Raw genomic sequence first — 56,940 nt, 5'->3', positions numbered from 1 at the left:
CGGCGCGACGGTGAGGCACAGTTCGTCGACCAGGTCGGCGGCGGTGAGCGCGCCGAGCAGGTGCGGGCCACCCTCGCAGAGCACCTGGGTCAGCCCTCGCCCGTGCAGTTCGGCGAGGCCGGCGGCCAGGTCGACGCGGCCGGTACCGCAGCGCAGCAGGTCGGCGACGTCGGTCAGGCCGGGCGGCGGCTCGGCGCCGGAGTGGGTGAGCACGATCGGCCGGACCGGCGCGTCGGCGAAGGCCGCCTGCGCCGGGTCCAGGCCCAGCGAGCCGGAGACGACCACAAGCGTCGGGTACGCGGCCAGCCCGTTCGCCCGCCGCCAGGCGCGGCGGTTCTCGCTCAGGCGGACCGCGCGGTAGCCCTCGTGCCGCAGGGTGCCGGCGGCCACCACGAGGGCGTCGCAGAGCATCCGCAGCATCCCGAACACCCGCTTGTCCGGCTCGCCGGAGAGCCCGGCGGAGTAGCCGTCGACGGTGACCGCACCGTCCAGGCTGGCCACGAAGTTGACACGCAGTCGGGGTTGGTCGGCGCGGCCGTACAGGGCGGTCAGCGCGGCGTCGTCGAGCGGCTCGGTCGACGGCTCGGGCCAGAGCCGTCGAATCGGAATTCCGACGGTCATTCGCCGGCCGGACCAGTGACCGGAGGGGTCGGTTGGGCGGTACGGTGCTGGCAGTCGCACCAGTTCCGGCCCGGGCAGTCGTCGTGTCGCCGGGCCCGGCACGCTCGGCAGATCATGCTGGCAGCCTAAGCCGCGGGAGGACAGGACAGCATGCCGCGTCAGATCTTCCAGCTGAAGATGTCCGTCGCCGGAGTCCGCCCGCCGGTGTGGCGTCGGGTGCTCGTGCCGGCCGGCTACACGCTGGACCGGCTGCACCGGGTGGTGCAGCACGCGATGGGTTGGCGGGACTGCCACCTGCACTCGTTCGAGATCGACGCCGTGCAGTACGGCGAGCCCGACCCGGACGGCGACCTGGTGCTGCACGACGAGTTGGACGTGCGGCTGGACGCGGTGCTCGGCAAGGGCAGCCGGTTCTCCTACACGTACGACTTCGGGGACTGGTGGGAGCACGACCTCGTCGTGGAGGACGCGCTGACCGCCGATCCCGACGAGCGGTACCCGATCTGCCTGGACGGCGAGTGGGCCTGCCCGCCGGAGGGCATCGGTGGCCCGGTGGGCTACCACGCGTTGCTGGCTGCCCTGTCGGATCCGACGCATCCGGAGCGGGTCATGCTCAGCGACTGGGTCGCCGACGGCTTCGACCCCACGTTCTTCGACCCCGCCGTCACCACGACGTTGCTGCGTCGCTTCTGCTGACGGTCCCTGGGACGGCCGCGCCGAGGTGTGCACGGCCCTTGATCAGCCCTGCGAGTGCCCGCCTGAAACAGGGCGGTAACGATCTGGGAACGCTCCCAACGGTCTATTGACACCCCCGGACCGCGCCGGCAATCTCATGGGAGCGCTCCCGGAGTGGTGCGGGTCACCCGCCGCGCGCCGGGTGCGATCCGTGGCAGCGCCCACCGGGATTCGCCACCAGCACCCCCACCACACCCGACTGAAAGCCTCACCACCGAAAGAGGGGTTACAGATGCGCCTCACCACGCGGCGTACCCGCCTGGCGGTCGCTGCCCTGGCCGCGATCACCGCCGTCAGCGGTCTTACGGCATGCGGCAAGGACGACGACAAGCCGGCGGCCGGCGAGAAGCCGGCCAAGCTGGTTGTCGACACCTTCGGCGAGATGGGCTACGACGAGCTCGTCAAGCAGTACGAGAAGGACACCGGCATCAAGGTCGAGCTGCGCAAGACCGCGCAGCTCGGTGACTACCGGCCGAAGCTGGTCCGCTACCTGGCCACCGGCAAGGGCGCGGCGGACGTCACCGCCCTGGAAGAGGGCATCCTCAACGAGTTCAAGCCCAACGCGCGCAACTGGGAAGACCTCGCGCCGCTGGTCGCCGACCACTCGAAGGAATACCTGCCCTGGAAGTGGGAGCTGGGCAAGGCGCCGGACGGCCGGCTGATCGGCCTGCCGACCGACGTCGGCAGCCTCGCCGTCTGCTACCGCAAGGACCTGTTCGAGGCGGCTGGCCTGCCCACCGAGCGCGACCAGGTGTCGGCGCTCTGGCAGGACTGGAAGGGCTTCCACGACGCCGGTCTGAAGTACAAGCAGGGCAGCGGCGGCAAGGCGTTCATCGACTCGATCACCGCCGTCTCCAACGGTGTGCTCTTCCAGGGCAACGGGGACCTGTTCTACGACAAGGAAGACAACATCATCGCGGACACCAGCCCCGCGGTGAAGAACGCCTGGGACACCGCCACCTCGATGGTGGACATCTCCGCCAAGGCGTCCACCTGGTCGCCCGAGTGGTCGGGTGGCTTCAAGCAGGGCACCTTCGCGGCCACCTTCTGCCCGTCCTGGATGCTCGGCATCGTGTCGGACAACTCCGGTCCGGCCAACAAGGGCAAGTGGGATGTCGCGTCTGTTCCGGGCGGCGGCGGCAACTGGGGCGGCTCGTGGCTCGCGGTTCCGGCGCAGAGCAAGTACCCGAAGGAGGCGGCGAAGCTCGCCGAGTACCTGACCAACGCGAAGAGCCAGGTGGAGGCCTTCAAGGCCAAGGGCCCGCTGCCCACCAACCTGGAGGCGCTGAAGGACCCGGCGTTCCTCGGCTACACCAACGAGTACTTCAGCAACGCGCCGACCGGCAAGATCTTCGGGGAGAGCGTCGCCAAGATCCAGCCGATCCACCTGGGTCCGAAGCACCAGGCGGTGAAGGAGAACGCGCTCGAGCCGGCTCTGCGGGCGTTCGAGAACGGGCAGGCCGACAAGGCGAAGGCCTGGGAGCAGTTCACGAAGGACGCAAAGACTCAGGGTGCCTTCTGAGTGATTCCCTGTCGGTGGCGTCCGGGGCTTCCCGGACGCCACCGGCCGGTCCCCTCCGCGTAGCACCCTGCGCGAGGGCCCCCGGGCCTCGCCGGAAAAGGAAATTCGCATGAGCCTGTCGGCCACGACGGCGCCGCCGTCGCCAGCAGCACCTCCTCCTTCTCGCGACGTCTCCTCACGACGTCGCCGGGGAAGGTTGCTCAACCGTCTCGACGTCAAGTACTCGCCGTACCTCTACATCGCCCCGTTCTTCCTGATCTTCGGCACGTTCGGGCTGTACCCGATGGTGCGTACCGCCTGGATGTCCCTGCACGACTGGGACATGATCGGCGACCACTCGTTCATCGGCTTCGACAACTACACCCGGTTGATGTCCGACGAGTACTTCTGGAACGCGCTGGTCAACACGTTCGGCATCTTCGCACTGTCGACCATCCCGCAGTTGCTGCTCGCCCTCTTCCTGGCGAACCTGCTCAACCGGACCCTCCTGCGCGCCAAGACCTTCTTCCGGATGGCCATCTTCATGCCGAACGTGGTGTCGGTGGCCGCCGTCGCGATCGTCTTCGGGATGCTGTTCCAGCGGGAGTTCGGCCTGTTCAACTGGCTGCTCAGCTTCGTCGGTGTCGACCCGGTCGACTGGGACGGGCAGCGGTGGAGTTCCTGGTTCGCCATCTCCTCCATGGTCAACTGGCGGTGGACCGGGTACAACACCCTGATCCTGCTCGCCGGCATGCAGGCCATCCCGAAGGACCTCTACGAGGCCGCGGCGATCGACGGCGCCAGCCCGTGGCGGCAGTTCTGGCAGATCACCCTGCCCATGCTCAAGCCCACCTTCATCTTCGTGGTCATCCTGTCCACGATCGGCGGCATGCAGCTCTTCACCGAGCCCCTGCTCTTCGGCAACGGCAACATCATCGGCGGCAACCAGCGGGAGTTCCAGACGCTGGCCATGTACATGTACGAGATGGGCATCGTGAACCTGAACACCGCCGGCTACGGAGCCGCGGTCGCCTGGGCGATCTTCATGATCATCGTCGTGGTGTCGCTGTTCAACTTCCTACTCGTCCGCCGCTCGGCGAAGTGAGGAGAGATCGATGATCTCGGCTTCCCAGCGCCTGTGGCGCACCAGCCCGCTGACCTACATGGCGCTCGTCCTGGCGGCGCTGCTGTCGATCTACCCGTTCTACTACATGCTGGTGATCGGCAGCCGCAGCCTGGACAACATCAACGACGTGCCGCCGCCGCTGACCCCCGGCGGGGCGTTCGGTGACAACTTCGGGCGGGTGCTCGACAACGACGCCGCCAACTTCCTCACCGGCATGATGAACTCGATCATCGTCTCCTCGGTGGTCACCGTGTCGGTGGTGCTCACCGGTTCGCTGGCCGGGTTCGCCTTCGCCAAACTGCGGTTCCGGGGCAGCAACGCCCTCCTGCTGGCGATCATCGTCACCATGATGATCCCGACCCAGATGGGCCTCATCCCGCTCTGGGGCATGATGCAGGACCTGGGCTGGTACGACACCCTCTACGCGGTCACCGTGCCGTTCCTGGTCAGCGCCTTCGGCGTGTTCATGATGCGGCAGTACGCCAGCCAGGCCATCTCCGACGAGCTGATCGAGGCCGGCCGCGTCGACGGGGCGAGCACGTTCCGGATCTACTGGAGCATCGTGCTGCCCGCGCTGCGTCCCGCCGCCGGCGTCCTCGGTCTGCTGACCTTCATGGAGACCTGGAACTCGTTCCTCTGGCCGTACGCCATCCTCTCTCCGGAGAACCCGACCCTTCAGGTCTCGCTCTCCTTCCTCTCGTACGCCTACTACACCGACTACTCCCAGGTGTTCGCCGCCACGGCGATCGGCACCATCCCCCTGGTGATCGTCTTTCTCGTGTTTGGCCGCCAGATCATTGGCGGGATCATGGAAGGTGCCGTCAAGTCGTGAGCAACCCCGCCAGCCCACCCGCCGTCGACGTCCTCGACGAGCGCCAGGGGCTGACCTTTCCACCCGGTTTCCTGTGGGGTGCCGCGACCGCGGCATACCAGATCGAAGGGGCTGCGGCCGAGGACGGCCGTACCCCGTCGATCTGGGACACGTTCAGCCACACCGACGGCCTGGTGGTCGCCGGGCACACCGGCGACGTGGCGTGCGACCACTACCACCGGCTCGGCGGCGACGTCGCGCTGATGGCGGAGATGGGCCTGAAGTCGTACCGTTTCTCGGTCTCCTGGCCCCGGGTGCAGCCCGGCGGTACGGGCGCTGCCAACCCGCAGGGCCTGGACTTCTACCGGCGCCTCGTCGACGAGTTGCTCGCGAACGGCATCGAGCCGTGGCTCACCCTCTACCACTGGGACCTTCCCCAGGAGTTGGAGGACGCCGGTGGCTGGCCGGCCCGGGACACCGCCGCCCGGTTCGCCGACTACACGACGCTTGTCGCCGACGCGCTCGGTGACCGGGTGCGCTACTGGACGACGCTGAACGAGCCGTGGTGCTCGGCGTTCCTGGGCTACGGTTCGGGCGTGCACGCTCCGGGCCGGTCGAACGGGGCGGACGCGGTCCGCGCCGGACACCACCTGATGCTCGGGCACGGGCTTGCCGTGCAGGCGCTGCGGGCAGCACGGCCCACCGCCGAGGTGGGTGTGACGGTCAACCTCTACCCGGTCGACCCGGCCAGTGACGCCCCCGCCGACGTGGACGCGGCCCGGCGGATCGACGCGCTGGCCAACCGCTTCTTCCTCGACCCGCTGCTGCGCGGGTCGTACCCGGCGGATCTGGTGTCCGACCTCAGCACGGTGACTGACTTCGATCACGTGCACGACGGCGACCTGGCGACCATCTCCACGCCGCTGGACCTGGTCGGGATCAACTACTACAGCCGGCACGTCGTCGCGGCTCCCGCCGAGGGCGCCGAGCCGGAGCCGTACTGGCGGGCACCGTCCTGCTGGCCGGGCAGCGAGGACGTCCGGTTCGTCTCCCGGGGCTTCCCGGTCACCGACATGGGCTGGGAGATCGACGCCCCGGGTCTGGTCGAGACGCTGCGTCGGGTGCACGAGGACTACACCGACCTGCCGCTCTACGTCACCGAGAACGGCTCCGCGTTCGTCGACGAGGTCGTCGACGGGCAGGTCGACGATGTCGACCGGCTGGGCTACTTCGACGCCCACCTGCGCGCCGCGCACGAGGCAATCGATGCAGGGGTGCCCCTGAAGGGCTACTTCGCCTGGTCGCTGATGGATAATTTCGAGTGGGCCTGGGGTTACACAAAGCGTTTCGGCATGATCCATGTCGATTACGACACCCAGACCCGGATCCCCAAGTCCAGCGCCAGGTGGTACGCCTCGGTGATCCGACGCAACGGTCTGGCCGCACAATAGGCTCGGGCCAGCCATCAGGGCGGTCCTGGTGTCCACCTCCCGCAGGTGGCGCCAGGCCCGCCCGCCGTCGGAGGAGCAGACGATGACAACGCAGCGCACCCGGTCGCTCGGGCGCCCGACCCTCGACGCGGTCGCGGCGCGCGCCGGCGTGGGTCGGGGCACGGTCTCCCGCGTGGTCAACGGCTCGCCTCAGGTCAGCCCGGAGGCCCGGGCCGCGGTCCAACAGGCGATCGCCGAGCTGGGGTACGTCCCGAACAGGGCTGCCCGCGCACTTGTCACCCAACGGACCGACTCCGTGGCGCTGGTGGTGTCCGAATCCGGCGAGCGGGTCTTCACCGAGCCGTTCTTCGCCGGCATCGTGCGGGGGATCAGCTCCGGGCTGCTGGAGACGCCCATGCAGCTCTGGCTGGCGATGGCCCAGTCACCGGTGGAGCGCGAGCGCGTCGAACACCACCTGACCAACCAGCACGTCGACGGCGTACTCCTGTTGTCGTTGCACGACTCGGACCCGCTGCCGACCCTGCTGGAGGAGCGGAACCTGCCCGCCGTGCTCGGCGGCCGGCCGGCACGGATGCTGCAACCCGGCGCGCAGCCGGCCTGGTTCGTCGATGTGGACAACGTTGGCGGAGCGCGGCAGGCGGTGGAGTATCTGACCGGCCAGGGGCGCCGTCGGATCGCCACCATCGCCGGCCCACAGGACATGGGGGTGGGCCTGGCCCGGTTGGCCGGCTACACCGAGGCCGTCAAGGCCACCGGGACCGGCGTCAACCCCGACCTGATCGCGTACGGCGACTTCAGCGAGGGCAGCGGCGCGACAAGCATGCGCCGGCTGCTGAACGCCTGCCCGGATCTGGACGCGGTGTTCGTCGCGTCCGACCTGATGGCGTTCGGTGCGCTGCGTACCCTGCGGGAGTTCGGCCGACGGGTCCCCGAGGACGTCGCGGTGATCGGCTTCGACGACGCGCCGGTCGCCCGGCAGGCCGACCCGCCGCTGTCCACTGTCTTCCAGCCGGTGGAGGAGATGGGTCGGCAGATGGCCCGCCTGCTGGTGGCTCGCATCCGTGGCGAAGACATCCCCGCCCAGCACATCCTCCTGGACACCCAGCTGATCCACCGAGCCTCCGCCTAACCCGCCCCGCCCCGCCTCTGCTCCGCCCCGCCTCTGCGCGGCCGGCGCCAGCAGCGGGCGGGGCGTGGGGCGTGGTGTCAGGCGGGGGTGGAGGTCCAGCGGCGGAGTTCGCGTTTGGCGAGGGAGTTGCGGTGGACCTCGTCGGGGCCGTCGGCCAGGCGTAGCGTGCGTGCCTGCGCCCACAGGGCAGCCAGTGGGGTGTCCTGGCTGACGCCCGCGCCGCCGTACCCCTGGATGGCCTTGTCGATCACCCACTCCGCCATCGCCGGCGTGCCGATCTTGATGGCCTGGATCTCGGTGTGGGCGCCCTTGTTGCCGACGGTGTCCATCAGCCAGGCCGTCTTGAGCACCAGCAGGCGGGCCTGTTCGATGCGGACCCGCGACTCGGCGATCCACTCCCGGACGACGCCCTGCTCCGCGAGGGGTCGGCCGAAGGCGATCCGCTCGTTGGCCCGGCGGCAGAGCAGTTCCAGTGCCCGTTCGGCCATGCCGATCAGCCGCATGCAGTGGTGGATGCGGCCCGGGCCGAGTCGGGCCTGGGCGATGGCGAAGCCGGTGCCCTCCGCGCCGATCAGGTTCTCCGCAGGCACCCGCACGTCGGTGAAGTCGATCTCGGCGTGCCCGCCGTGGGAACCGTCGGTGTAGCCGAAGACGTGCATGCCCCGGCGCACCGTCACCCCTGGGGTGTCCCGGGGGACCAGCACCATGCTCTGCTGGCGGTGCCGATCGGCCGCGGGGTCGGTCTTGCCCATCACGATGAAGATCTCGCAGCGCGGGTCCATCGCCCCGGACGACCACCACTTGCGGCCGTTGATCACGTACTCGTCGCCCTCGCGGCTGATCCGGGTCGCGATGTTCGTGGCGTCGGAGGACGCGACGTCCGGCTCGGTCATGCAGAACGCGGAGCGGATCTCGCCCTCCAGCAGCGGCATGAGCCACCGCTCCCGCTGCGCCTCGGAACCGAACTCGGCGAGCAACTCCATGTTGCCGGTGTCCGGTGCCGCGCAGTTGACAGCCTCCGGCGCCAGGTGCGGGCTGCGGCCGGTCAGCTCGGCCAGCGGCGCGTACTGGAGGTTGGTGAGGCCGGCCCCGTAACGCGGGTCGGGCAGGAACAGGTTCCACAGGCCGCGCCTGCGGGCCTCCGCCTTCAGCTCGGCCAGCACCGGGGTACGCGACCACGGATCGCCGGCTGCCACCTGCTCGGCGTGTACGGCCTCGGCCGGGTAGACGTGCTCGGTCAGGAACCGGGTCAGCTCGTCGCGCAGCTCCTCGGTCCTTGTGTCGTACGAGAAGTCCATCACCGCTCCCTGGCGGCGGTCAGCCCGTGCGCGACCAGCGGTGCCACCATGTCGCCGATCCGGTCGAAGCCCTCGCCGAGGGTCTGGCCGAGCGTGTGCCGGTAGTGGATGCCCTCGCAGATGACAGCGAGCTTGAAGCAGCCCAACGCCACGTGCCAGTGCAGGGGGCCGACGTCGACGTCGCTGCGGCCGGCGTACCTGTCGATCAGCTCGGCGCCGGTGGGGAACCCGGCGTGCGGGCCGAGCCCGTCGGCGACCGGGTTGCCGGCGGCCTTCTCGCTGCCACCCAGCACGTCCCAGTACGTCAGCAGCAGCCCCAGGTCGGCGAGGGGGTCCCCGAGGGTGGCCATCTCCCAGTCGAGGACGGCGTGCACGGCCACCGGGTCGGCCGAGGCGAGGAGGTTGTCGAGCCGGTAGTCGCCGTGCACGATCCGGCCGGCGTTGGCGCCCTCCGGTGCGGTCGCCGCCAACAGGTCCCGCAGTTCGTCGATGCCGGGCAGGTCGCGGCTGCGCGAGCGGTCGAGCTGCCCGGCCCAGCGGCGGATCTGCCGGGCCAGGTAGCCGTCCGGGCGGCCGAAGTCGTCAAGCCCGACGGCAGCGGGTTCGACGGTGTGCAGCGCGGCGAGCGTGTCCATCATCGCCATGGCAAGTGCGCGGCGTCGGTCGTCGCCGAGCGGGTCGGTCTGTGCGCGGGTGCGGAACACCTCGCCGGGCACCCGTTCCATCAGATAGAACGGTGCGCCGATCACGTCGGGGTCGGTGCAGAGCAGCAGCGCCTCGGGCACCGGCACCGCGGTCGGGGCCAGCGCCGAGATGACCCGGAACTCGCGGCCCATGTCGTGGGCGGTCGCCAGCACGTGCCCCAGCGGGGGTCGGCGGAGCACCACCTCGCGGTCGCCGAGGCGCAGCAGGTAGGTGAGGTTGGATTTGCCGCCGGCGATCAGTCGGGCCTGCAACGGCCCCGCCGCCAACCCGGGTCGGTGCTCCGCCAGGTAGCCGGCGAGTCGATCGAGAGCAAGGCCGGTGGGGGAGGCCGGAACCGCGCCCGTCCGGAGCGCGTCGACGGACGGATCGGTCATCCGACTAGTTGATGGCAGCTCGCTCGCGTTGTCAAGGTCAGATTTTCCCCCGGGACATGCCCCTGCAACAGGGGCGAAATGGTCACCGAACAGGCTGTGACCAGCCTGCCGGCCCTCGCCGGCCCGCCGAGCGGAGGGACAGACATGTTGCTGCGAGTTCGGGTCACACTGCCGGACCGTCCGGGCACCCTCGGCCAGGTTGCCCGCACGCTGGGTGTCTCCGGCGCGGACATCGTCCAGGTGGTGGTCCTCGAACGCCTCGGCGGGCGCGCGGTGGACGACTTCACAGTCGTCTGGCCGGGCGCGGCCCGGGTCGAGCGGCTGCTGGCCGGTCTCGCGGCGATCCCCGGCGTACGGGTGGACGGTGTGTGGCGGGCGATCGGCGCGCCCACCACCACCGGGCAGGACGCGGAGCTGCTGGCCCAGGTAGCGGCCAACCCGGCCGACGGTCTCGCGACCCTTGTCGACGCGGTGCCGGGGCTGCTGGCGGCGGACTGGGCGGTGGCCGCCGTGGTGCCTGTTGACTGGGCTTCGCGGACGGGAGGCGGCGGTGCCACCGTGGGGCACGCGAGTTGGCGTGCGCCCGTACCCCCGCGGTTGCCGGAGGTGACGCCGCTGCGCGGCCGGTCGGTGACCACGCCCGACGGCACCCACCACGCGATCACGCCGTTCGGCCGGGCCGGCCTGGTGCTGGTGGTGGCCCGGGAGTACAGCGAGACGCTCTGCGCCGCGAACTTCCACAGCACTGAGGTCGACCGGCTCACCCAGCTCGTCCGGGCCAGTGCGGTGATCCTCGGCGACCGGCTGGACCTGGTGGGCGCGCCGCCGGTGGTCGCCGGCCCCTGACCGTCGGAGATTTCCGGGCTCGACACCGCCGGGCAATCGGGCGGCAACAGCCGGGGACGAGGCTCTGACGTGGGGAAGGGAGCCAACCATGACGTTGTGGCGGATCAGGGCCACCGTGGACGACCGGCCGGGTTACCTGTCGGTCCTCACGGCGAGCCTGGCGCTGCGTGGGGTCAACATCCTCACCGTGCAGGTGCAGCCCACCGAACAGGGTGCGGTGGACGATTTCCTCGTCGACGCACCGGACACGCTCGACGAGGCCGGGCTGATCGCCGCCGTCGAGCGGGGTCGCGGCCGGCACTGCTGGGTGGCGCGCAGCGAGGCGCGCGGCCTTGTCGACCAGCCCACCCGGATGCTCGGGCTGGCCAACCGCCTGGTACGCGACCCGGACGCGGCAGGCGAGGCGCTGCGGACCTTGCTCGGTGCCGACTCGGTCAGCTGGCGGCCGGCGTCGGCAAGCGCCGAGCGGGGCATCGTCGACGCGACAATGCTGCTGGCCGACCCGGCGGGCGGCTCGTTCACGTTGCGGCGGGCGGCACCGGCCTTCACCCCGGCGGAGTACGCGCGGGCGCAGGCTTTGGTCGAGCTGGCCGCGACAGTGGCGCGGCGGTCCGCCGAGCAGGTCACACTGGTCTTGCCCGACGGCGCCGAGGTGGCCGTCCGGCCGGCCTGCGCGGACGACCTGCCCGGCGTGCTGGAGTTGCACGAGGGCTGTTCCCCGCGAAGCCGGCAGCGGCGTTACCTGGGCGGAGCGTCGCTGCCCCAGCCGGCCCGGCTGCGTCGGGTCCTGGAGCCGAACCGAGGGCTGACACTGCTGGCCACGGCGGCGGCCTCCGACGGTGCGGCGGAGTCCGTTGTCGCCATGGCCAACCTGCTCGGCGAAGGTGACGAGGCCGAGGTGGCGCTGCTGGTACGCGACGACTGGCAGCGGCGTGGGCTCGGTTCGGCGCTGCTGCGCCGGCTGGCCCGGCACGCCGACGCGGCCGGTTACGAGGCGCTGGTGCTGCACGTGCAGGCCGAGAACACGCCGATGCTGCGTACCCTGCGTCGGCTGGACCGGCCCACCGTCACCGAACGCGACGGCACCCTGCTCAACCTAACCGTGCCGCTGGCCGCAGAAAGGAAGGGCACCCTTTTAACGCCTGGTGCATAGGAAGGGCCCCTTGTTAACCGCCGGGGCGGCTCACGGCCGGGTCAACGCGCGGAGGGCTCGCGGCGGCCCGACAGGCAGAACCGGTTGCCCTCCGGGTCGGCGAGGACCACGTACGGCGGTTCGGTCTGGTGGGGATCCGTGGGGTAGTGGCGCCAGTCCACCCGCTGGGCGCCGAGCGCGAGTAGCCGGTCGAGCTCCTCGTCGAGGCTGCGTTCGCCAGCGTCCAGGTCGATGTGAAGCCGAGGAAACTCCTGCGCCGCGCTCTCGCTGAGGTCCATGGCGATGGCCGTGCCCGACGTTCCTGGCGGCGGCTCCAGCACTATCCACTCGTCACCGTCATATCGACGTGCCCGGCGGCGGTAGCCGAGGGCTGCGGCCCAGAACCGTCCCGCGCGCTCGGGGTCGGACACGCCCAGGGAGAGCTGTTCGATCATCGCCACCGCTCGACGGTACGCGACGCTGCGCTGTTAATAAGGGCCCCCTGCTCTACATCAGGCGTTAACAGGGGGCCCTTCCTTGCAAAGCTGGTTAGGTGGCGGGGTAGCTGTTGTAGTCGGGGAAGTTGCCGTACAGCCGGTTGTCGCCGCCCACAGTGACCGCCTGCACCAGCAGGTCGCCGCCGACGAACGCGCCCTTCCAGGACGCGCCCCGACCGCCGAACGGCTCGTCCCGGTCGCCGCGCGAGCGTGGCTTGTTGATGCCCACCTTGAACGCCTGGAGGTCCACGGCGAGCTTGCCGGCCTCGTCGGTGTCGTCGCAGGCCAGTGAGGCGACGAGCGCGCCGTTGGAGGCGTTCATCGCGGCCAGCAGCTCGTCGGTGGTGTCCACGACGACGATCGTGTCGACAGGCCCGAACGGTTCGGCGTGCATCAGCCGGGACCGGCCGGGCGGGGCGAGCAGCACCGACGGCGCGACGTACGCGGAGGTGTCCTGACCCGGCAGGAACGGCGCGCCGGTCAACTTGCCCCGGTGCAGGGGCACCGCCCCGCCGCGGACCGCCTCGTCGACCTTGCGGTGCAGCTCGTCGGCCTTTGCGGCGCTGATCAGCGGCCCGAAGTCCAGCTCGGGCAGCGGGTCGCCGGCGGTCCAGTCGTCGCCGACGGCAAGCGGGTGGCCGAAGCGCACCGAGCGTACGACCGGCAGGTACATGTCGAGGAACTCGTCGACCAGGTCGCGCTGGACCACGAACCGGGGGTACGCGGTGCAGCGCTGCTTGCCGTACTCGAAGCCCTTCTTGAGGTGCGTGGCGAGCAGGTCCCACTGGGAGAAGTTCCAGATGCCCCAGGCGTTGAGGCCCTCCTGCTCGATGAAGTGGCGTTTGTCGCTGTCGAGCAGCGCGGCGGCGACCTTGCCGCCGTTGGAGCGGCCGCCGACGAAGGCCACAGCGCCGATCTCGGGTGCGCGGACCAGCACTTCGGACAGTTCCTCGCCGCCGCCGGAGACGAGGGTGGCGGGCAGCCCGGCCCGGCGCATCAGCGCGTGCGCGACGGTCAGGCAGACAGCGCCGCCCTGCGACGGGGTCTTGGCGATGACGGCGTTGCCGGCCAGCAGCTGCACCAACTCGGCGTGCACCAGGACGCTCATCGGGTAGTTCCAGGAGGCGATGTTGCTGACCGGTCCGGGCAGCGGCTCGCGGCCGTCGGCGAGCATCCGGTCGATCTCTTCGGCGTACCAGCGGACGCCGTCGAGTGCCCGGTCCACGTCGGCGCAGGCCAGCCGCCACGGCTTGCCGATCTCCCACACCAGCAGCAGGGCGAGCAGGTCGCGGTGCGCGGTGAGGGCCTCCAGCGCGTCGGCCACGCGGGCCTTGCGGTCGGCCAGCGGGGTCGCGGCCCAGGCCCGGTGGGCGTCGGCGGCGTACGCGACGGCGGCGCGGGCGCTGTCGGCGTCGAGCCGGGGCAGGTTGATGATGACCGTGTTGTCCACAGGCGTACGGGCGGGTGCGGGGCGACCCACTGCCCGCCAGTCGCCCTCGATGAGGTTGTGCAGCGTGGTGACGCCGTCGACGTCGGCGCCGAACGCCTCGGGAGTGGCGGCCACCGCGCGGGCGAGGACGTCGGACCAGGCAGTGCCCTCGGCGAGTCGTAGTGCCATCGCGTTCTCCTCTGGTTGCCGGGGAGCGGCGGCGTCGATGGCACCGCTGGTGATCGGTACTGTCTCGCGGCGAGTAGCGGGTCAGCAACAGTACGTTCGTATGGCAGAGGTTCGATGGCCTGCGTGCCCGCGCAATCGAGGTGGGCGGATGGCCTCCGACCTGCGGCCCTAATCAGTAACTTATCGACGGACATCGATGATGTGAGATAGCTCAGGGTGACTGTCAGCGGTTACCCATGAGTACGAGAAACGGGGCCGCTTCCCAACTGGCCACGCGCCCGATACATTGTCGCTTATCCATGGGAGCGCTTCCACGGCTGCCCGTGGTCACACCGCCACCCCCGCTGTCGCCGGTGGCCGTGCCGCCCCACGCCGTCCCGCGTTGGTGCGACCACCGGCGGCGCCTCCGACAGGAGCCTGCCATGCGTCACCTGACAGGGCCGTCCACCGGCCACCCCGGCCGGTCTCCGGTCGCCGATCAGCCCTGGCCCCGGCGGCTGCTGGCCGCCGGTGTCGCACTGCTCACCGGGCTGTCCCTCGCTGTCGCCGCGCCACCGGCCGGCCCGGCGTCCGCCGCGCCGGCGTTCAACTACGCCGAGGCGTTGCAGAAGTCGCTGCTCTTCTACGAGGCGCAGCAGTCCGGCCGGCTGCCCGACTGGAACCGGGTCTCCTGGCGAGGCGACAGCGCGCTGACCGACGGCGCCGACGCGGGGCTCGACCTCACCGGCGGCTGGTACGACGCCGGTGACCACGTCAAGTTCGGCTTCCCCATGGCGTTCAGCGCAACGATGCTGGCGTGGGGCGCGGTGGAGTACCGCAGCGGCTACACGTCCTCCGGGCAACTGCCGCACCTGCTCAACAACCTGCGGTTCGTCAACGACTACTTCATCAAGGCGCACCCGTCGGCGAACGTCCTCTACGGGCAGGTCGGCAAGGGCGACGACGACCACAAGTGGTGGGGTCCGGCAGAGGTCATGCCGATGGCGCGACCCGCGTACAAGATCGATGCGAGCTGCGGCGGCGCGGACCTGGCCGGCGAGACGGCGGCCGCGATGGCCGCCTCCTCGATGGTGTTCCGGCCCACCGACGTCGCCTACGCGGACAAGCTGCTCACGCACGCCCGGCAGCTCTACACGTTCGCCGACACGGTGCGGAAGTCCTACCACGAGTGCATCACCGACGCGACGAGCTTCTACCGCTCGTGGAGCGGCTGGCAGGACGAGCTGGTGTGGGGTGCCATCTGGCTGTACCGGGCCACCGGCGACGCCACCTACCTCGCCAAGGCCGAGAGCGAGTACGACAAGCTCGGCACCGAGAACCAGACCACCACCCGCTCCTACAAGTGGACCATCGCCTGGGACAACAAGCAGTTCGGCGCATACGTGCTGCTGGCCAACCTGACCGGCAAGCAGAAGTACGTCGACGACGCCAACCGCTGGCTGGACTACTGGACCGTCGGGGTCAACGGCCAGCGCGTGCCGTACTCGCCCGGCGGGATGGCGGTGCTCGACTCCTGGGGTGCACTGCGCTACGCCGCCAACACCTCCTTCGCCGCGCTCGTCTACAGCGACAAGACCACCGACACCACACGCAAGACGCGCTACCACGACTTCGCCGTCCGGCAGATCAACTACGCGCTCGGTGACAACCCGCGCAGCTCCAGCTACGTCATCGGGTTCGGCGCCAACTCGCCGCGCAACCCGCACCACCGCACCGCGCACGGCTCCTGGTGGGACAGCCAGACCGTGCCCGTCGAGACCCGGCACACCCTCTACGGCGCGCTTGTCGGCGGCCCGTCCTCGCCCAACGACGCGTACAGCGACAGCCGGTCGGACTACGTGATGAACGAGGTCGCCACCGACTACAACGCCGGCTTCACGTCCGCGCTGGTCCGGCTGACCTCCGAGTACGGCGGCACGCCGCTCGCCAACTTCCCGGTCGCCGAGACGCCCGACATCGACGAGCTGACAGTGGAGACCACCGTCATGCAGGCCGAACCCCGGGCCACCGGGCTCAAGGCGATCGTCTACAACAAGTCGGCGTTCCCGGCCCGCGCGCTTACCGACGGGAAGTTCCGGTACTACTTCCGGCCCGACGGCACCGGCCCGGTGCAGGTCACCGCCGGCTACACCCAGGGCTGCCCGTCCCCGACCACCGCCAAGCAGTTCAGCGGCGATATCTGGTACGTCGAGGTGGACTGCACCGGGCACACCATCGCACCGGCCGGGCAGTCGCAGCACCGGATGGAGGTCCAGTTCAAGATCGGTGTGCCCGAGGGTGGCACCTGGGACCCGACGAACGACCCGTCGTACCAGGCCACCGCAGGGCCGAACCGTAAGGTGCCGCTCTACTCCGGCACCACCCGCGTCTGGGGCGACGAGCCGGGGCCGGTCGTACCGGACACCGCAGCGCCGAGCGTGCCCGGCACGCCCGTCGCGTCCGCCGTCACGTCGAACGGGCTCACGCTGACCTGGGCCGCGTCCACCGACACCGGCGGCAGCGGCCTGGCCGGCTACGAGATCACCCAGTCGCAGACGGGCAGCGACGCGCTTGTGCTGCGTACCGCAACCACGAACACGCTCGCCGTGACCGGGCTGCTGCCGGAGCGGACGTACCAGTTCACAGTGCGGGCCCTCGACGGCGCCGGCAACCGGTCCGCGTCGTCGGCTGCCGTCAGCGTCACCACCCCGGCCGGACCGGCGCCGGACACGACAGCGCCCACCGCGCCTGGCACGCCTGTCGCCTCGGCGGTCACCGCCACCGGGCTCACCCTGAGCTGGGCGGCGTCGACCGACAACGTGGGCGTCACCGGCTACCGCGTCTACCGCGAGGCCGGCGCCACCGACGCGCTCGTCGCCTCACCGACCGGGACCACGGCGGCGGTGACCGGCCTGACCGCCTCGACGGCGTACCAGTTCTACGTGGTGGCCGTCGACGCGGCCGGCAACAACTCCGCGGCGTCCGCCCCGGTCGCGGTGACCACAGCGCCTCCGCCGGTCGGCGGCACCTGCAAGGTGGGGTACGCCACAAACGACTGGAGCACCGGCTTCACCGCCACGGTGACGATCACCAACACCGGCACCACCGCGCTCACCGGCTGGACGGTGCGGTGGAGCTTCACCGGCGGGCAGACCGTCAGCCAGGGCTGGTCGGCGACGGTCAGCCAGAGCGGCACGGCGGTCACCGCCACGAACCTCTCCTACAACGGCGCGCTCGCGCCCGGAGCGTCGGTGAGCTTCGGCTTCAACGGCAACCACAGCGGCAGCAACCCGAAGCCGACGGCCTTCACCGTCAACAACACCGCCTGCACCATCGCCTGAGCTGAAGATCTTGGACAGTTACCGTTCAGCCAGAACGGTAACTGTCCAAGATCTCGGCGCGCCGACCAGGGATAACCCGTCGGCGTTCGGGGCATCCCACAGTTGTGGGTGAGTTGCTGACCGTTGGGCACGGCACAGCCGACCGGGTGCGGCTGGGAGAGCTGCTGACCGGGGCCGGCGTGGCGCTCGTGGTGGACGTGCGGCGGTACCCGGCCAGCCGCACCAACCCCGACGTCCGGCGCGAGGAACTCGAACAGTGGCTGCCCACGTACGACATCGCCTACCGCTGGGAGCCACGCCTGGGCGGACGCCGGCACATCCCGGCCGGCGAGCCGGAGCCGGACACGTGGTGGACCGTCGCGGCGTTCCGGGCCTACGCCGCGTACACCCGCACTCCGGAGTTCGACGAGGCGCTGGCCGGTGTCCTGGCCGAGTCGGCCCAACTGACCACCGTGGTGATGTGCAGCGAGAGCCTCTGGTGGCGCTGCCACCGCCGGCTGATCGCCGACGTCGCGGTCCTCGGTCACGCCACGCCCGTGGCGCACCTGATGCCGGACGGGCGGCTCAGCCCGCACCAACCCGTCGAGGGCGCCCGGCGGCTCCCGGACGGGCACCTGCGCTGGGACGGTTGAGGCGCCCGGTCAGTCCACGAGGTCGTCGGCGAGCAGGTCCATCAGGAGGGCGTCGTGCCAACGGCCGTCCGCGCCGCGCTCGTACTTCCGCATGATGCCCACCGGACGGAAACCGACCTTCGCGTACGCGCGGATCGCGGCGCTGTTCGCCGCCGCCGGGTCGATGGTGAACCGGTGGTGGCCGTACTCGTCGATCAGGTGGCGGGCCAGGGTGCGGATGGCGTCCACACCGAGCCCCGCGCCGCGTACCGCCGGGTCGAGGAAGACGTCCAGACTTGCGTGCCGGTAGTCCGGGTCGGATTCGGCGTACCACTGGATCGCGCCGATCACCCGGCCGTCGTGCTCGATGGCGTACAGCGTCAGCTGGTCGTCGGCCAGGTCGGCGCGGACCGAGTCGGCCAGGTCGTCACCGCCGCGCCACCACCGGCGTACCTCCGGATCGGCCCGGACCGCCGCGAGAGCCGGCACGTCGTCGTCCGTCACCGGCCGCAACGTCACCGCACGCCCCCGCAGCACGTCTCAGCCCCGGATCTCGCCGTGCTCGACGCAGACCGCCGACCAGCCGACCGGAAGCACCTGCACCTTCATCCGGCGGCGGCAGTGCGCGCAGTAGCGCGGCGGCTCCAACGCCCGGGCCGCCGCGCACGGCTCGTGTCCACCGGTCGCCGTGTCCTCACCACACCTGTCGCACCAGCGGTGCGCCGGCACGGCCTCGACAAGCTCGGTCACGTCGTCCTTTCCGGATGTCGTTCCTACAGCGTCGCGGACAGCGCCTTCACGGGCATCTTCAACTCGTCGAGCAGCTCAAGGTCGGCGTTCGCCGAACGACCCAGCGTGGTCAGGTAGTTGCCGACGATCACCGCGTTGATGCCGCCGAGCAGGCCGGCCCGCGTACCCAGGTCGCCGAGGGTGATCTCGCGGCCGCCCGCGTACCGGAGGATGGTGCGCGGCATGGCCAGCCGGAACGCGGCGATGGCCCGCAGCGCGTCCTTGCCCTCGACCACCTGGCGGTCACCGAGCGGGGTGCCGGGGCGGGGGTTGAGGAAGTTCAGGGGCACCTCGTGCGGGTTGATCTCGGCGAGCTGCGCGGCGAACTCCGCCCGCTGCTCGACGGTCTCGCCGAGGCCGAGGATGCCGCCGCAGCACACCTCCATGCCGGAGTCGCGGACCATCCGCAGCGTCTCCCAACGCTCCTCCCACGAGTGGGTGGTGACCACGTTGGGGAAGTACGACCGGCAGGTCTCCAGGTTGTGGTTGTAGCGGTGCACACCCATGTCGACAAGGTCGTCGACCTGCTCCTGGGTGAGCATGCCCAGCGACGCGGCGACCTGGATGTCGACCTCGGCCTTGATGGCGGCGACGCCCTCGCGCATCTGCTTCATGAGGCGGGCGTCCGGGCCACGCACGGCGGCAACGATGCAGAACTCCGTCGCACCCGTCTTAGCGGTCTGCTTCGCGGCCTCGACCAGCGACGGGATGTCCAGCAGGACCGAGCGCACCGGCGAGGTGAACAGGCCGGACTGGGAGCAGAAGTGGCAGTCTTCCGGGCAACCGCCGGTCTTCAGCGAGACGATCCCCTCGACCTCGACCTCCGGGCCGCACCAGCGCATCCGCACGTCGTGGGCGAGCTGGAGGGCGGCGGGCAGGTGCTCGTCGGGCAGGTTCAGCACGGCGAGGACGCCGGCCTCGTCGAGACCGACACCGTCACCCAGGACCTGGGTACGGGCCTGGTCGAGGATCTCTGGCATGGCTCGTACCCTACAAGGCGCCCCGGTCAGCCGGAATGGCCCGCCAGGCGGTCGATCCCGCAGGGTCGCGGTGCCCACCCGGCAGGTGGCCGCGCAGGTCGGCGATGGGTGGATCCGTCGAGTTGGTGGGGACGGGTGGTAATTTCGCCCGGCGGGTGTCGGCGTGGCCGGCACCGGACGGCGGCGAAGGGGTGACGGTGGCGGACTGGCTGGCGGCGCTCGACCGCCGCGCGGAGTTGCGGGCCAAGGCCGGCTTGACCCGGCGACTGCATCCGCGTCCCGCCGACGACGGAATGACCGATCTGGCCGGCAACGACTACCTCGGCCTGGCCACCCACCCGGAGGTCACGGCCGCGGCGGCGACGGCTCTGTCGGCGTACGGGCTGGGAGCGACAGGGTCGCGCCTGGTTCGCGGGTCGACCGACGCGCACCAGGCGTTGGAGGACGAGCTGGCGCTGTGGCTGGGCACCGACAAGGCTCTCGTCTTCTCCTCCGGATACCTCGCGAACCTCGGTGCGCTGCGGGCTCTCGTCCAGCCTCGCACGCTGCTCGTGTCCGACGCGCACAACCACGCCTCGCTGATCGACGGCTGCCGGATCTCCGGCGCGGAGACTGTCGTCGCCGCGCACGCCGACGTGACTGCTGTCGCCGCGGCTCTCGCGGTGGCGCCGGGCCGCCCGGCGGTGGTGGTGACCGAGTCGGTGTTCTCGGTCGACGGTGATCTCGCCCCGCTGGCCGAGTTGCACGCGGTGGCCCGCCGCTACGGCGCGCTGCTGCTGATCGACGACGCGCACGGGCTCGGCGTGACCGGGCCGTCCGGTGCGGGCGCGGTGGCCGCGGCTGGGCTGGCCGGGGAGCCGGACGTGGTGGTGACCGCCACCCTGTCCAAGGCGCTCGGCGGCGCGGGTGGGGTGGTGGCCGGGCCGGCCGAGTTCGTCAGGCACCTTGTCGAGACCGGCCGTACGTTCATCTTCGACACCGCGCTGCCGCCGGCGGTCGCCGCCGGTGTGCACGCCGCGCTGCGGCTGGCCCGCGACGGTGACGACCTGCGGGCCGAGTTGGCCGACCGGGTGGCGTTGGCGGTGGGCCGGTTGCGGGCGGCCGGGCTGACGGTCTCCACGCCGGACGGGGCGGTGGTGTCGGTGACCGCGCCGGGCCCGGAGGCGGCGACGGCCTGGGCGGCCGATTGCCGCGACCGGGGTGTCGCGGTGGGCTGCTTCCGACCGCCGTCCACTCCGGACAGTCGTTCCCGGCTGCGCATCACCGTCAGCGCAGGGGTGCCAAGGGCGGATTTTGAGCGGGCGCTGGATGTCATCGTGGGTTCGGTCCCGTGAGCGCGAGGAGTGAGCCGGGTTTGCGAGCCCCGCAGTCGCGAGCCGAGGTTGTGCAGTGAGCGCGAGGAGTGAGCCGGGTTTGCGAGCCCCGCAGTCGCGAGCAGAGGCGACACAGTGAGCGCGTGGGAGGGGCCGGTGCTTGTCACCGGCACCGACACCGAGGTGGGCAAGACGGTGGTGACTGCGGCGATCACGGCTGCCGCGCAGGCCGCCGGGTTGCGGGTGGCTGTGGTCAAGCCGGGCCAGACGGGTACGGCCGGTGGGGAGCCCGGTGACGTGGACGTGGTCAACCGGTTGGCGGCTCCGCTCACGGGTCGCACTTTGGCCAGTTTTCCGGATCCGCTGGCTCCGTTGGCTGCCGCCCGGGTGGCGGATCTGCCGCCGTTGGAGTTGTACACGGCCGTGGACGCCGTCCGGGAAGAGGCGGACAAGCACGATCTGGTGCTGGTCGAGGGGGCCGGTGGTCTGCTGGTGCCGATGGGGCTGCGCCCGTCGGGGGAGCCGTGGACGATGGCGGATCTGGCGGTGTCGCTGGGTGCGCCGGCGGTGGTGGTCGCCCGTGCCGGGTTGGGCACGCTCAACCACACGGCGTTGACTCTCGAGGCGCTGGACCGGCGGGCGGTGCCGGCCGGCGTGGTTGTGGGTGCCTGGCCGTCGTCTCCGGAGTTGGTGCACTGGTCGAATCTCACCGACCTGGTGCCGAACCTGCTCGGTGCCGTGCCGGATGGCGCTGGCGCGATGGACCCGGGGGTGTTTCGTCGTTCCGCGCCGGGCTGGCTCACTCCGGCGCTGCACGGGGTGTTGGACGACTGGCGGGTGTGGGCCGAGGAGAGCAGCTGAACACCTGACTTTCGTCGGTGTCCGCCCAGGTCGGGCGTGGGTAGCGTGACGGCGGTGAGGCTTTCCGACTCTTCGGTGCCAGGTTCGCGGGACCGGCGGCGGCGACTGCTGCTGGACGCGTTGCTGTGGGCGGTCATCGCCGCCCCGGTCGCCTACGCCGGGATCACCCCGCCCCATCCGCGGTACGCGCTGCCGCTGCTCGTCGGGAAGGTGCTGTTGCTCGGCGCGGCGGTGGTGGCGAGCCGGAGCAAGCCGTTGGTCGCCCTGGTGCTCGTGGTGCTCGGGTCGCTCGTCGACGGCAACTTCGTGTTCGCCATCCCGATCTTCAGTTACCTCGCTGGGCGGCGCAGCGCTTCGGCGGGCCCGGCGGTCGTGGTCTTCGTGCTGATCGCTGCTGCTGGTACGGCGCTCAACCTGGGCCTGCTCGGCACGGGTGCGGCCACCTGGTTCCTGCTGGCCTCGGTGCTGCTCTTCGCTGCGGTGTTTCCCTGGTTGGTCGGTCGGTACCGGCGTCAGCAGCGGGAGTTGGCCGAGGCCGGTCGCCGTCACGTCGACGCGGTGGCCCGCGAGCAGCGTGGTGCCGCCGAGCGGATCCGGCTGCGGGAGAGGGCCCGGATCGCCGGGGAGATGCATGACTCCCTCGGTCACGACCTCAGCCTGATCGCGGTGCGCGCCGCAGCTCTGGAGGTCGCCGCTGACCTCGACGAGCGGCACCGGGTCGCGGCGGGGGAGTTGCGGGCCAGTGTCTCCGCCGCGACCGAGCGGCTGCACGAGATCATCGGAGTGCTCCGCGAGGAGGGTGGGGCGTCGGTGCGTCCGAGCGGGGAAAGCGTCTCCGAGCTTGTCGAAGGTGCCCGGGAGGCTGGCATGGCGGTACGGCTGGATGCCGCCCCGGTGGGCGCGGAGTTGCCGGCGATGACCTGTCACGCGGCGCACCGGGTCGTCCGGGAGGCCCTGACCAACGCCGCCCGGTACGCGCCGGGTGCCCCGGTCGACGTACGCCTGGGTCGGGACGGTGACCGGGTGGAGGTGACTGTGGTCAACTGTGTTCCGCCAGCCGGGCCGTTGCCGGCTCCGTCGTCGCGGGGCAGCGGGTTGCTGGCGCTCGCCGAGCGGGTTCGCCTGGCCGGTGGGACCTTCGACGCCGGCCCGCAGGCCGATGGCGGATTCGCCGTACGGGCGGTGTTGCCGGCCATCGCGACGCCGGCAGAGTCGCTGCCGGCAGGGCCGTCGTCACTGGAGGCGCTGGCCGCCCTGTCGCCGGTGGAGGCGGCCGGGACGGCGTCCTGGTCCGGTGACCGGCCGGGTGCCGTGGAGGGGCCGGTCGACGCGGAGCGGCGGCTGCACGACGCCCGTCGACGAGTTCGACGCAGTCTGCTCGCGGCGGTCGGGGCGCCGGCAGGTTTCGCCCTGGTGCTCTCCCTCGTCTACTACCCGGTGGCGACCGCCGGAACGGTGTTGGACCAGGCGACCTTCGACGAGCTGCGTGTCGGTACGGCCCGGTCGGAGCTGGCGGGGCTGCCCCGGCGACAGCTGGAACGTCCGTCCGCTGTCGACCGGGCCGACTGCGAGTACTACACCGACGGCAACTTCCCTCTCGCCGAGCCGACGTGGCGGCTCTGCTTCACCGACGGCCGGCTGGTCAGCAAGGAGCGGATCGCGTAGTGAACACCGACACGGCACTGACGCTGCCGATCCGGGTTGTCCTCGCCGACGACGAGGCGATGATCCGGGCCGGTGTCCGGGCGATTCTCGCCGCCGATCAGGGCATCGAGGTGGTCGCCGAGGCCGGTGACGGGCGGGCGGCGGTGGAGCTCGTCCGGGCGCACCGACCCCATGTGGCGTTGCTGGACATCCGGATGCCCCGACTGGACGGGTTGACCGCCGCCGCCGAGATCCGCCGGGTCGCACCGGACACTGCGACGATCATGCTGACCACCTTCGGTGAGGACGACCATGTGGCCCGCGCGCTCGGGCACGGCGCGAGCGGGTTCCTGCTCAAGGCCGGCGACCCGCGGGAACTGATCGCCGGGGTGCACGCGGTCGCCGACGGCGGTGCGTACCTGTCGCCCCGGGTGGCCCGCCGGGTGATCGAGCTGGGCGCCGGCCGGCTGGCCCGCCGACCCGCCGCGCGGGACCGTACGGCCGGGCTTACCGAGCGGGAACGGGAGGTGCTGGCGCTGGTGGGGGCGGGGCTGTCCAACGCCGAGATCGCCCGCCGGCTGCACCTTGTGGAGGGCACCGTGAAGAGCTATCTGACAAGCATCTTCACCCGGTTGGACGTGCGTAACCGGGTGCAGGCGGCGATCGTGGCGTACGAGGCGGGGCTTGTCGACGGGTGAGCGGGGGCCGGGTCGGGCCCCCGCTCACCGGTCAGGCGTCGCGGCGGCGCAGCGCGGCCCGGCCCAGCAGGAGCGCCGCGCCGGCCCACCCGGCGAGCAGCAGCAGACCGACCGCGCCCGGGTAGGGCTCGGTGTCGCCGGCCATGAAGTGCCCGCCGGCCACGCCGGGGAAGACGTCGGCGATCCGGTTCAGCACAGCGATGTCCGGCTCCATCAGCGACAGCGGCACGATCATCAGGATGGCGAACAGCACGGTGATCGTGAGGACCGCGCTGCGCAGTGCCGCGCCGAGACCCAGCGCGAGCACGCCGACAAGCGCCAGGTAGGTCGCCACCGCCACGATGTCGCCGATCGTGCCGGCGGCCGGGGCGCTGCCCCACCCGCCAAGCGTCGGTCGCGCGACCAGGGCGCCGACGCCGCCGAGCAGCAGCCCGAGAGCGAAGGTGACCGCTCCGGCGACCACGGCCTTGGCCAGCAGTACGCGACCTCGTGCCGGGGTGCACTGCAACGTGGTCCGGATTGTGCCGCTTGTGAACTCGGCGGTGATCGCCAGCAGGCCCAGCGCCAGCACCGCGTACTGGGTCAGCTCGACGGAGTCGATCACCACGCTGCCGACGGTGACGATTCCCCGGTCGTCGAGCGGGTCGTCGTTTGTGTTGTCGTTGGCCGCGTAGATGGCCAGTTGGAGTGCGCTCGCGGCCATCACCACCAGCCCGGCCAGCATCGTCCACCAGGTGCTCGGTACCGAGAACAGCTTGGTCCACTCGGCGGCCACCGCGCCGCGGAACGCGGCCGCGGCGCCCTGGGACGCGGTCGGCTCGGCGGCGGGGCGGACACCCGCGACCGTGTTCGTGCTCATCGTGCGCCACCTCCGGTTCGGCCGCCGGCATACTCGACGCTGTCGGCGGTGAGGTCCATGAACGCCTGCTCCAGCGATGCGCCGTGCGGGCTCAGTTCGTGCAGCCGGATCCCCAGCTCGTACGCGAGGTCTCCGACCCGGTCGGCGGTCGTGCCGGTCACTGTCAGCTCGTCGTGATCGGCGGCCTCGACCGTCGCCCCGGCTGCGGTGAGGCGCGCGGCGAGAGCGGTCAGCCCGTCGGCGTGCGGGCTGCGGACCCGGACGGCGACAGTGCTGCCGGCGACCACGTCGCCGATCGGCGCGTCGGCGAGCAGTCGTCCCCGGCCGATCACCACGAGCTGGTCGGCGGTCAGCTGCATCTCGCTCATGAGGTGACTGGAGACGAAGACAGTGCGCCCCTCGTCGGCCAGGGAGCGCATCAGCTGCCGGACCCAGCGCACCCCGTCCGGGTCGAGCCCGTTCACCGGCTCGTCGAACATCAGCACCGGCGGGTCGCCGAGCAGCGCGCCGGCGATGCCGAGCCGCTGGCCCATGCCGAGGGAGAGCGTCCGTCCGGCCTTACCGGCGGCGCGTCCGTCCAGCCCGACGGTGTCCAGCACCTCGTCCACGCGGCGGGCGGGGATGCCGTTGCTGCGGGCCATGGCCAACAGGTGTGCGCGGCCGGGCCGGGCCGGGTGGATGGCCCGGGCGTCGAGCAGCGCGCCGACCTCGTGCAACGGCCGGCGCAGATTCCGGTACGCGCGCCCGCCGACGAGCGCCTGCCCGGCGGTGGGTCGGTCCAGCCCGAGGACCATCCGCATGGTGGTGGACTTGCCGGCGCCGTTGGGGCCGAGGAAGCCGGTGACGCGGCCGGGCGCGATGTCGACTGTCAACGCGTCGACGGCTGTGGTCTCCCCGAACCGTTTCGTCAACCCACGTAATGTGATCATGCGCTGACGCTAGGCGTTCGGCCGGCTGCTCCACCGCGCCCGAACGGCACTACAGCACCCTGACTTTGGTCAGGTAGGCGACGGCCCGATCACTTGATGTAGTCGGTGAGCAGCGCGGGTGTGAGCCCGGCCCGGTGGATCGCCTTCAACGCCGCGAGCAGGTCGTCCATGAGCGCCGGCCGGAAGTGCATGAGCAGCACGTCGCCGGGCTGGACGACCTTCTCCGGCGTCTGGTAGCGCACCTTTCCCTCGTGAACCGTCTCGGACCAGTGCAGGACGGCCTTCGCGCCGCAGTCGTGCGCGGCCCGCAACGTGGTGGCGTCGTGGTTGCCGAACGGAGCACGGAACAGTGTGGGTCGCTTGCCGAACAGCGACTCCAGCTTGTCGGCAGCGCCACAGATCTCCTGCCGCTGGTAGGCGTACGACCGGCCGGCCAGCGAGGTGTGCGAGATGGTGTGGTTCTCGATGATCCCGCCCACCGCCTCGATCTGCCGGAAGTAGTCGGTGTGCTCCTGTGCCGCTGGTGAGTTCAGGAACATCGTGACCGGGATCCGCGCCTCCCAGATGAAGTCGATCACCGCGGGTGGCCGGGCCAGTCCACCGTCGTCGATGGTGATGAAGGCGACCTTCTGGTCGATGGGCAGGCGGTGCCAGTTCGGTGCCGGACCGTTCGGGGGGAGCTGCACCGGCTGCGGTGGTGGAGCCTCGGGAAAGGTCGGCACCTGGGACACGTACCAGTTCAGGGTTCCGGGGGCGGGCGTCGCGGACGGTGAGGCCGACGGCGTGGGGATCGGAGCGGCCGACGTCGGCGTGCCGGCGGGGATCCGCCGGGCGTGCAACGCCGGGCCGACTGTGCAGGCACTCAGGGCCAGCAGGGCCAGAAGTGTTACGGCGGCGCGGATCCGGCGAGCAGGGGTCGCTGACACGCCCGGAAACCTACCGAGTTGATCAGGAGCCGGTGAGCCCGGTGCTGCCCGGAGCGCGCCGGACCACGAAGGCGTCGGGCATCCGGAAGGTCAGATTGTCCGGACACCACGGTGGGCGGACCACCGCCACCCCGTCGAGCAGTGGCGCGGCCTCCGCCACCACGACGGCCGCCTCCATCCGGGCCAGCACGTCCCCGACGCAGCGGTGCGCGCCGGCGCCGAACGCCAGGTGCCGGCGCGATCCGCGCTGACCGGGGCGGAACTCGTCGGGTGACTCGACGACCGCCGGGTCCCGGCCGGCGCGGGCCAACCACAGCACCAGGCTCGTGCCCGCCGGCACCGGCTGCCCGCCCAGCAGCCCGTCGGCGGTGGCCACCCGACGCCAGGTCACGATCGGCGGCTCCAGCCGCAGCCCTTCCTCCACCACGTCGGCCACCGCCACCTCGCCGGTACGCAGCCCGGCCCGCACGGCGGGCTCGCATGCCAGTCGGTGCAGCAGCAGGGTGAGGAACTGCGACGTGGTCTCCTGGCCGGCGACCAGCAGGAAGAAGAGCGCGCCGACCACCACGTCCGGCGGGTGTCCGGCGGCACGCAGTTCGGCGGCCAACCCGCCGCCGGTGGCCGCGAAGTCACGCAGCACAGAGTGGAACCGGCCCACCTCGGCGGCGAGCGCCAACTGCCGGTCGGCGTCCAGCGGCGCCCAGAACAGCTCCAGCGCGGCGCGGGCGAACTCCTTGACCGCGCCGACCGGAGCGTCCGGCAACTCGACAAGCCGGGCCAGCACCAGCAACGGCAGGTCGGCGGCGAGATCCGCGTACAGGTCGGCGGGCTGCCCGGCGTCCAGCGTGGCGGTCAGCCGGGCGGCCCGCTCCCGGACCAGCGCGGTGAGCCACGGGCGCTGCGCCGCGACCCGGGTGGGGTGCAGCGCGTCGGCGACGATCGCCCGGATCTGCGGATGACTGGCGCCGGAGTTGTTGGCGAGCGTCGGCGGCAGCCGGAACCGGTGCCCGGCCAGCACCCGCAGCGCTGTCACCGGCATCGGGGTCACGGCGTCCAGCGCGTTGTCCGGCCGGTAGGTCGCCGGGTCGGCCAGCACCTGACGGACCAGCGCGTGCCGGGTCACCACCAGATGGCGTACGCCGACGTGGTCGGCCACCGAGGCGACGTCCGGCCAGGGTGACTCGACCGCCGACGCCCAGCTGCGGAACAGCACGCCGCCACGCTAGCTGGCGGCCCCCGGCAGGCCGGCCCGCAGCTGCCAGACGGTGGTGCGCTTCACCCGGACGCTCTCCAGGGCCTCCGTCACCGGCACGTCGTAGCTCGCCAGCTCATCGAAGCGGTCCCGGGGCAGAAACGCCCGCCCGGGGTCACCGACAAGCGCCGGGGCGCCGGCGCGGGCGGTACGCAGCAGGAACCGCAGCACCCGCCGGGCCATCGCCTCGCTGTAGAAGACGTCCCCGGCGAGCACCACCTCGGCGTCACCGGCGTCGCCGTCGAGGATGTCGCCGAACTCGGCGTCGACGCGTACCCCGTTGGCCTTGGCGTTGAGCGCGACCGCCGCCACAGCCAACTCGTCGACCTCGACGGCCCGCACGGACGCCGCGCCGGCCCGAGCGGCGGCGATGGCCACCAGGCCGGAGCCGGAGGCGAGGTCGAGCACGCGGCGGCCGGCCACCAGCTCCGGATGGTCGGTGACGTAGCGGGCGAGCGCCTGGCCGCCGGCCCAGGCGAACGCCCAGAACGGTGGTGGCCGGTCGGTGGAGAACTCACCCTCGGTCAGCTCCCACAGGCCGATCGGTTCGTCCGCCTGGTGCAGCCGCACCTCGGGAACGAACGCCACCGGGGCGAGCCGGGCGTGCAGCCGGACGAAGGTGGTGGAGAGTTCGGACACGCTGGCGATTGTCCCAGCGGCCCACCGTCGGGCGTGTCGCGGGGGCGGGTGACCGGTTCACCACGGTCGGTGATAACCCGCCCTGTCTCTGCCGCCCGGTGCGAACACACCCGTCTGTTCCGGTCGACAGCGCGCTCCTAGCGTTGCGTGGTGGAGACGACCGAACGGAGGGCGGCAGTGGTGACGGTGTGGCGAAAGGCGCTACAGGTCGGGGTGGTGCTGGCCTGTCTGAGCGGGGTGGAGCTGGCCACGGCCGCTCCGGCGCAGGCGGCGTTCGCCACCGAGCTGAGTGGGCTGCCGGCCCAGTTCACCGCCGGCGACCAGGTGCGGACGCTCTCCGCAGTGGTCTCGCGGACCGACCGGCGCGGCGGCTGCGTCAAGGTCCGCTGGTCGATGGTGCTGAGAGTGCAGGGCATCCGGCTCGACCAGGTGAAGATGGACCGGGTGGAGGAGACCGGCGACTTTCCGCTGGAGATCCGGACCGACGGGGACGTCGCCCGGCTCACCGACCGGCAACTCGACCCGGGCACGCTCTGCCCGGGTCGCACGGTCACCGCCCGCTACCGGGTGGCCTTCGCCGAGGACGTCACTCGGGGCCGGGTCACCCTCGCCGCCGAGGCGTACGACGTGAACCTGCGCCTGCTGTCCCGACAGACTGCCACCCGTTCCGTGGTGGGGGTGGCACCCAGCCCGTCGGCGCGTCCCACCGAGACGCCGCCGGAGCCCACCGATCCCGCGAGCGAACCCGCCGACGCCAGCACCCCTGACGACGAGCCCGTCGTGGAGCAGCCGGTCGCCGCCGCCCCACCGGCCGCCGGCGCGGGCCGACCTGTCGCGCAGACCGGAGGGTTCGGCGTGGTGCAGGCAGCGTTCCTGCTCGGTGCCCTGCTGCTCTCGCTCGGGCTGGGCCTGCTGCTGCGGCTGCGCCACCTCACCAGGCCGCACCCGCCGGAGCCGGCGAGCAGCCGGCGGACCGACTCTGGGAGCGACCGAATCCGCCCGACCGGTGGCGACCGTTACGCCGCTGACCTGCGGATCTCCGGCGGCTGCCGCCACTGAGCTGAGGACGTCGGGGCCGGCGGCGGTCCGCCGGCCCCGACGGTGTCACTTCGAGAACGCCTGGAACTCGGCGATCCGGACCTGGCTGCGGGCCGGACTGGCGGTCGCGCAGTCCGTCGTCGTGGCCGGGTCGTTGTCCTGCTCACCCGCGTAGTGCGGGCCGCCGGTGCACTGGCTGGCCAGCACCTCCAGCCGCAGGTGCGTGGCGAGCGTGGTGGGCACGGCGAAAGTCCGGAGGTTGATGTCCCGGCTGTACGCCCGGTACGCCCCGCCCGGGAACGCGTCATCAGCGCTCGTGTAGATCCGCTGCCAGCGCGCCGGATCCGCGCAGTCGGTCGTCTTCGCGTTGCACGCCGACACCGCGAAGGACCGCAGCGCGCTCAGCGCGTTCTGACCCCCGGTGTCGGCGTCCCCGACGATCGCCGGGCGCAGCATCGCGCTCACGTTCACGCGCTTGACTGCCTGCGGGGCGTCCCCGGGCAGCGCCACTGTGACCTGCTTGCCGGCCACCCCGTCCAGGGAGGCCCAGTTCGTCGCCTCGGTGTCGTCGGCGATCCGGTCCAGGTTGACCCCGTCGCCGCTGATCGTGGCGCCGGACGCGGTGGACGCGAGGTTACGGCTCATCCGCAGGTCGACGTACCCCTGCTTGCCGGCAGTGGCGACCACGCTGAGCCGCTGGTGCCCGAAGCCGGGCGCGACGGCGACCAGGTCGTACGTGCCGGCCACCATCTCCACGGTGTCCGGGATGGGCGTTGCCGGATCGGTGTCGGCGATCGGCACGGCCCGCGCCTCGTACGCCCCGACGTACACCCGGATGGGCGCGTCGGCGCTGTCGCCGCGCGGACGCAGGGTGAGTGTCGCGTTGCCGCCGCTCGGAGAGGCGAAGCTCGGCGTCGGGTCGGTGTCGGCGGCGCCGTTGGTGGCGGCGTCCCGGCCCATCCCGGAGCGGGCGAACTCGGCCCAGATCAGGTCCTGGTTCGCCCCGCCGAAGCGGAGCAGGTCGGCGGTGAGCATGTTGTCCCGCATGTCGAGCATGCTGACCTGGCTGGCGGCCTGAAGCAGGAACGAGTCGAAGACCAGCTGCGACCAGCGCCGGTTGCCCGGGCACTTGTCGGCGGCGACCTTCCCCAGCGCGCACTCCAACTGTCGCTGCGGGGTGCCGAGGCCGTACCGCTTGACGAGCGCGGAGCGGACCCGGAAGTTGGTGGCGCCCCAGATCTCCCCGTCGGCGTGCACGGCCGGGCCGCCGGTGTTGTAGCCGATGTCGGAGTAGTTGAGCGGGCTGCGGCTCAGGTCGTAGTTGCGGATGCCGCTGACCAGGTTGCCGGTGACGTACCCGCCGGTGACGAACGGCGACTCGCCGGGGGCGCGCAGTCCGTGCTGGAAGAGGTACTCGGCGGCGAGCAGGTCGCCCCACGACTCACCCATGGCCCCGCCCTGGTGGCCGCTGATCCCGCTGTCCGGGCCGGCGATCATCCGGTTGGTGATGGCGTGGGTGTACTCGTGGCCGATCACCGTCATGTCGTAGTCACCGTCGACGCACGGCGGGTACGGCCCGCCGGCCTGCGGCTGCCACAGGTACATGTTCGTGGTCGGCGGCAGCCCGTCGCGCGGGGTGCCCTGGTTGGCGTTGTTGCGGTTGCCGGTCAGCGCGCCCTGCTGCGCGCGGCCCTGCTCGGCGTCACCGCCCAGGCCAGCGGGCGTGAGGTTGACCGCCTGGAGGTTCCACGCCGACTCGGTGAAGCCCAACTGGTACGACCAGTCGTGCATCCGGTTGTGCATGGCGAAGAGATTGGCGATTGATGCGTCCGCGTCGTTGCGCTGGGCGGAGGTGAACACCTCCGGGTTGCACTTCGCCTGGTGCCACTGGTCGGTGAACGGGTACTCGTAGCGGCGGTCCGGGCTGGTGGGTGCCGGGACGACAGGGGTGCCCGCACCCCAGGACAGCACGGTGTTCGCCGAGTTGCCGCGGGAGGTGAAGGTGGGCGTGCCGGTGGCCGCGTCGACGTCCCACGGCTGACCGGTGGCGGGGTCGCGGAACGCCGACTGGCAGCCGGGCGCCGGGTCGCCGCACCAGCGCACCCGCGGGTCCTGCCCGGGACCGAGGTCGCGGGGTGGGGTGGCCGGGAAGACCGCCCAACTCGGGTTGTCCGAGTCGTAGTCGACGAGATCCTCGCGGACCAGCACCTGGCCGGTGATGCCGTCCACATAGCTGGTGAACGCCGCCGGGTGGTCGGCGTCCGCGCCGATAAGCGTCACCTCGTAGGCGGCTCGCGGCCCCTCCAGCGGGGTGGGCACTGCCACCTCGCGCACCGTGTGACTGGCCACCGCGTCGGCTGTCAGCTTGGCGTCGGCGAGCGCGGCGGCGTACGCCTGGTCGGCGCTGCGGGTGGCCGGCGCGGGGGCGCTCGTGTCGCGGGCCAGCGACGAACTGACCGAGAGCACCGATCCGGCGCTGACCGCGAGGGTGACAAGGCCGTCCGGCCCGGCCGGCAGGTCGCCGAAGCGCTGCCGGAGGGTCACCACGGCACCGGTGCCGATCGGCCGGACCAGTACCCGCTCCAGGTCGGCGACCGTGGCGGCGTCCATTCCGAACAGGTCGCGGTTGGCGGCCAGGTACGCGCGGGCGGCGGCCTCCGGGTCGGAGGGCAGCCCGGTGGCGAGGGGGGTGCGGCCGGGACCGAGTGCCTGCGGGGTGCCGAGCTTGTTCCACCGCACGTCGGGGTCGGCGGCGCGGGCCAGGCCGCGTTGGCGGGCGTCGGGTGCCGCCGTACCGGCGCGGTTGTCGACGTCGGCGCTCTGGTGGCCCTCGGCGAACGGCCCGGACGAACGCTGGGCGGATGGCGCCGCGCTGGTGGGGGCCGCGGTGCTCGCGCCGGTGGGCAGCAGCGCGGCGGCGGTCGCCGTCGTCGCCAGGACGGCGATGAGCCGGCGTCGACGCCGGCTCATCGAGGGTGACCACTGGGATCGTGGCACGGGACCTCCTCGTGGGAGTGGAATGGCCGGCGGGCCGCCGACCGGCGTTGCGCGGTGACGCATGCGCATCTGTGGATATCAGCCGGTGAAGGGCGCGGCAAGGCCCGGCCGCCGACGCGCCGACGATTAGCGCGGGACAGGGCTCCACACGAGGGTGTTTTCGACGCGCTCGACCGCCGACGTGCTCAACAGGCTGCGTTCAGCGGGCTGCCGTGCTCAGTCGGCCGGCACCCAGTCCGGGTCGCGGCCGAAGGCGGCCAGCAGGCGGTCCTGCTCGTCGGCGTCGGCGGAGAGCCGCACCGCGTCGTGAACCAGGTTGTTGCTCCGATAGGTGTCGGCCTGGCCGGCGAACCACCTGGCGCACACGTTGACCGCGTCGGGTTCCAGGCGAGGCTCGGCGCCGATGGCCACCGCCAGGTCCCAGCCGTGCACCAGGTGCTCGGCGAGGAGTTGCTGGATGTATTCGGCGGCTGGGGTCGCACCGCTGGAGAGGTGCACGGTGCGGTCGATCGTGCCGGGGTGGGTGGCGGCGATCTCGGCCTGTGCGGTCGCCTCCCGCGCTGCCGTGGCCGGGTCGGTGCCGAGCAGGTCGCCGTCGAACCGGTCGCCGACCTCGTCGATGGTGCGGCCGGCGAGCAGCGGGACGCTCCACCGGTCCTCACTGACCACGTGGTTGACGAGAGTGCGGACGTCCCAGCCGGAGCAGGGTGTCGGGTCGGACCACTGGCCGGGCTCGACCTGGTCCACCCGGTCGACGAACTCGGCCAGGCTCCGGCGGTACGCCTCCAGCAGATCCATGGTGCCGATTGTTCCGGTCGGCGGGGCGCTCCGAGCCGTTTTGGCTGGCCCGGGTGGAGGAGTGGGCGTGTTCAGTCCAGCACGACCGGGTCCAGACCCAGCTCCCGGGCGGCGACCAGCCGGACCCACTCACCGAACTGCCGCCGGGAGATCACCCGCTCGTGCACGGCGAGCTGCACCGCCAGGCCGTCCGTGACGGCGCTGATCCGCCAGGCGGCCCCGTCCGGGTCGGCGCACTCGAAGGTGCCGTCGGCCACCCCGGCGGCGATCACCGCGGCGAGGTCCTGCCGCCAGCGCAGGTCGAGTCGGCGGGAGACCTTCTCCATCTCCGGGGTACGCAGCGATTCGGACCAGCCGTCGATCCACATCGACCAGGAGGTCGCCCGCCCGGCCGGGGTGTAGAGCTTCAGGATGCGGCGGAGCTTGGTCAGCGGCGGGGCCGACGAGCGGGTCACCGCGTCCAGCCGGGCCAGATCCTGCTCGACCGCGTACGCGAATGCCTGCGCGAGCAGCCGTTCCTTGGTGGCGAAGTGGTAGAAAACCAGCGCCTGGCTCACGCCAGCGGCCTGCGCCACGTCGGCTGTCCGGGTGTTGGCCAGACCGCGCTCGACGATCACGTCGCACGCGGTGCGCAGCAGGGCATCCAGGCGGATCTCGGCCGCACGTCTCGTCACGACCGTTACCGTAGCCCATCCATCCGAACACGAACAGTGACCATCGCCGCCCCATTCGCCCAGTAACAGTCGGAAGCCGGACACTTACTGAGCGTGTCTTTTGTCGTTGTTCCGGAGGTGTTCGTCGAGGCCCCCGGCGCTCATCGATGGCGTCGGGCCCGTTGCTGAGCCGCACCTCAGCGATCGCGGCCCGGCCGGCACCGGAAGGTGCGGAGGGTGACGATCGAGGACCGACCAGACCAGCCGCCTAGGAAGCCTGCCGGTAATGACCGGTTCGAGTACGTCATCGCCCGCAGGCCTGCGGGACGCGCCGAACCGACCCCGAGTTGGCAGTCGTTCGACGGCTCGGCTAAAGTTCTCATCCGTCACCCGGGAACGTCCGGGGGCGTGCGGACGTAGCGCAGCTGGTAGCGCATCACCTTGCCAAGGTGAGGGTCGCGGGTTCGAATCCCGTCGTCCGCTCGGAGATGCCGCCACGCATGACGGGGGCAACCTCGGTGGGGTGGCCGAGAGGCGAGGCAACGGCCTGCAAAGCCGTGTACGCGGGTTCAAATCCCGTCCCCACCTCGGTAACAAGCACGGGCGATTGGCGCAGTGGGAGCGCGCTTCCTTGACACGGAAGAGGTCACTGGTTCAAACCCAGTATCGCCCACAGGATGGATAGGCAGTCAGAAAGCCCGTTACCGGAATTCCGGTAGCGGGCTTTCTGCTGCACGGGACCTTGCACCGGGTCAGAACGTCAGCAGCCGGAACTCGCCCACCTGTCGGAAGCCGAGGCGGCGGTAGACCGGCTCGCCCATGGGTGACGAGGTGAGGCCGGCGGTGTGGGCACCCCTCTCGCGGGCGACGTCGAGAGCCGCCCGGGTCATGGCCGCGCCGATGCCCCGCCGTCGCTGCTCCGGCTGCGTACCCACGAAATAGAGCGTGACCACGCCGTGGCTCAGCCAGGCGACGGCAGTTGCGACGATCCGGTCGTCGTCGAGGCGACCGGCCAGTCTGATCGCCGTGCCGTCGCCGGCGAAAGCCTTCTCCCGCTCGATGGTCGCCGGCACGTCCTGCGGCGCGATTCCGGACACCCGGGCGTAGGCCGAGACGAACGCCGTCGGGTCGGTGGTCTCGGTGATGCGCAGCCCGGCCGGCGGCGCGGCATCGGCCGCCTCCGCGATCGGCGCGGTCATGATCGGCATTCGGGTGATCTCGGTGGCACCGAGGGAGATCAGGGCGTCGGCGGTGCCGGCGTCGCTGTCCGGGCCTACCCACCAGATCCGGGGTACGCCGTGCAGGCGCTGCCGGGCCTCGTCGAGCGCGTCCCGCGGGGTGCGCCCCGCGACGCGCAGCACCCCGTTGAGGGGCGCGTGCGGAACGTCGCTGCGGTAGGTCGGGAGGTCGTCGCCGCCGACCACGCCGATGTTCCATCCGAGCAGGTACGCCCGATGCGCTGCCAGCACCGTGTCGAGAGCTTCCACGACTCGCGATCGTAGCGCGCGCCGCTCGACGCGTTCACCTGCGCAAACCCGCCGCTGGGGAGGCCTGCGCGGAGCCCTGGTCACGCGCGAACGGGTCGGCCGTCTCGATCGAGGCGGCCGACCCGGAAGAGGATCCTCACAGCGGAGGGGCGACGTCCCGCCGCTCCTCGACCCGCCGGTATTCCACCGGCTGCTCCTCGGTGGTGACCACCTGCCGGCGACGACCCCAGATCAGCGTGGTCATGATGAGGCCGAGCACGCCGGCGCCCATCAGGATCCAACCGACCACGTCGAGGTCGAGGCCGCCGACGCTGGCGTCGAGCGCGAAGGTGAGGATCGCGCCGAGCGCGATCAGGAAGATGCTGGTGCCGATACCCACGACAGCCTCCTTAAGGGGGTGTGGTGCGCTGTCGAGGTTCATCAGTACCCCGAGGTGGAGCAGAGCAATCGCCAATGCTTGAGGGGGCCGCGCCGGGCGATCTTGGCATCGGGTAGAGTTCGACTGTCACCGGCGCTTGTCGGGACGTGCGGACGTAGCGCAGCTGGTAGCGCATCACCTTGCCAAGGTGAGGGTCGCGGGTTCGAATCCCGTCGTCCGCTCGCGATTCGCCCCTCAGGGCCTGGCTCCTTGAGGCAGGCGGTCACCACGGGCGATTGGCGCAGTGGGAGCGCGCTTCCTTGACACGGAAGAGGTCACTGGTTCAAACCCAGTATCGCCCACCATATTCTTGCTGATCAAAGCGCTGGGCCTTCGGGTTCGGCCCTTGTTCGTCGGCGACACCCGCATCCGTTCGGCGTGGCCGGGGTGCCATCGGTCGAATGACCTAACCTCGCCCCTCGACGGCCCCGGCAGGTCGATCTAGCTGTCACGTCGACACCGCCCACTGTGGTGGGGGGCGCACCACCCAGGCCGATACGACGGTCACCAGCGGCGTGATCCGCAGAGATGGATGACTGATTCCCGGTCGGCTGCGCGCTGCGAAGGTCGATCCACCGCCGCAACGGTGGGGCTACCTGGCCGAACCGTACTCGCGTATTCGGTCCTTCCTGGAGGGTGTTTCCGATGATCAGTTTTCGGATGTCCAAGCTTCTGCCGGCCGCTGGGCGGAAGGCGGTCGTGGCAGCGGCCACCGCCGGCGTCGTGGCTGTCGCGTTGGTCGCCAGTTCGGCCAGCGGGGCCGGGCAGCGTCCGACGGTGAAGAAGCCGACCATCGTGCTGGTGCACGGTGCGTTCGCCGACGCCTCCAGCTGGAACGGCGTCGTCAAGCACCTCAAGCGGGACGGCTATCCGGTGATCGCCCCCGCCAACCCTCTGCGCAACCTGCAGAGCGACGCGGAGTACGTGCGCTCGGTGGTCGACAGCGTGTCCGGGCCGGTGGTGGTGGTCGGCCACTCGTACGGTGGTTCGGTGCTCAGCGAGGCGGTCGCGGGCGACCGGGACGTCAAGGCCCTGGTCTTCGTTGCCAGCTTCATGCTGAAGCCCGGCGAGAGCACGACAGACCTGTCCGGGAAGTTCCCCGGTAACGTGTTGGCGGTTTCGCTGGACGAGGTGCCCTTCCCGATGCCCGGCGGCGGCTCCGGCACCGACCTCTACGTCCAGCAGCGGAAGTTCGGCGCGGTCTTCGCCCCCGACGTTCCGCGGGACATCGCGGACGTGATGGCGGCCACCCAGAGGCCGGTCACGGCGGCGGCGCTGAACGGTCAGGCCACGAAGGCCGCCTGGACCAGCATTCCGTCGTGGAACATGATCGCCACCGACGACCTGGCTATCCCGGTGAAGGCCCAGCGCTACATGGCCGAGCGGGCGGGTGCGCACACCGTGGAGATCAAGGCTTCGCACGCCGTCACTGTCTCCCGTCCGCAGGCCGTGGCGAGCCTGATCGACAGGGCGGCGCGCTCGACGAGCCGTTGACCCTGAGAGTCGACAGTCCACTCGCCGTCCGGTTGGGTGACCCCCAGCCGGGCGGCGCTGCCGCGGCGGCTGCACACCCGAGTGTTCTGCCACGGGCAGATCCGCTACCGGTTTGCCGCCCCTTGCCGCAAAGGTGGGGCGTATGAGGCTGCTGATGCTTGGCGGTACGGGTTTCGTGGGCGGGGCGACGGTCGCCGAGGCGGTCGGTCGCGGCTGGTCGGTGACGGTGTTCAACAGAGGCGTGCACGGCAGGGTTCCTCCCGGCGTACACCGGTTGCGGGGTGACCGGACCGCGCCGGACGGCCTCGCGGCGCTGGCGGACGGCGAGTGGGATCTGGTGGTCGACACCTGGGACGGCGCCCCTCGCGGGGTGCGGGACGCGGCCCGCGCGCTGGCCGGCAGGGTCGGGCAGTACACCTACATCTCCAGCGGATCGGTGTACGTCGCGTCCCCGCCCGCACAGGTAGGCGAGGGGGCACCCACAGTGGAGGCCTCGGCCGACGCCACCGACGGCGACTACGCGCAGTGCAAGGCGGGTGGGGAGTTGGCCGCGACGGAGGTCTACGGCGAGCGGGCCCTGCTGGTCCGCGCAGGTCTCATCCTCGGCCCGGGGGAGGACATCGGCAGGTTGCCGTGGTGGCTGCAACGGGTGGCCCGCGGCGGCGACGTGCTGGCACCCGGCCCGGCGGACCTGCCCGTGCAGTACATCGACGTGCGGGACCTGGCCGGTTGGACGCTCGACCGGGCAGCCGAAGGGGTTGGCGGCGCGTTCAACGTCATCAGTCGTAGCGGGCACACCACGATTGGCGAACTGCTGGCGTCGATCGTCGCGGTGACCGGCTCCGACGCCCGACTGCGCTGGACCGACCCGGAGTCGATCCTCGCCGCCGGGGTGGTCCCCTGGAACGACCTGCCGATCTGGATTCCGCCAGGTCACGAGTTCCGGTGGTTGCAGGAGCGCGGCGTGGAGAAGGCGTACGCGGCGGGGCTGACCTGCCGCCCGGTGGCCGACACGGTCGCCGACACCTGGCGGTGGTTACGTGCCGTCGGGTCGGTGCCGCCCCGCGCCGGACGTCCGGCCCGGGTGGCGGTGGGGCTGGACGCGGAGCGGGAGGCGGCGTTGCTCGCCTGACCGGGTGGGCCGGCGGCGCCGGTCTCAGGCCTGCACGACCGGCAGGTCCAGCACCTCGTCGACGCTCCGACGCGGAGTGGGTCGACCCGGCTGGCCGTAGCCGATCCGCAGCACCATCTGCGGCGTGCCGAACCGCCCCAGCGACAGCCGCAACTGCTCCCGCGCGGTGGGCACCTCGATCGGCTGGGACAGCATCGACACGCTGAGCCCGGCGTCGGTGGCGGTGAGCAGCAGCCGCTGCATGGCCTGGCCGGCGATCACCTGGTCCACAGCGGTGTTGCCGACCGAGCCGAGCACCCCCACCAGGGGTTCCGGCTCGAAGTCCCGCCCCGGTGCCCGGTCCCGGCTACCGAAACCGCGCGTCGGCAGCACGTCCTGCGGCTCGCCCTGCGGGCCGCCGGCTCGGACGGGCACGCCGTCCGGCGCGGGCTCCCGGCGCAGCCACGCCTCGCGTTCGGCAAGGTAGGCGGGGTCGCGTTCCAGCACCCGGTGCGCGCTGCGGGCGACCTCACCGAAGGCGGTCACCGCGCTCACCCCGATCACCAGCTCCAACCAGCACTGCTCGGCGCGGGCCGCCTCGCCGAGGCGCCACCGGACGTCGGCAGGCACCGGGTCCGGCCAGAACGGCAACCGGTTGCTGAAGCGGCGGGGGATGGCCGCGTGCAGGCTCTGCTCGGCGGGGGTGGGGCGGCGCGGCATGTCCGGCACCAGCCGGGCCAGCAGGTCCGGTTCGGCGGGGTCGGGGCGCAGCCGCACCTGCGCCGGCGTACCGGCGACGGCGAGCGCCATCCGCAGGTTGAACAGCGCTGCGCCGCAGGCGATCCGGACACCCCACCCGCTCGGGTCGGTAGCCGGCAGTCGGCGGGTCGGGTCGGCGAGCACCTCGATGCCGCCGTCGCGCAGCCGCAGCCGCCACGGCTGGGTGTTGTGCAACGACGGTGCCCGAACCGCGTCCACGGCGGCGGCCCGTAGCTGGTCCGCTGTGTAGCCGACGTCCATGGCGATGCTCCCTTCCCGGTGGGCCGACGGCGGGAAAACGCCGCGACCGCTGACACCCCTACGGTCCGCCCGTGGGGTGCCCGCTGAGCAGGGCCTTACGTCCCGATCCGGTGGGCCCGACCGACCCTGCCGGAGCCCCTTCGGACGCGCCGCACGGACGTGTTACGGCGGGTCGGGACCTTCGGCCCGTGCAGCCGGCCCTCGGCGCCTGTAGAAACGAGGGATGATCCGCGTGTTCCTCCTCGACGACCATGAGGTCGTCCGCCGTGGCCTGGCCGACCTGCTCCAGAGCAGCGGCGACATCGAGGTTGTCGGCGAGTCCGGCTCCGCGCAGGAGGCGGCCCGCCGCATTCCGGCGTTGCGGCCCGACGTGGCGATCCTCGACGCCCGCCTGCCCGACGGCAACGGCATCGACGTGTGCCGGGACGTCCGTGCCGTCGACTCGTCAATCAAGGGCCTCATCCTCACCTCGTACGAGGACGACGAGGCGCTGTTCGCGGCGATCATGGCGGGCGCGGCCGGATACGTGCTCAAGCAGATCCGCGGCACCGATCTTGTCGACGCCGTACGCCGGGTGGCGGCCGGGCAGTCGCTGCTCGACCCGGCGATCACGACCCGGGTCCTGGAGCGCATCCGCAACGGCGTCGAGGAGCCACGCGAGTTGAAGTCGCTCACCGAGCAGGAGCGGCGGATCCTGGAGTACGTGGCGCAAGGGCTGACCAACCGGGAGATCGCCGGAAAGATGTTCCTGGCCGAGAAGACTGTGAAAAACTACGTGTCCAGCGTATTGGCGAAGCTCGGCCTGGAGCGCCGCACCCAGGCGGCGGTGCTGGCCACCCGCCTGCTCGGCAAGACGCCCTGACCCGTCCGGTGCCGCTCAGCCGACCAGCACACCCCGTGCCGGTCAGTCGCGCAGCGGCACCGACCAGCACACCTCGGTGCCGTGCGGGTCGACCGGGCGGATGGTGAAGGTGCCGGCGAGGCGGTCGGCCCGTTCCCGCAGGTTGACGAGCCCGCCCCGGGCGGCGGCGGGGTCGCAGCCCACCCCGTTGTCGGTGACGGTGACGGAGACCTGGCCGTCGGCGACGCGGACGGCGACTGCCACCTGGGTGGCCTGCGCGTGGCGGACCGCGTTCGACAGTGCCTCGCGCAGCACGGCGATGAGGTCCGGGCGGATGGCGTCCGGGACGGCGCTGTCCACAGGTCCGGTCAGATCCAGGCGCGGTCGGTGGCCCAGTGACTCGGCGGCGGCCTCGACCGCCTCCCGGATCTCGGTGCGCAGCGCGGCGGACATCGGTGTACGCAGCTCGAAGATGGTCCGGCGGATGTCGCGGATGGTGGCGTCGAGATCGTCGACGGCCGCGTTGATCCGGTTGGCCACCTCCGGGCGGCCCATCGGCGCGGCGCTCTGCAATTGCAGGCCTGTGGCGAAGAGCCGCTGGATCACCACGTCGTGCAGGTCCCGGGCGATCCGCTCGCGGTCCTCCAGGACCACCAGCAGCTCCCGCTCCTCCTGACCGCGCGCCCGTTCCATTGCCAGTGCGGCCTGCCCGGCGAAGCTGCCCAGCAGTGCCACGTCCTCCTTGCTGGTGCCGCCGCCGCGTTCCGCCGGGTGGGCCACGATCAGCACGCCGTGCAGCGTCTCGGCGGTGGCCAGCGGCGAGATCGTCGCCGGGCCGGTGTGCAGCAGCGCCGGCCACGGCGCAGCGTGCGCCAGGTCGTCGACCTCGGCGTGTCGGCCCTCGGCCACCGCCGTGCCGAAGCTGGTGTCGGCGGCCGGCAGGACCGTGCCGACAAGCGCCCTGGCCTGCTCGTCGGCGCCGTCGACCACCTCCACTGTGAACTGGTTGGTGTCGGCGTCGTGCAGCAGCACCAGCGCCAGCTCCGCCTCGGCGACCTCCCGGGCCCGCCGGGCGACAAGCGTCAACGCGTCGGTGCGGCGGACCTCACCGAGCAGCACGGTGGTGATCTCGGCGGTGGCGGCCAGCCAGCGTTCCCGCCGGTGCGCCAGGGCGTACAGGCGGGCGTTCTCGATGGCCACGCCCGCGGCGGCGGCGAGCGCGACGACGATTTCCTCGTCGTCGTCGGTGAACTGCGCGCCGCCGTTCTTCTCGGCCAGGTAGAGGTTGCCGAACACCTGCTCCCGGATGAGCACCGGCACGCCCAGGAAGGTGTGCATGGGCGGGTGGTTGGCCGGGAAGCCGTAGGACAACGGGTGCTTGGTGATGTCCGGCATCCGCAACGGCCGGGGATCGTCGATGAGCAGACCGAGCACACCGCGCCCGTGCGGCAGGTCACCGATCTGCTCGTGCTGCTCCGGCGTGATGCCGTGCACGATGAAGTCGTGCAACATTCGGTCCGGACCCACCACGCCCAGCGCGCCGTACCGGGCGCCGACAAGCTCGCAGGCCGCCTGCACGATCCGTTGCAGGGTGCTGCGCAGGTCCAGGTTGGTGCCGATGCCGACCACCGCGTCCAGCAGCGCCCGCAGCCGTTCCCGGCTGGTCATCACCTCGCCGACGCGGTCCAGCATCTCCTGGAGCAGCTCGTCGAGGCGTACCCGCGACAGCGGGCTCAGCCCGAGCGACGGCGTCACCGGGACTTCCGGGCGATGCGGCGGATCGGTGCTGGTCACCCGAAGATCATACGGCCGGAGGCGTCGCCGCTGTCGCGTGCCTCAGCCCAGCTCGTCGCGCACCGCTGAGGTGTCGACCACCTGGTCGGCGGGCAACCGCGGTGTGTGCGGCGGGCCGGCCACCGCCGGGTCCGCGATTCCCAACCGCAGCACGATGTACGGGTAGCCGATCCCCGCGAGCATCTGACGCAGGGTCTGCCGGGTGGCCGGAACCTCCACCACAGCGCTGAGCGGGACCACCGACACGCCCAGCCGGGTGGCCGTCAGCCAGGCGGCGGAGAGCGCCTCACCGGCACGCAGCCAGCTGTCCGGCTCGTCCTCGTCGCCGTGCAGCAGCGCGTACGCCGCCGCCCGGTCGTGGCCGGGACCGACGGGCAGGCTGCCGGGGCGGCCGAAGTCGCGGCCCGGCACCGTGGTCTGCGGCGGCTGGTCGGGAAGTACGTCCGGCGGCAGGCCGGTGCCGCTTCCGGCCTGGCTGGTCCAGTACGCCAGCTCGGCGCGCAGCTCCTGGTCCTCGGCCTCGACCGTGTCGGCGCGCCCGGCGGTGGCCGCCAACTCCAGCACCTGGTCCTGGTTGAGGATCTGCAACCGGCATCCCTCGGCGGTGACCGCGCGGGTGATCTCCCCGATCGCGGCCGTCGGCACCGGCTCGTCGCTCACCGGTCGCCGGTCGGTGTGCCGCACCGACATGCACTGCACCATCCGCATGGCGTCGGGGTCGGCGCTGGTGCGGGTCAGGCCGGTGAGCCGGGCCAGCAGTTCGGGGTCGCCCGGGTCGGGCATCCGCTGCACCACAGCGCGCCAGCCCTCCGCGGCGAGTGCCAACCGTGCGTGTTGCAGGGCGGCGCCGCAGCTGATCGCGAGCAGCCGGCCCTCCGGGTCGGTGGCCGAGAGTCGCCGGTCCGCGACAGTACGCAGCTCCAGCGCCTCGGGCAGCACCCGCCAGCGCCACGGCTGAGTGTTGTGCACCGAGGGCGCGTGCCCAGCGGTCGCGGCGGCCTCCGCGAGTGCGGTGGTCAGCTGACGTTCCTGACTCATTCTCACGACCTTTCGTCTCCTACCATCGTGCCTCACCACCCGGTACCCGCGTGGCTCGCCGCCCCATCCTGTGACATGCGGAGGCGTCCCGCACGGGCCGCAGGTCCCGACCCTGTCGGGTCGTCAGGTGGTCCCGCCGGCACCCGGATGGTCCGCGTCGGGCTTGCGAAAAGTCCGGTGCACGGCCCGTGACGGTCCTGGCCTGCGACGATGCGAAGGTGAGCGCGGAGGCGACCGGATGCGTGCCGGAACAACCGGCACGACGCCGCATCCGCCGCTGGTGGGCGTGGGCGCCGCTGGTAGGGCTCACCGTCGCGGTGCTCGTGGGTGCCCTGTTGCGGCTCGCCGGCCGGGTCGGCGCGGCAGACCTGATCTGGGCGGCCGTCACGGTGGCCGCGCTGCTGCCCGCGCTCTGGTCGATGCTGCGCTCGCTGTGGCACCGGCACTTCGGCGTGGACGTGATCGCCGTCCTGGCCCTGGCCGGGGCTCTCGGGGTCGGCGAGTACCTGGCCGGTGCGGTGATCGCGGTGATGGTGGCCACCGGACGGTCGTTGGAGGCGTACGCGCAGCGCCGGGCCACCCGGGACCTGCGGGCACTGCTGGAACGCGCTCCGCGTACCGCGCGTCGCCGGGGGCCGGGCGGGGCTATCGAGGTGGTGCCGCTGGACCAGGTGGCGGTGCAGGACCGGTTGCTTGTCGGCCCAGGTGACGTGGTGCCCGTCGACGGGACCGTCGACGAACCGGTCACGCTCGACGAGTCGGTGGTGACCGGGGAGGCGCGGCTGGTCCAGCGGGCCGCCGGCGAACAGGTCGCAAGCGGTGTGGTCAACGCCGGCGCCGGGTTCGGCATGCGGGCCACGAAGAGCGCCGCCCAGAGCACGTACGCCGGGATCGTCCGGCTGGCCGAGGAGGCGACAGCCCGCAAGGCGCCGACGGTCCGGCTTGCCGACCGCTACGCCGCCGCGTTCGTGCCGTTCACGCTGGTGTTGGCCGGGTTGGCGTGGCTGCTCTCCGGCGACGTGGTCCGGGCGGTGGCGGTGCTTGTGGTGGCCACCCCCTGCCCGCTGCTGCTGGCCACCCCGATCGCGATCGTGTCCGGGCTGTCCCGGGTGGCCCGGCGCGGGGTGCTGGTCCGCGACGGTGGCGCGCTGGAACTGCTCGGCCGGGCACAGACCTTGCTCGTGGACAAGACCGGCACGCTGACGGCGGGGCGTCCGCGCGCCGCCGAGACGGTGGCCGCGCCGGGCGGCGACCGGGACGAGGTGCTGCGGCTGGCCGCCTCCGTCGAGCAGCTCTCCCCGCACGTGCTGGCCGCCGCGTTGGTGCGGCAGGCCCGCGAGCGGGGGCTGCCGTTGACCGAGCCGACCGAGGTGACCGAGGAGCCGGGCGTGGGGGTCAGCGGCCGGGTGGACGGGCGGCTGATCCGGGTCGGGCAGTTCACCGGCGAGCTGCCCGACTGGGCGGACCGGACGCGGGCCCGTACCGAGCTGACCGGCTGGTCCACGGTGTGGGTCAGCGACGACGACGGCCCGCTCGGCGCGATCCTGTTGGAGGACCCGGTACGCCCCGACGCCCGCCGGACCGTACGCCGGCTGCGCGCGGCGGGACTGCGGCGCATCGTGATGGTGACCGGCGACCGGCCGGCCACCGCCGCCCAGGTCGCCGCGGAGGTCGGCGTGGACGACATGCTCGCCCGCTGTACGCCGCAGGAGAAGGTGGCCCGCGTCCGCGCCGAGGCCGAACGGGCAGTCACCGTGATGGTCGGTGACGGGGTGAACGACGCGCCGGCGCTCGCCCAGGCGCACGTGGGCGTGGCGATGGGTGCGACAGGCGCGAGCGCCTCGGCGGACGTGGCCGACGCGGTGCTCACGGTGGACCGGCTGGACCGGCTCGCCGATGCGGTGGAGATCGCCCGGTACGCCCGCCGGATCGCCGTGCAGAGCGCCACCGTCGGGATGGGGCTGGCGGTGCTGGCGATGATCGCGGCGGCCATCGGCCGGCTGCCCCCGGTGGCGGGCGCGTTCCTCCAGGAGGGCATCGACGTGCTTGTCATCCTCAACGCGTTGCGGGCGCTCGGCGGCGGCCTGCGGCACCGGGACGTCCCACAGCCGACCCGGGAACTGCTCGCCCGCTTCGCCGCCGAACACAAGGGGGTCCGCGACGTGCTGGCCGGCCTGCGCGACACCGCCGACCTTGTCGCCACCGACCCGGCCTCGCCGAGGTGTCTGCCGGCGGTACGGGAGACGCACCGCCGGCTCACCGACGAGGTGCTGCCGCACGAGGCGGCCGAGGAGCGGCAGCTCTATCCGGCGTTGGCGGGTCCGCTGGGCAGCGGTACGGCGACCGCCACGATGAGCCGTGCGCATGTGGAGATCCGCCGCCAGGTCGACCTGCTGGGGGCGCAGCTCGCCCAGACCGCGGACGGTGGGCTGCGCCCGGACCAGGTGCCCGATCTGCTGGCCACCCTCTACGGGTTGGACGCGCTGTTGCGGCTGCACCTGGCCCAGGAAGAGGAGGAGTTCTTCTCGCTCGACCCGTCCGACCCGCAGCCCGAGCCCCGCTGAGCCGCCGGGCCGGGTGGGGATCAGCGTTCCCGGACCACGGCGACGGGGCACCCGGAGTGCTGGATGAGCTGTTGGCTGACCGAGCCGAGCAGCATCCCGGCCAGCCCGCCCCGACCCCGGCTGCCCACCACCACAAGCCGTGCGGTGCGGCTCGCCTCGATCATCATCGCCGCCGGGCTGCCCGGTACGAGGTCGACGGTGACGGCCAGCTCGGGAAACGTCTGCCGCCACGGCTCCACTGCCTGCTCCACGGCGGCCTGCTCGCCCGACACGCCGGCAGCCGCGCTCGGCCCTTCGGTCCAGGCGTGCAGCACCCGCAGCGGCACCCGCCGCCGCGCTGCCCGTTCGGCAGCGAAGCCGAGCGCCACGAGCGACTGCTCCGAGCCGTCCACGCCGACCGCTACCGGCCCGTCCGTCCCGCCGGCGGTCCCGTCGCGGACCACCACGACGGGGCACCGCGCGTGCGCGGCGACCGCCACCGCCGTCGACCCGGCCAGCAGCCCACCGAACCCGCCGTGGCCACGGCTGCCGAGCACCAGCAGTCCGGCGTCGGCCGAGCGTTCCTGCAACACCAGCGCGGGCGGGCCGTCGTACACCTGGCCGGTGACTGTCAGCCCGGGATGCTGTGCCGTGGCGTCCGCCGCGGCCTTGTGGACCAGGTCGTCGACCTGTCGACGGGCGGTGTCGTCCGGCCAGATACCGGGTGCCACGCCCGGACCGACCCAACTGGCCACTGTCAACCACTCGAAGACGTACGCCAGCCGCACCGGCTGGCCGCTGTGCTCGGCCTCCTCAAGCGCCCAGTTCACTGCCACCGAGGCGTCGGTGGAGCCGTCGTAGCCGACCAGGATCTCGGCGTCACGCACGTCGTCCTCCTCAACGATTCGTCGGGTCGGTTTCGCGGACCCAGCGCCACTCCGCCACCTGCGGATCGTCCTCGCCGTGCTCGCGGGTGTAGTCCCGGGCCGCGTGCCGGGCGTCGACCATCCGCTGGCGCAGGTGCGCGGCGCGGGCGGCCAGCCCCGGCACCCGGTCGATGACGTCGATGACCAGGTGGAACCGGTCCAGGTCGTTGAGCATCACCATGTCGAACGGTGTGGTGGTGGTGCCCTCCTCCTTGTAACCGCGCACGTGCAGATTCTCGTGGTTGGTACGCCGGTAGGTGAGTCGGTGGATCAGCCACGGATAGCCGTGGTACGCGAAGATGACCGGCCGGTCCGCTGTGAAGATGGTGTCGAACTCGTTGTCCGGCAGGCCGTGCGGGTGCGCGGTCTCCGGTTGCAGGCGCATGAGGTCGACGACGTTCACCAGCCGTACCTTCAGCTCCGGCAGGTGCTTTCGCAGCAACTCGGCGGCGGCAAGCGTCTCCAGCGTGGGGACGTCGCCGCAGCAGGCGAGCACGACGTCCGGCTCGGTGCCGCTGTCGCTGCTGGCCCACTCCCAGATGCCCAGGCCACGGCGGGTGTGCTGGACGGCCTCGTCCACTGTGAGCCAGTTCGGTGCCTGCTGTTTGCCGGCCACCACCACGTTTATGTAGTGCCTGCTGCGCAGGCAGTGGTCCATCGTGGCGAGCAGTGTGTTGGCGTCCGGTGGCAGGTACACCCGCACCACCTCGGCCTTCTTGTTGACGACGTGGTCGATGAAGCCCGGGTCCTGGTGGGAGAAGCCGTTGTGGTCCTGCCGCCACACATGGCTGGAGAGCAGGTAGTTGAGCGAGGCGATCGGCTGCCGCCACGGGATCGCCCTTGTCACCTTCAGCCACTTGGCGTGCTGGTTGACCATCGAGTCGACGATGTGGATGAACGCCTCGTAGCTGGTGAACACGCCGTGCCGGCCGGTCAGCAGGTAACCCTCCAGCCAGCCCTGGCACAGATGCTCGGAGAGCACCTCCATGACCCGGCCGTCGGGCGAGAGGTGGTCGTCGCCGGGCACCGTGCCGGCCATCCACACACGGTCGGTCACCTCGAAGGCGGCGCCCAGCCGGTTGGAGGCCACCTCGTCCGGGCCGAACAGCCGGAACGTCTGCGGGTTGGCGGCGATGACGTCGCGGATCCACGGGCCGAGCACGCCGGCCGCACCGGCCATCGGCGTGCCCGGTTCCGGGACGTCCACGCCGTACGTCCGGAAGTCGGGCAGGTCGAGGTCGCGCAGCACCAGGCCGCCGTTGGTGACCGGGTTGGCGCTCATCCGCCTGTCGCCGCGCGGCGGCAGCGTCCGCAGCTCCTCCACCGGGGCGCCGGTGGCATCGAACAGTTCCTCGGGCCGGTAGCTGCGTAGCCACTGCTCCAGCTCGGCGAGGTGCTGCGGGTTGTCGCGGACCTTCGACAGCGGCACCTGGTGGGCGCGGTAGGTGCCCTCGACCTGGGTGCCGTCGACCTCCGCCGGGCCGGTCCAGCCCTTCGGCGTACGCAGAATGATCATCGGCCAGCGGGGGCGTTCGACGGCGCCGCCCGAGCGGGCCTGACGCTGGATCGCGGCTATCGCGTCCAGCGCCTCGTCCAGCGTGGCCGCCAACATCTGGTGCACCAGGGCCGGCTCGTCGCCTGCCACCACGTACGGCTCGTAGCCCGAGCCCCGCATGAGGTCGAGCAGGTCCTCCTCGGGGATCCGGGACAGCACTGTCGGGTTGGCGATCTTGTAGCCGTTGAGGTGCAGGATGGGCAGCACCGCGCCGTCGCGCGCCGGGTTGAGGAAAACGTTGGACAGCCAGCTGCCGGCCAGCGGCCCGGTCTCCGCCTCGCCGTCACCGACCACGCAGGCCACCACGAGGTCCGGATTGTCGAACGCGGCGCCGTAGGCGTGGCTCACTGCGTACCCCAGCTCGCCGCCCTCGTGGATCGAACCCGGCACGTCCGCCGCGACATGGCTCGGGATGCCGCCGGGGAAGGAGAACTGCCGGAACAGCTGGGCCATCCCCGCCTCGTCGTACGCCACGTCGTGGTAGCGCTCGGACCAGGTGCCCTCCAGCCACGTGTTGGCCACGATCGCCGGGCCGCCGTGCCCGGGGCCGGTGATCAGCATGGCGTTGAGGTCACGTGCCACGATCACCCGGTTGAGGTGCGCGTAGATCAGGTTGAGCCCGGGGCTGGTGCCCCAGTGGCCGAGCAGCCGTGGCTTGATGTCCTCGGGGGTCAGCGGCTCGCGCAGCAGCGGGTTGCCCAGCAGGTAGATCTGCCCCACCGTGAGGTAGTTCGCGGCACGCCAGTAGGCGTCCAGCCGACGGAGTTCGTCGTCGGTGAGAGGGCGCTGCGCGTCGAGAACGGTGTCCATGATGCTGCCTCTCGGGTAGGGGCGGGCCTCCGGCTTTCAGCCTCGTCGCTGTCGATGCCTTACGTCAGGGCCGTCGGTCCCGGTTCGGGCGGGTACCCGGCCCGGCGAGCGGCACCTCGGCCAGGCCGCGTACGACGACCACGGGGGCGGGGGAGTGGTAGAGCAGGGACTGGGCCACGGCGCCCAGAATGGCTCGTCCGGGTTCGTCGCCACGGGCGGCGACAAGCACCACCTGCGCCGACCGGGACGTGTCGACAAGGACCTTCCCTGGGTCACCGCGCACGACGCGGCACTCGGTGGACACCTCCGGGTGGTGGTGGGCGTGGCGGTCCATGGCCTCGCCGAGTTGCTCGGCGACCGCGTCGGTGTCCTCGTCGGTCTCCGCCACCCGCATCGCCAGCAGGGGGGTGTCGCGTCTCGCGGCGCAGGCCAGCGCCCAGCGCAGGGCAAGGTGGGAGCTGGGTGAACCGTCCACGCCGACCAGCACCGGGCCCTGTGGCGGAGGTTCGCGGCGAACCACGAGCAGCGGGCAGCCGGCTCGCGCGGCCAACTGCACGGCAGATGTCTCGGCGGGAACGCCCTGGCCGCTGCCTGCCATCCCGCTGTCGCCGACCGCGAGCAGGAAGGCCGTCTCGGACCGGCGGATGAGGGTGGGCAGCATGGCGCCCTCGACGATCTCGGCGTTCACTGTCAGATCGGGCTCGATCCGGTGGGCGAGCTGGGCGGCCTGGGTGATCAGCTCCTCGGCCTGCTGTCGGGGTGCGGCGACGGTGTCCGCCGAGAAGGCCGCCTGCCAGTTGAAGACGTGCAGCAGGTGCAGTGCTCGGCCGTGCCCGGCGGCCTCCCGCGTGGCCTGCTCGACGACCGCGAGGTCGTGCTCCGAGCCGAGGCCGACGAGCACCTCCGCGTCGGCGGGTGCCGCCATCCGATATCACCTCCCGGGCGTCGCGCCCGGTACGACCGCGCTGTCCCTCACCGAGGGTAGTCGGGTGGCAGGGGGTGGCGGGGCGGATCGCCGTCGTTGTCCGGCGCGTCGTCAACTGAGGTTGACAACGGTGGTGGTGTCAACGTATGTTGACGGCATGAGTCAGGCGACAGAACTCGCGGCGGCGGCCGGCAGCACCGACCCACGGGTCGGCCTGCGTGCCGTCCGCGCGCTGCGCCGGCTGCTCGAGCGGCTCGAGGTGGTCCAGGTGGACAACGCCCGTCGACAGGGCTGGTCCTGGCAGGAGATCGCCGACGCGCTCGAGGTCAGCCGGCAGGCGGTGCACAAGAAGCACGCCGGGCGGCCGGCGGTCAACAAATCCTGGGAGGCGTGATGTTCGAACGGTTCACCGACCGGGCTCGCAGCGTGGTGCGGCGGGCGCTGGAGGAGGCACGGGACGAGGGCCAGCGGCCGGTCGGCACCGAGCACCTGTTGCTCGCACTGCTCGCCGACGACGCCGGTCTGGCCAGCCGGGTGCTCGCCGACGCGGGCGTACGCGCCGACGACCTCCGCGCCCGGATCAGGCAGCACACCGCTACGGGGGGCGCCGGCCTCGGCGACGCGGACGCCGCCGCCCTGCGGGAGATCGGCATCGACCTGGCGGCGATCGTCGCCCGGATCGAGCAGTCCTTCGGCCCGGACGCGCTGCGCGAGGCAGTACCGGCGCCCCGTCGTCGCTGGGGGCGCAAGCGGTACCTCGGCGGGCCGTTCTCGTCCCGGTCCAAGAAGGCGCTGGAGTTGTCACTACGTGAGGCGCTGCGGCTGCGTCACCGGCACATCGGCACCGAGCACATCCTGCTCGGGGTGCTCCGCGAGGGCGGTGGGCTGGGCGCCCTCGTGCTCACCGAGTCCGGGGTGGGCCTCGACGACCTGCGCGCCCGGGTGGAGACCGCGCTGCGGACGGCAGCCTGACCAGGTCCGGCGGCGTTTGAAACCTGTCTGTGGCACTCCCGACGCCGCCGGCTCGCCGGGTCGCTGAAGCCGCCACAGTGCTGCACACTGGCGCCGTGGATGCTGGACAGGACAGGCGGCCCTCGGGCGGCGACGGCGGGCTGCGCTCCGCCGTGGTGGTCAACCCGGTGAAGGTCGACGATCTCGACGAGCTGCGCCGCACTGTGAACGACGCCCTGGCCACCGCAGGCTGGCCCGAACCACAGTGGTTCGAGACCACCGTCGACGACCCGGGCCGGGGGCAGACCGAGCAGGCAGTCAAGGCCGGCGTCGATCTCGTCTTCGCCTGCGGCGGCGACGGCACAGTGATGTCCTGCGTCAGCGGGCTGGTCGGCACCGATGTGGCCCTCGCGGTGCTGCCGCAGGGCACCGGCAACCTGCTCGCCGCCAACCTCGGCCTCTCCACCGACCTCGCCGCCGGGATCGAGGTGGCCATCGAGCGGGGTCGGCGGCTGCTCGACGTCGGCGCCGTCGAGGACAACTACTTCACAGTGATGGCCGGCATGGGCTTCGACGCCCAGATGCTCGCCGCCACCAACGAGACCACAAAGGCCCGCATCGGCTGGCCCGCGTACGTGGTGGGCGCCGCCCGGCACCTGCGCGACCGGCCGATGCGGGTGCAGATCCGCATCGACGACCGACCGCCGGTACGCCGCCGCGCCCGCTCGGTCCTCATCGCCAACGTGGGCCGCCTACAGGGCGGCGTACACCTGCTCACCGAGGCCGAGCCCGACGACGGCTGGCTCGACGTCGCCGTCCTCACCCCGCGCAACCTGCGGCACTGGCTCGCGCTCGGCTGGGCGGTGATCCGCCGCAGTGGGCAGGTGCCACGGATGGAGGTGTTCCGCGGCCGGAAAATCGAGGTCACCAGCAACCGGGCGCAGCCCCGGGAACTGGACGGCGACCTCATCGCGCCGGGCCGGCAGCTGCGGGCCGAAGTCCGACCCCAGGCGCTGTGGCTCTGCGTTCCGCAACCCGAGGACAGCCCCGACCTGGCCGTGGACGCGCAGGGCGCCGGGGAGCGGGGCGAGCAGCTGATCGAAGAAGCGCGCCGTGAGTAGCACCCGGATAGTGCCGGAGACCCGGCTGATGGCCGACGCCGAACTGTCCGCCGACGACGCCTGGCACACGCTGCGCCGCGAGGGCGGCTGGCACCTGCTGCGCGACGCCTTCGTCCGGTTCCGCTACGGCGACGGATTCAGCCACGCGCGGGCCTTCGCGTTGCAGCTCTGCCTCGCCGTGGTGCCGTTCATGATCGCCCTCACCGGCCTGATCAGCGAGCTGGGCGGCGAGGCCAGCCGGGTCGTCGCCGACACCGTGCTGGCGCTCAGCCCCGGGCAGAGCGATCAGGTGGTCGCCGAACTGCTCGGCGAGGGCGAACGCGTCGAGGACGCCGGGGAGTTGGCCCTCACCCTCGGTCTGCTCACCGGGCTGGTCACGTTGACCACCACGATGGCCCAGATCGAACGGGGCGCCAACCGCATCTACGGCGTGGAACGGGACCGCCCGGCGCTGCGCAAGTACGTCCGCGCCTCCGTCCTGGCCGTCACCGCCGGCCTGCCCGCGCTTGCGGGTTTCCTCATCCTGGTCGCCGGTGGCGCCGTCGGCGACTCGGTACGGAAGCACTACGAGTGGGGTGCGCTCGCCAACGGCATCTGGGACGTGGTCCGCTTCCCGCTGAGCCTCGGGCTGACAGTGCTCGCCGTGGCCGTGCTGTTCCGGCATGCGCCGCGTCGACGGCAGCCCGGCCTGTCCTGGCTGTTCTTCGGCGCCGGCATCGCCACCGCCCTCTGGTGGCTGGCCAGCCTGCTGCTCGCCGCGTACGTGCGGTTCAGCGACGACTTCGGCCAGACCTACGGCGCGTTGACCGGCATGATGGCGCTGCTGCTCTGGGCCAACCTCACAGGCATGGCGCTCTTCGGTGGGCTGTCCTTCGCCGCCCAACTGGAGGCGCTGCGGATCGGCGTGCAGGAGCCCGCCCAACCCGACCTGTGGGAGCCCGAGGCGGACCGCTCCGAGCTCCTCGACACAGGCGACATGTCCGCCCTCTGACCAGCCCTCCGACCCGCCCCACGTGTACGCGCGACGCGGATCGGGTAAAGCGCCTCGCCAGGTAGACAAGGGAGGTGCGGGGTGACCGCGGTCAAAGAGGTGGCGCGGCGTCCGATCGGTCATTTCGCCGAACGGAGCATCGCGGGTCTGGTCGCCGTCACAGGCGCCGGGGTGGCCTTCGGGCTGCTGCTGTTGCTCGTACGGGCGCGGTGGAGCCCGTTGCAGGACGCCGACCACGCGGTGGCCGAGTGGTTCAACTCGCTCGTGGCGCCGCACCATCCGCTCGTCACGGTGCTCCAGGCGGTGACCGACCTGGGCGGCCGGCCGATCCTCATCTGGCTCGTCACGATCGCCGTGGTCGGGCTGCTGATCCGGCGCCAGTCCCGGCTGGCCGTCTACCTGATCATCACGGGTGTCGGTGGTCTGATCCTCGACCCGTCGCTCAAGGCGCTCGTCGGCCGGCTCCGCCCCGTGGTGGACGTGCCGATCGCCAGCGCCCCCGGCAACAGCTTCCCGAGTGGGCACGCGCTCGGCTCGTTCGTCGCGTACGGCGCGCTGCTGCTGGTGTTCCTGCCGGCGATGGCGCCCCGCTGGCGTAAGCCGGCGATCGTCGGCGTCGGCGTGCTGGTGGCGCTTATCGGGCTGACCCGGATCGCGCTGGGAGTGCACTTCGTCTCCGACGTGTTCGCCGGCTGGCTGCTGGCCGCCGCCTGGCTCGGCGTGACCGCGTACGCCTTCCGGCTGTGGCGGCGCGAGCGTGGCCGGCCGGTGCCGTCGCTGGCCGAAGGGCTGGAGCCGGAGGCAGGGCACGACATCGCCCCCGCCCCGGCCGAGGAGCACGTGCTGGCCCATCCCCGCTCGGCGGTGGCCGAACTGCTTGTCGGCTGGGTGCTCGTGTTCGGCGCGCTGTACGCCTTCGGCATGTACGTCAGCTACCACGCCAAGGGCACCTTCTTCGACACCCTCGACACGGAGGTGCCGCGCTGGTTCGCCGAGCGGCACACCGATGTGTTGACCGACGTGAGCTGGTGGTGGAGCAAGTTCGGTGACACCCACGCGATTCTGCTGATCTCGCTCGTGTTCTGCCCGCTGGTGCTCGCGGTGTGGCGCCGCTGGCGTCCGGTGCTGTTCGTGGCGCTGGCGATGATCGGCGAGCTGACCCTCTTCCTCGCCTCGGCCCGGGCTGTCGACAGGCCGCGCCCGCCGGTGGAGAACCTGGACGGGCCGATGCCCACCTCGTCGTTCCCGTCCGGGCACATCGCGGCCACGATCTGCGTGTGGCTCGCGATCACCGTCATCGTGTTTCCGCGTACCGACCGTTGGTGGCGTTGGATTTTCGTGGCGCTGGCCGTGATCGTGCCGGTCGGGGTGGCCACCTCGCGGATGTACCGGGGAATGCACCACCCGACCGACTTCATGGGCGCGATCCTGCTCTCCGCGCTCTGGATCGGACTTCTCTACTTCGTCATCCGCCCGAACGCCGACCTGAAGGAAGGCAACCAGCCGACCATCGAGTCGGAGGACGTGGACACCCTCGACGACGAGCTGGCGCGCGCCGGCCGGCCTGACTGAGCGTCCCGTGCTGCGGGTGCTGACCTGGAACATCCGCACCGGCGGTCGGGACCGTGGCGGTCCCGACCGCTTGGACCAGGTGGTCGAGGTCGTCGCCGGGCTGGCACCGGACGTGCTGGCGTTGCAGGAGTTGCGCGGCTTCGACCGGGGCGGACTCATGGCGCAGGTGGCGGGCCGGCTGGGCATGACGGCCCACCTGGCCCGATCCTGCTTCGGTCAGCCCGTGGCGGTGCTGGTCCGGCCGCCGCTGCACGTCCTGGACGCGGGCACGCTGCGCCGGCCGTTCCACCACGCCGCAGCCCGCGTCGTGGTGGCCACCTCGGCCGGCCCGCTGACGGTGCTCGGCACCCACCTCTACCCGTACTCCGGGGGGCGCCGACGGATGGAGGTCGACTGGCTGGTGGCGGCGGCGCGACGCGCTCCGGGGTCGCTGACGCTCGTCGCCGGTGACCTCAACTCGCTCGACCCGACCGTCGACCACACCGCACGCCTGGCCGGGCTGCCCGACCTCTACCGGAGACGGCACCTGCGGCGTGGCGGCGGTGCCGTGGACACTCGCGCCGTCGCCCGGTTGCTGGCCGCCGGGCTTGTCGACCTGTGGCCCGCCTCTGCCGACGGCGCGCCGGAGGCCGACGGTCTGACAGTGCCCACCCGCTTCGGCGGGGCAGAATTCGCCGGGATGCGACTGGACTACCTGTTCGGCACCCCGGAGGTGGCCGCTCGGGTGCGTGAGTGCCGGGTGGTTCGCGGCGGGGTGGCCGACACCGCCTCCGACCACTATCCGCTGCTGGCCGAGCTGGCACTGGACCCGGCACCCCACTGACCGGCGGCGCGACCCGGATGTCCGCTGTGGCATCGACCGGTTACCGTGCCCACCGTGAACGACCGCCACGGCGATCCGCCATTCGGCCACAGGAGAGACTCCTGTGTGACCGGTCCGGCAGGACTCCCGCCCGATCCTTTCGTGGCGGAGCCGGCCGCCGTCGAGCTTTCGCCTGTCGCGGCCGTCGCGCGCGGTGTGGCGCTGATCGTGGTGCTTCCGGTACGCCTGCTCTGGGAGCTGATCGCGGCCTCCGGCCGGCTCCTGCAACGCCACGTTCTCGACCCGACAGGTCGCTTCCTGCACCGCTGGCTGCTGGCGCCGCTGGCCTGGGCGCTGCGTACCCTGCTCTGGCTGCCGCTGGTCTGGGCGGGGCGCACCCTGGTCTGGCTGCCGCTGGTCTGGCTGGGGCGGGGCCTCGCATGGAGTGCCCGCGTGCTGGTCTGGGTGCCCCTCGTGGCGCTCGGCGGCCTGCTGGTGGCGGTGGCGCTTGCGGCCGCGCGGGGGATGCGCTGGCTGGTGTGGGAGCCGCTGGTGTGGCTGGGGCGCGTGGTGATCCGCCCGCCGCTGGTCTGGTCGGGCCGCGCGGTGCGCTGGCTCGTCGACCGGGGCGTGGTCCGGCCGCTGCGGTGGCTGGGCGCGGTGCTCGCTCCCCTGGGCCGGCAGCTGTGGCAGGGGTTCGGGGTGCTCGTCGGTGCGGTGGCCGCCGCGCTGACCTGGCTGGGCCGGTGGTGTTGGTGGGCCATCCGGGGCGTCGGCCTGCTGATCGTCGCCGCGGTGCTCGGCGCGTGGCGGACAGCCGGATGGCTGCTACGGCAGCTCCACCGGCTGCTGCTGCGTCCGCTCGGGCGTGCGCTGCGCTGGGTGTGGCGGCACACAGTCGTCCCGCTGCTGCAAGGTGTGCGGTGGGTCTGGTCGGTGACCGTCGTGCCGGTGGCGCGTGGCGTGCGGGCGCTCTGGCGGGCCACTGTGACGCCGGTGGCCCGGTGGATCCGCCGATCGGTCCTCGATCCGGCCCGGCTTGCCACCCGCGAGGTGTTCAGCGCCCTGGGCCTGCGCCGCTGACCAACCGCTCAGAGCACCACGTTGAGCAGCACCGTGAGCACCACCGAGGCGAGGATCGAGAAGAGGACCATCAGCAGGCAGCCGAGGCCACCGCCGAGGGGCCGGATTTCCGTGTTGCCGAAGCGCATTGGTTCACCTTGTCGTCAGAGTGGGGGTTGCGTCGTCAGAGCGGGGGCGAGCAGGTGGCGGATCGCGTCGGCGACCGCCGTCGGGGCGGTGGTGGCCACGTTGTGCGCGGCACCAGGGACCACCACCAGGTCGGCTCCGGCCAGCCGGGCCGCCTGAGCCCGCCACCCCGCCGGTACCA

Annotated in this window: 51 protein-coding genes and 5 tRNA genes (2 of these 56 cut by a window edge); 31 read left to right on the top strand and 25 right to left on the bottom strand. The window is 71.9% G+C overall.

The window, feature by feature from the left end:
• Window positions 1-621 carry the 5' portion of a pyrimidine reductase family protein gene (locus tag F4558_RS18630; protein WP_167945311.1) on the bottom strand. Its footprint begins 126 nt before the window's first position, so 621 of the gene's 747 nt are visible here — the first part of the coding sequence; it begins with the start codon at window positions 619-621; its stop codon lies beyond the left edge, outside the window.
• 150 nt (window positions 622-771) lie between these two features.
• Here F4558_RS18630 and F4558_RS18625 point away from each other — a divergent pair, with 150 nt between their 5' ends.
• From F4558_RS18625 to F4558_RS18600, 6 genes are all read left to right on the top strand, one after another.
• Window positions 772-1,317 carry a plasmid pRiA4b ORF-3 family protein gene (locus tag F4558_RS18625; protein WP_053653525.1) on the top strand — a complete coding sequence of 182 codons (546 nt, stop codon included), beginning with the start codon at window positions 772-774 and terminating at the stop codon, window positions 1,315-1,317.
• Between the two features lie 271 nt (window positions 1,318-1,588).
• Window positions 1,589-2,878: an ABC transporter substrate-binding protein gene (locus F4558_RS18620; protein WP_053653526.1), complete on the top strand. Its 1,290-nt coding sequence runs from the start codon at window positions 1,589-1,591 to the stop codon at window positions 2,876-2,878.
• 109 nt (window positions 2,879-2,987) lie between these two features.
• A complete protein-coding gene (locus F4558_RS18615; protein WP_053653527.1) occupies window positions 2,988-3,962 on the top strand; it encodes a carbohydrate ABC transporter permease in 975 nt (324 codons plus the stop codon).
• Between the two features lie 10 nt (window positions 3,963-3,972).
• Entirely contained in the window at window positions 3,973-4,815 is an 843-nt protein-coding gene (locus F4558_RS18610; RefSeq protein WP_053653528.1) for a carbohydrate ABC transporter permease, read from the top strand.
• Window positions 4,812-6,245 (top strand): GH1 family beta-glucosidase, encoded by a 1,434-nt coding sequence (locus F4558_RS18605; protein ID WP_167945309.1) that lies wholly within the window; start codon window positions 4,812-4,814, stop codon window positions 6,243-6,245. Before F4558_RS18610 ends, F4558_RS18605 begins: the two co-directional genes overlap by 4 nt.
• Before the next feature lie 82 nt (window positions 6,246-6,327).
• The gene (locus tag F4558_RS18600) at window positions 6,328-7,374 is read left to right on the top strand and encodes a LacI family DNA-binding transcriptional regulator (RefSeq protein ID WP_167945307.1); all 1,047 of its coding nucleotides are present in this window, start codon (window positions 6,328-6,330) and stop codon (window positions 7,372-7,374) included.
• 77 nt (window positions 7,375-7,451) lie between these two features.
• Here the strand turns inward: F4558_RS18600 and F4558_RS18595 are convergent, their stop codons facing one another.
• Both F4558_RS18595 and F4558_RS18590 read right to left on the bottom strand, forming a co-directional pair.
• Entirely contained in the window at window positions 7,452-8,672 is a 1,221-nt protein-coding gene (locus tag F4558_RS18595; protein ID WP_167945305.1) for an acyl-CoA dehydrogenase family protein, read from the bottom strand.
• Window positions 8,672-9,751 (bottom strand): phosphotransferase family protein, encoded by a 1,080-nt coding sequence (locus F4558_RS18590; protein ID WP_053653532.1) that lies wholly within the window; start codon window positions 9,749-9,751, stop codon window positions 8,672-8,674. Before F4558_RS18590 ends, F4558_RS18595 begins: the two co-directional genes overlap by 1 nt.
• 144 nt (window positions 9,752-9,895) lie before the next feature.
• Between F4558_RS18590 and F4558_RS18585 the strand changes: the two genes are divergently transcribed.
• Complete coding sequence (locus tag F4558_RS18585; protein WP_053653660.1) at window positions 9,896-10,597, top strand: ACT domain-containing protein; 702 nt, start codon at window positions 9,896-9,898, stop codon at window positions 10,595-10,597.
• A gap of 88 nt (window positions 10,598-10,685) precedes the next feature.
• Window positions 10,686-11,750: a GNAT family N-acetyltransferase gene (locus F4558_RS18580; protein WP_053653533.1), complete on the top strand. Its 1,065-nt coding sequence runs from the start codon at window positions 10,686-10,688 to the stop codon at window positions 11,748-11,750.
• Between the two features lie 41 nt (window positions 11,751-11,791).
• Here F4558_RS18580 and F4558_RS18575 read toward each other — a convergent pair whose 3' ends face one another.
• Both F4558_RS18575 and F4558_RS18570 read right to left on the bottom strand, forming a co-directional pair.
• Window positions 11,792-12,184, bottom strand: a complete 393-nt coding sequence (locus F4558_RS18575) for a VOC family protein (RefSeq protein WP_167947555.1) — start codon at window positions 12,182-12,184, stop codon at window positions 11,792-11,794.
• A gap of 94 nt (window positions 12,185-12,278) precedes the next feature.
• Complete coding sequence (locus F4558_RS18570; RefSeq protein ID WP_053653534.1) at window positions 12,279-13,844, bottom strand: aldehyde dehydrogenase family protein; 1,566 nt, start codon at window positions 13,842-13,844, stop codon at window positions 12,279-12,281.
• 422 nt (window positions 13,845-14,266) lie between these two features.
• On the opposite strand from F4558_RS18570, the gene F4558_RS18565 reads away from it, so the two are divergent.
• The gene (locus tag F4558_RS18565) at window positions 14,267-17,164 is read left to right on the top strand and encodes a glycoside hydrolase family 9 protein (protein ID WP_167945303.1); all 2,898 of its coding nucleotides are present in this window, start codon (window positions 14,267-14,269) and stop codon (window positions 17,162-17,164) included.
• A 104-nt stretch (window positions 17,165-17,268) separates the two neighbouring features.
• Complete coding sequence (locus tag F4558_RS18560; RefSeq protein ID WP_167945301.1) at window positions 17,269-17,796, top strand: DUF488 domain-containing protein; 528 nt, start codon at window positions 17,269-17,271, stop codon at window positions 17,794-17,796.
• 9 nt (window positions 17,797-17,805) lie between these two features.
• Here F4558_RS18560 and F4558_RS18555 read toward each other — a convergent pair whose 3' ends face one another.
• The 3 genes from F4558_RS18555 to bioB are packed head-to-tail and all read right to left on the bottom strand — an operon-like array spanning window position 17,806 to window position 19,544.
• A complete protein-coding gene (locus F4558_RS18555) occupies window positions 17,806-18,312 on the bottom strand; it encodes a GNAT family N-acetyltransferase (protein WP_167945299.1) in 507 nt (168 codons plus the stop codon).
• A gap of 3 nt (window positions 18,313-18,315) precedes the next feature.
• The gene (gene bsaP, locus F4558_RS18550) at window positions 18,316-18,525 is read right to left on the bottom strand and encodes a biotin synthase auxiliary protein BsaP (RefSeq protein WP_167945297.1); all 210 of its coding nucleotides are present in this window, start codon (window positions 18,523-18,525) and stop codon (window positions 18,316-18,318) included.
• 23 nt (window positions 18,526-18,548) lie between these two features.
• Entirely contained in the window at window positions 18,549-19,544 is a 996-nt protein-coding gene (gene bioB, locus F4558_RS18545) for a biotin synthase BioB (protein WP_053653538.1), read from the bottom strand.
• 197 nt (window positions 19,545-19,741) lie between these two features.
• On the opposite strand from bioB, the gene F4558_RS18540 reads away from it, so the two are divergent.
• From F4558_RS18540 to F4558_RS18525, 4 genes are all read left to right on the top strand, one after another.
• Window positions 19,742-20,878 (top strand): 8-amino-7-oxononanoate synthase, encoded by a 1,137-nt coding sequence (locus F4558_RS18540; protein WP_167947553.1) that lies wholly within the window; start codon window positions 19,742-19,744, stop codon window positions 20,876-20,878.
• A gap of 135 nt (window positions 20,879-21,013) precedes the next feature.
• On the top strand, window positions 21,014-21,718 hold the full coding sequence (gene bioD, locus F4558_RS18535; protein WP_167947551.1) for a dethiobiotin synthase: 705 nt from the start codon (window positions 21,014-21,016) through the stop codon (window positions 21,716-21,718).
• 54 nt (window positions 21,719-21,772) lie between these two features.
• The gene (locus tag F4558_RS18530) at window positions 21,773-23,383 is read left to right on the top strand and encodes a sensor histidine kinase (RefSeq protein WP_312877359.1); all 1,611 of its coding nucleotides are present in this window, start codon (window positions 21,773-21,775) and stop codon (window positions 23,381-23,383) included.
• Window positions 23,384-23,406: 23 nt separating this feature from the next.
• A complete protein-coding gene (locus F4558_RS18525) occupies window positions 23,407-24,060 on the top strand; it encodes a response regulator (RefSeq protein WP_209274377.1) in 654 nt (217 codons plus the stop codon).
• A gap of 31 nt (window positions 24,061-24,091) precedes the next feature.
• On the opposite strand, the gene F4558_RS18520 is transcribed toward F4558_RS18525, so the two are convergent.
• The 5 genes from F4558_RS18520 to F4558_RS18500 all read right to left on the bottom strand — a co-directional run bounded on the left by F4558_RS18520 (window position 24,092) and on the right by F4558_RS18500 (window position 28,665).
• The gene (locus tag F4558_RS18520; RefSeq protein ID WP_053653541.1) at window positions 24,092-24,919 is read right to left on the bottom strand and encodes an ABC transporter permease subunit; all 828 of its coding nucleotides are present in this window, start codon (window positions 24,917-24,919) and stop codon (window positions 24,092-24,094) included.
• Complete coding sequence (locus F4558_RS18515; protein WP_167945291.1) at window positions 24,916-25,848, bottom strand: ATP-binding cassette domain-containing protein; 933 nt, start codon at window positions 25,846-25,848, stop codon at window positions 24,916-24,918. Before F4558_RS18515 ends, F4558_RS18520 begins: the two co-directional genes overlap by 4 nt.
• Window positions 25,849-25,937: 89 nt before the next feature.
• Window positions 25,938-26,774, bottom strand: coding sequence for a polysaccharide deacetylase family protein (locus tag F4558_RS18510; protein WP_167945281.1), 837 nt, complete (start codon window positions 26,772-26,774; stop codon window positions 25,938-25,940).
• Window positions 26,775-26,796: 22 nt separating this feature from the next.
• On the bottom strand, window positions 26,797-27,987 hold the full coding sequence (locus F4558_RS18505) for a cytochrome P450 (RefSeq protein WP_167945280.1): 1,191 nt from the start codon (window positions 27,985-27,987) through the stop codon (window positions 26,797-26,799).
• Between the two features lie 9 nt (window positions 27,988-27,996).
• Window positions 27,997-28,665, bottom strand: a complete 669-nt coding sequence (locus F4558_RS18500; protein ID WP_167945279.1) for a class I SAM-dependent methyltransferase — start codon at window positions 28,663-28,665, stop codon at window positions 27,997-27,999.
• A 150-nt stretch (window positions 28,666-28,815) separates the two neighbouring features.
• Here F4558_RS18500 and F4558_RS18495 point away from each other — a divergent pair, with 150 nt between their 5' ends.
• Window positions 28,816-29,724 carry a hypothetical protein gene (locus F4558_RS18495; protein ID WP_312877358.1) on the top strand — a complete coding sequence of 303 codons (909 nt, stop codon included), beginning with the start codon at window positions 28,816-28,818 and terminating at the stop codon, window positions 29,722-29,724.
• Window positions 29,725-29,769: 45 nt separating this feature from the next.
• On the opposite strand, the gene F4558_RS18490 is transcribed toward F4558_RS18495, so the two are convergent.
• The 3 genes from F4558_RS18490 to F4558_RS18480 form a co-directional block, all read right to left on the bottom strand.
• Window positions 29,770-32,700, bottom strand: a complete 2,931-nt coding sequence (locus F4558_RS18490; RefSeq protein ID WP_167945278.1) for a M36 family metallopeptidase — start codon at window positions 32,698-32,700, stop codon at window positions 29,770-29,772.
• Between the two features lie 216 nt (window positions 32,701-32,916).
• The gene (locus tag F4558_RS18485; RefSeq protein ID WP_053653546.1) at window positions 32,917-33,498 is read right to left on the bottom strand and encodes a TIGR03086 family metal-binding protein; all 582 of its coding nucleotides are present in this window, start codon (window positions 33,496-33,498) and stop codon (window positions 32,917-32,919) included.
• Between the two features lie 71 nt (window positions 33,499-33,569).
• Window positions 33,570-34,172 (bottom strand): TetR/AcrR family transcriptional regulator, encoded by a 603-nt coding sequence (locus F4558_RS18480; RefSeq protein WP_167945276.1) that lies wholly within the window; start codon window positions 34,170-34,172, stop codon window positions 33,570-33,572.
• A 389-nt stretch (window positions 34,173-34,561) separates the two neighbouring features.
• Between F4558_RS18480 and F4558_RS18475 the strand changes: the two genes are divergently transcribed.
• The 3 genes from F4558_RS18475 (at window position 34,562) to F4558_RS18465 (ending at window position 34,824) form a co-directional block, all read left to right on the top strand.
• A tRNA-Gly gene (locus tag F4558_RS18475) sits at window positions 34,562-34,634 on the top strand.
• Between the two features lie 34 nt (window positions 34,635-34,668).
• Window positions 34,669-34,739, top strand: a tRNA-Cys gene (locus F4558_RS18470).
• Between the two features lie 13 nt (window positions 34,740-34,752).
• Window positions 34,753-34,824, top strand: a tRNA-Val gene (locus tag F4558_RS18465).
• A 79-nt stretch (window positions 34,825-34,903) separates the two neighbouring features.
• Here F4558_RS18465 and F4558_RS32220 read toward each other — a convergent pair.
• Complete coding sequence (locus F4558_RS32220; RefSeq protein WP_167945274.1) at window positions 34,904-35,638, bottom strand: GNAT family N-acetyltransferase; 735 nt, start codon at window positions 35,636-35,638, stop codon at window positions 34,904-34,906.
• 136 nt (window positions 35,639-35,774) lie between these two features.
• Window positions 35,775-36,017 carry a DUF6458 family protein gene (locus tag F4558_RS18455; protein ID WP_053653674.1) on the bottom strand — a complete coding sequence of 81 codons (243 nt, stop codon included), beginning with the start codon at window positions 36,015-36,017 and terminating at the stop codon, window positions 35,775-35,777.
• Window positions 36,018-36,165: 148 nt separating this feature from the next.
• Here F4558_RS18455 and F4558_RS18450 point away from each other — a divergent pair.
• From F4558_RS18450 to F4558_RS18435, 4 genes are all read left to right on the top strand, one after another.
• A tRNA-Gly gene (locus F4558_RS18450) sits at window positions 36,166-36,238 on the top strand.
• A 48-nt stretch (window positions 36,239-36,286) separates the two neighbouring features.
• Window positions 36,287-36,361, top strand: a tRNA-Val gene (locus F4558_RS18445).
• 340 nt (window positions 36,362-36,701) lie between these two features.
• Window positions 36,702-37,550, top strand: coding sequence for an alpha/beta hydrolase (locus tag F4558_RS18440; protein ID WP_053653550.1), 849 nt, complete (start codon window positions 36,702-36,704; stop codon window positions 37,548-37,550).
• Between the two features lie 142 nt (window positions 37,551-37,692).
• A complete protein-coding gene (locus tag F4558_RS18435) occupies window positions 37,693-38,682 on the top strand; it encodes an NAD-dependent epimerase/dehydratase family protein (protein ID WP_167945272.1) in 990 nt (329 codons plus the stop codon).
• 24 nt (window positions 38,683-38,706) lie between these two features.
• On the opposite strand, the gene F4558_RS18430 is transcribed toward F4558_RS18435, so the two are convergent.
• Entirely contained in the window at window positions 38,707-39,681 is a 975-nt protein-coding gene (locus tag F4558_RS18430; protein ID WP_053653552.1) for an Acg family FMN-binding oxidoreductase, read from the bottom strand.
• Window positions 39,682-39,904: 223 nt separating this feature from the next.
• Between F4558_RS18430 and F4558_RS18425 the strand changes: the two genes are divergently transcribed.
• Window positions 39,905-40,543 (top strand): response regulator, encoded by a 639-nt coding sequence (locus F4558_RS18425; RefSeq protein ID WP_053653553.1) that lies wholly within the window; start codon window positions 39,905-39,907, stop codon window positions 40,541-40,543.
• A 42-nt stretch (window positions 40,544-40,585) separates the two neighbouring features.
• On the opposite strand, the gene F4558_RS18420 is transcribed toward F4558_RS18425, so the two are convergent.
• Both F4558_RS18420 and F4558_RS18415 read right to left on the bottom strand, forming a co-directional pair.
• Window positions 40,586-42,259 (bottom strand): sensor histidine kinase, encoded by a 1,674-nt coding sequence (locus F4558_RS18420; protein ID WP_053653676.1) that lies wholly within the window; start codon window positions 42,257-42,259, stop codon window positions 40,586-40,588.
• A 99-nt stretch (window positions 42,260-42,358) separates the two neighbouring features.
• Window positions 42,359-43,354, bottom strand: a complete 996-nt coding sequence (locus tag F4558_RS18415; protein WP_167945270.1) for an Acg family FMN-binding oxidoreductase — start codon at window positions 43,352-43,354, stop codon at window positions 42,359-42,361.
• Window positions 43,355-43,572: 218 nt separating this feature from the next.
• Here F4558_RS18415 and F4558_RS18410 point away from each other — a divergent pair, with 218 nt between their 5' ends.
• A complete protein-coding gene (locus tag F4558_RS18410; RefSeq protein WP_167945269.1) occupies window positions 43,573-45,918 on the top strand; it encodes a heavy metal translocating P-type ATPase in 2,346 nt (781 codons plus the stop codon).
• Window positions 45,919-45,938: 20 nt separating this feature from the next.
• Here the strand turns inward: F4558_RS18410 and F4558_RS18405 are convergent, their stop codons facing one another.
• From F4558_RS18405 to F4558_RS18395, 3 genes are all read right to left on the bottom strand, one after another.
• Window positions 45,939-46,784 (bottom strand): universal stress protein, encoded by an 846-nt coding sequence (locus tag F4558_RS18405; protein ID WP_167945267.1) that lies wholly within the window; start codon window positions 46,782-46,784, stop codon window positions 45,939-45,941.
• Window positions 46,785-46,794: 10 nt separating this feature from the next.
• Window positions 46,795-49,188: a phosphoketolase family protein gene (locus F4558_RS18400; protein WP_167945265.1), complete on the bottom strand. Its 2,394-nt coding sequence runs from the start codon at window positions 49,186-49,188 to the stop codon at window positions 46,795-46,797.
• A 64-nt stretch (window positions 49,189-49,252) separates the two neighbouring features.
• Window positions 49,253-50,113: a universal stress protein gene (locus tag F4558_RS18395; RefSeq protein WP_053653557.1), complete on the bottom strand. Its 861-nt coding sequence runs from the start codon at window positions 50,111-50,113 to the stop codon at window positions 49,253-49,255.
• Window positions 50,114-50,270: 157 nt separating this feature from the next.
• Here F4558_RS18395 and F4558_RS18390 point away from each other — a divergent pair, with 157 nt between their 5' ends.
• From F4558_RS18390 to F4558_RS18360, 7 genes are all read left to right on the top strand, one after another.
• Window positions 50,271-50,507, top strand: a complete 237-nt coding sequence (locus tag F4558_RS18390; RefSeq protein WP_053653558.1) for an HTH domain-containing protein — start codon at window positions 50,271-50,273, stop codon at window positions 50,505-50,507.
• On the top strand, window positions 50,507-51,085 hold the full coding sequence (locus tag F4558_RS18385) for a Clp protease N-terminal domain-containing protein (protein WP_053653559.1): 579 nt from the start codon (window positions 50,507-50,509) through the stop codon (window positions 51,083-51,085). Before F4558_RS18390 ends, F4558_RS18385 begins: the two co-directional genes overlap by 1 nt.
• Before the next feature lie 95 nt (window positions 51,086-51,180).
• On the top strand, window positions 51,181-52,185 hold the full coding sequence (locus F4558_RS18380; RefSeq protein ID WP_053653680.1) for a diacylglycerol/lipid kinase family protein: 1,005 nt from the start codon (window positions 51,181-51,183) through the stop codon (window positions 52,183-52,185).
• A complete protein-coding gene (locus tag F4558_RS18375; protein WP_167945263.1) occupies window positions 52,178-53,176 on the top strand; it encodes a YihY/virulence factor BrkB family protein in 999 nt (332 codons plus the stop codon). Before F4558_RS18380 ends, F4558_RS18375 begins: the two co-directional genes overlap by 8 nt.
• Window positions 53,177-53,257: 81 nt before the next feature.
• Window positions 53,258-54,748, top strand: a complete 1,491-nt coding sequence (locus F4558_RS18370) for a phosphatase PAP2 family protein (RefSeq protein WP_167945262.1) — start codon at window positions 53,258-53,260, stop codon at window positions 54,746-54,748.
• A 7-nt stretch (window positions 54,749-54,755) separates the two neighbouring features.
• Complete coding sequence (locus tag F4558_RS18365) at window positions 54,756-55,571, top strand: endonuclease/exonuclease/phosphatase family protein (protein WP_053653562.1); 816 nt, start codon at window positions 54,756-54,758, stop codon at window positions 55,569-55,571.
• Between the two features lie 141 nt (window positions 55,572-55,712).
• Window positions 55,713-56,633, top strand: a complete 921-nt coding sequence (locus tag F4558_RS18360; protein ID WP_053653563.1) for a hypothetical protein — start codon at window positions 55,713-55,715, stop codon at window positions 56,631-56,633.
• Window positions 56,634-56,776: 143 nt separating this feature from the next.
• Here F4558_RS18360 and F4558_RS18355 read toward each other — a convergent pair whose 3' ends face one another.
• Window positions 56,777-56,940 carry the end of an alpha/beta fold hydrolase gene (locus F4558_RS18355; RefSeq protein WP_053653564.1) on the bottom strand. 676 nt of this gene lie beyond the right edge of the window, so 164 of the gene's 840 nt are visible here — the last part of the coding sequence; its start codon lies off the right edge, out of view — the gene reads right to left on this strand; the stop codon is at window positions 56,777-56,779.

It is taken from the genome of Micromonospora profundi (assembly GCF_011927785.1).
In the GTDB taxonomy this organism is placed as follows: domain Bacteria; phylum Actinomycetota; class Actinomycetes; order Mycobacteriales; family Micromonosporaceae; genus Micromonospora; species Micromonospora profundi.
Note: the sequence above shows the minus strand (reverse complement) of the source record. Positions and strands in the feature narration are given on the sequence as shown.

Excerpts from the sequence above, each read along its gene's own strand:
- F4558_RS18425 (WP_053653553.1), top strand. The coding sequence starts at position 39,905 with ATGATCCGCGTGTTCCTCCTCGACGACCATGAGGTCGTCCGCCGTGGC.
- F4558_RS18430 (WP_053653552.1), bottom strand. The coding sequence starts at position 39,681 with ATGGACGTCGGCTACACAGCGGACCAGCTACGGGCCGCCGCCGTGGAC.
- F4558_RS18620 (WP_053653526.1), top strand. The coding sequence starts at position 1,589 with ATGCGCCTCACCACGCGGCGTACCCGCCTGGCGGTCGCTGCCCTGGCC.
- F4558_RS18515 (WP_167945291.1), bottom strand. The coding sequence starts at position 25,848 with ATGATCACATTACGTGGGTTGACGAAACGGTTCGGGGAGACCACAGCC.
- F4558_RS18435 (WP_167945272.1), top strand. The coding sequence starts at position 37,693 with ATGAGGCTGCTGATGCTTGGCGGTACGGGTTTCGTGGGCGGGGCGACG.
- bioB (WP_053653538.1), bottom strand. The coding sequence starts at position 19,544 with ATGCCAGAGATCCTCGACCAGGCCCGTACCCAGGTCCTGGGTGACGGT.
- F4558_RS18485 (WP_053653546.1), bottom strand. The coding sequence starts at position 33,498 with ATGGATCTGCTGGAGGCGTACCGCCGGAGCCTGGCCGAGTTCGTCGAC.
- F4558_RS18615 (WP_053653527.1), top strand. The coding sequence starts at position 2,988 with ATGAGCCTGTCGGCCACGACGGCGCCGCCGTCGCCAGCAGCACCTCCT.
- F4558_RS18625 (WP_053653525.1), top strand. The coding sequence starts at position 772 with ATGCCGCGTCAGATCTTCCAGCTGAAGATGTCCGTCGCCGGAGTCCGC.
- F4558_RS18600 (WP_167945307.1), top strand. The coding sequence starts at position 6,328 with ATGACAACGCAGCGCACCCGGTCGCTCGGGCGCCCGACCCTCGACGCG.
- F4558_RS18585 (WP_053653660.1), top strand. The coding sequence starts at position 9,896 with ATGTTGCTGCGAGTTCGGGTCACACTGCCGGACCGTCCGGGCACCCTC.
- F4558_RS18395 (WP_053653557.1), bottom strand. The coding sequence starts at position 50,113 with ATGGCGGCACCCGCCGACGCGGAGGTGCTCGTCGGCCTCGGCTCGGAG.
- F4558_RS18590 (WP_053653532.1), bottom strand. The coding sequence starts at position 9,751 with ATGACCGATCCGTCCGTCGACGCGCTCCGGACGGGCGCGGTTCCGGCC.
- F4558_RS18385 (WP_053653559.1), top strand. The coding sequence starts at position 50,507 with ATGTTCGAACGGTTCACCGACCGGGCTCGCAGCGTGGTGCGGCGGGCG.
- F4558_RS18570 (WP_053653534.1), bottom strand. The coding sequence starts at position 13,844 with ATGGCACTACGACTCGCCGAGGGCACTGCCTGGTCCGACGTCCTCGCC.
- F4558_RS18400 (WP_167945265.1), bottom strand. The coding sequence starts at position 49,188 with ATGGACACCGTTCTCGACGCGCAGCGCCCTCTCACCGACGACGAACTC.
- F4558_RS18610 (WP_053653528.1), top strand. The coding sequence starts at position 3,973 with ATGATCTCGGCTTCCCAGCGCCTGTGGCGCACCAGCCCGCTGACCTAC.
- F4558_RS18440 (WP_053653550.1), top strand. The coding sequence starts at position 36,702 with ATGATCAGTTTTCGGATGTCCAAGCTTCTGCCGGCCGCTGGGCGGAAG.
- F4558_RS18575 (WP_167947555.1), bottom strand. The coding sequence starts at position 12,184 with ATGATCGAACAGCTCTCCCTGGGCGTGTCCGACCCCGAGCGCGCGGGA.
- F4558_RS18390 (WP_053653558.1), top strand. The coding sequence starts at position 50,271 with ATGAGTCAGGCGACAGAACTCGCGGCGGCGGCCGGCAGCACCGACCCA.
- F4558_RS18520 (WP_053653541.1), bottom strand. The coding sequence starts at position 24,919 with ATGAGCACGAACACGGTCGCGGGTGTCCGCCCCGCCGCCGAGCCGACC.
- F4558_RS18565 (WP_167945303.1), top strand. The coding sequence starts at position 14,267 with ATGCGTCACCTGACAGGGCCGTCCACCGGCCACCCCGGCCGGTCTCCG.
- F4558_RS18415 (WP_167945270.1), bottom strand. The coding sequence starts at position 43,354 with ATGAGTCAGGAACGTCAGCTGACCACCGCACTCGCGGAGGCCGCCGCG.
- F4558_RS18580 (WP_053653533.1), top strand. The coding sequence starts at position 10,686 with ATGACGTTGTGGCGGATCAGGGCCACCGTGGACGACCGGCCGGGTTAC.
- F4558_RS18595 (WP_167945305.1), bottom strand. The coding sequence starts at position 8,672 with ATGGACTTCTCGTACGACACAAGGACCGAGGAGCTGCGCGACGAGCTG.